Below are 56,061 nucleotides of genomic sequence, written 5' to 3' on the forward strand. Positions count from 1 at the left end.
TCGGCGCGCTGATCGGCGATCCCGCCCGCGCCAACATGCTGGCAGCACTCACCGGCGGCCGGGCGCTGACGGCGACCGAACTTGCCGGCGTCGGCGGCATCACCGTGCAGACGGCGAGCACGCATCTCGCCAAGCTCGAAGCCGGTGGTCTGCTAACCCAGCGCAAGCAGGGGCGCCATCGTTATTTTACCCTCGCCGACGAGGCCGTCGCCCGGCTGATCGAAAGCATGATGGGCTTTGCCGCTGGACGCGGCCATCTGCGCCACCGGCCGGGGCCAAAGGAGCCGGCGCTGCGCAAGGCGCGCATCTGCTACGATCACCTGGCCGGCGATTACGGCGTGCGCATGCTCGACAGCCTGATTGCCTCAGGCGCAATCGATGCGGTCGGCGAAGGCCTGTCGCTGACCGAAAAGGGCGAAAGCGATCTCAAATGCATCGGCATCAATGTCGGCGACCTCAGAACCTCACGCCGCCCGCTCTGCCGCTCCTGCCTGGACTGGAGCGAAAGACGCGCCCACCTCGCCGGCAGCCTCGGCAAGGCCCTGCTTTCAAGCTTTCTCGACAAAGGCTGGGCGCGGCGCACGGCCGAAAGCCGCTCGATCATGTTTTCTCCGGAAGGCGACCGGCAGTTTTTGAAGCTTTTCCCGGTCGATGGGTAGGTTGCTCTTTGACGGCCACCCCGGAATACGACGTCTCTCCGGCCTCATCCTGAGGTGCCCACAGGGGCTTCGAAGGACGGGGCCGGCCACCGACGCTTCTTCACCCGGCGATATTGGCATGCAGGACGGGAACAGCCGGATGAAACCGCCGTTTGCATGAGCCAAACACCACAACCTGTTGTTTTTACGCGGCTTAGCGACGCCTCGCTGAGAAATCATTAAACATGTTTCGATACTCTCAGGTTCTACATTAACGTGAGAGCCCCGCTATGGCGTCGATCCAGCATAAGATTATCATTGCAAGCGTTGCGATTTTCGCCTTGGCGGGCGGCGCCACCGGCGTCGGCATCTGGTCTGCCTCCACCCTCTCGGCCAACAGCGCCGATGTCGCCCAGTCAGCGCAAATTCTGCGCAACCACATGCAGGCCGACATGATGCATGACGCACTGCGCTCCGACGTGCTGGCCTCGCTGCTGGCGTCCAACCCGGCAGCGGGCATCGACCCCGACGCGGTAAAGGCGGATCTGGCGGAGCACAAGGCATCGTTCCGGGAGATGATCGACGCCAACCGGGCGCTGGCCACTGACGAAAAGACCAAAGCGATCCTTGCCGGTATCGAACCTCCCCTCATTGCCTATGTCGAAAGCGCCACCAAGATTATCGATCTTGCCGGCCGGGATCCGGCGTCGGCATTGAAGGCCTTGCCCGAATTCATGGCGCAGTTTTCTGCGCTGGAAACGGGAATGGAACAGACCGGCGACCAGATCACTGCGACATCCGACGAGATTTCCAAGCGCAGCGCTGAGGTAAAGGCCTTGGTGGGCATGGCTCTGAAAGCAATTCTGGCCTTGGCTGCAATCTTCGCCATTGGCCTTTATTTCCTGACCCGCAAGAGCGTCACCAAACCCATCCTCGCCCTTTCCAACGATATGCAAAGGCTTGCCGGCGGCGACACGGCCATATCAAGCACCGCGATCGGCCGCACCGACGAAATCGGCGTAATGGCATCGGCTGTCGAAGTCTTCCGCCAGGCGGCGATTGCCAACAAGCAACTCGAACAAGACGCCGAGGCAGCGCGCCTGCAGGGCGAAGCCGAGCGTGTCACGGCCCGCAAACAGGCTGACGAGGATGCCGCCGAACGGCTGCGGGCAGCGACCTCAGGTCTTGCCGCCGGCTTGAAGCGGCTGGCGTCGGGCGATCTCGCCTTCCAGATCGAAGAGCCGTTCGCCCCCGATTTCGAGAGCCTGCGGCATGATTTCAACATGTCGATCCGCCAGCTTGACCAGACGCTGGGCGCGATCGCGGCTGCCATTACGGCGATCGATGAAGGCACCAGGGAAATCGCCTCGGGGGCCGGCGATCTGTCGAAACGCACCGAACAGCAGGCAGCCTCGCTCGAAGAAACTGCCGCAGCGCTCGATCAGATTACCGCCAATGTCTCGAACTCGAGCAAGCGCACCGACGAGGCGCGCGCGGAAGCCACTGATGCAAACCGCAATGCCGCCAAGTCTTCGGAGGTCGTGTCGCATGCCGAAGAGGCCATGCGCCGCATCGAGGCGTCGTCGCAGCAGATCTCCAGCATTATCGGCGTGATCGACGAGATCGCCTTCCAGACCAATCTGCTGGCGCTCAATGCCGGCGTCGAAGCGGCGCGCGCCGGCGAGGCCGGCAAGGGCTTTGCGGTGGTGGCCCAGGAAGTCCGCGAACTCGCCCAGCGATCGGCGAAGGCGGCGAAGGAAATCAAGGGCCACATCGAGAAATCGTCGGAGGAAGTGGAAAGCGGCGTCAAGCTGGTTCTCGACACCAGCCAGGTTCTGAGCGCAATCAGCGAACAGATTGCCCGCATCAACCAGCACATGGATGCCATCGCCGTCTCGGCACGGGAGCAGTCGACCGGCCTTGCCGAAGTCAATACCGCCGTCAATTCCATGGATCAGGTGACCCAGCAGAACGCCGCGATGGTCGAGCAATCGACTGCTGCATCCAGTCAGCTGGCGCAGGAGGCCGCCAAGCTGCGTGAACTCGTTTCCCGGTTCAAGCTTCGTGCGACGGCTTCAACGCAATCCGTAGCCGGCCGGCGGAGCGCACAGTGGGCGGCCTAACGGCTTCGTTGTAAACTCACCGTGCCCTGAAGACGATCGGTCACTCATTTCAGGGAACTGGGGCGAAGCGCTTGTTTTGGCTGGGCGCTCACTCAGCTCATCGCGTGGAACGTCTCGAACATCAGCGCCCTCAGCCAGCGATGCGCGAGATCTGTATCCATGCGGGGGTGCCAGGCCTGGACGATGTTGAAACCCGGCACGGTGATCGGCAGGTCAAAGGTCCTGATCTCCCTTGTCGCGGCGGATTTGCAATAGGATTTTGGAATCGTGCCGATCAGATCGGAGGCCGCCGCAACGGCGATCACCGCCGGAAAGCTTGGCACGATCAGCCTGACATCCCGGTCATGGCCGAGTTCGGCGAGCGCCCTGTCGATCGGACCGGCGAAATCCGCCTGCGTCGAAAACAGCACGTGGCCCCAGGCGGTATAGTGCTCGACCGTTATCCGATCTGCATCGAAGATCGGATGCCCTGCCCTGGCGACACCGACAAACCGATCCTCGAAAAGCGTCTGGCAACGCAGTTCGCCGCTGTCGCGCGGCAGGACGCCGATATCCAGATCGATCGCCGCGTCCCGCAAAGCCTGAACGTCCTTGTCCGCTCTCGGCGCAAAACGAAGCCTTATTCCCGGCGCAGCCTTGGTCACGGCGGCGCTGAGGTCGGCGGCGTAGAGAAGCACGAACGCCTCGTTGGCGCGGATCGTGAAGTCGCGCCGCACCTCCCGGATTTCCACGGTCGATGGCGGGCTCAGCACCGTTTTCACAGCGTCTTTCAACACATGCACATCTTCGGCAATCGCCAGGGCATGGGGCGTCGCGACCATGCCGCGCCCGGCCGGCACGAGGATCGGATCCCCGAGCGCCGTCCTCAAGCGGGACAGCGTCCGGCTCATGGCCGATGTGCTGAGGCCAAGACGGCGAGCGGCAGCCGATACGCTCTGCTCGCGCAGCAATGCGTCCAGCGCCACCAGGAGATTGAAATCGAGATCGGACATGGCGCAAGTCTAATCAGGCATGGCGCCAGACGCAACGGTCTATTGATTTCGTTGCGTCTGGCGCATGATCTCGGCGAGGGGTAATGAGTGGGCCATCGCACAAGCACCGAGGAGTTCCCATGTCCCTCACCTACACCGCACCGATCGCTCAAGACGGCCTGGCGTCGCCTCGACGCTATCTGGCCGTTGCCCTTTTGCTTCTGGCCGTTGTTCTCGTCGTTCTCGACGGCGCAATCGCCAACGTCGCCTTGCCCTCGATCGCGCTTTCGCTGCACGCGCAAGCGGATAATACCGTCTGGGTCGTCTCGGCCTATCAGCTGGCCGTGCTCGTCGCCATTCTTCCCTGTGGGGCGCTCGGTGAAATCTACGGCGCGCGGCGGGTCTTCCTGATCGGCGTCGCGCTGTTCACCGCAGCTTCCGCGGCCTGCGCTCTGGCGGGTGACCTGCCCTTGCTGATCCTGGCCCGTTTCGCCCAGGGCCTCGGCGCCGGCGCGATCATGGCGCTGGCAATGATGAACCTGCGCCAGGCCTTGCCGCAGCACATGCTGGGTCCGATCATCGGCATCAACGCCATGATCATCGCCATTTCTTCGGCTGCCGGCCCGGGCATTGCCGGCGCCATCCTTTCCGTCACCAGCTGGCCCTGGCTGTTTGCGGTCAATATACCGCTTGGCATCATCGTTCTCTTCGGCGGCGGCCTGCTGGGGCACGTCGAGGGCGCGAAGCGGAAGCTGAATGCGAAGGCGCTGCTGGCCAATACGGCGATGTTCATCCTGTTCTTCTCAGGCGCCGACCGGATAGCGACCGCGCCGGTCAGCGGTACGGCCCTCATCGCGGCATCGCTCGCCTGCCTTTTCGGCCTGCTGCGCCTCGAACGGAAGAGTGACGTCCCGCTTGTCCCGACGGACCTCCTGGCGACGCCGGCATTTCGCGTGGCGGTGATCGCATCGATCTCCTGCTTCTGCGGCCAGATGCTGAGCACCATCGCACTCCCCTTCTACCTGCAACATACCCTGCACATGACGCCGGTTCTGGCCGGGCTCTATATGATGGCCTGGCCGGCTGCGACCGCGATCATTGCGCCGGTCTCGGGACGTCTGGCAAACCGCGTCAAGACGGCATGGCTTTGCGCCATCGGCGGAGCGCTGATGGCGGTTGGCCTTCTGGTGGCCGGCCTCACCCCGCCCGATCCGAGCGGTATTCCGTTTCTCGTCGGCACGGTGATCGCCGGCCTCGGTTTCGGGCTGTTCCAGACGCCGAACAACCGCATTCTCCTGCTCTCGGCACCGAAAGCCCGAAGCGGTGCGGCGGGCGCTATGCAAGGCACCGCCCGGCTGCTCGGCCAGACGCTCGGTGGGATCTCGATGTCGATCATTTTCGCAACATTGCCGTTGTCGACAGCACTCAACTTTGCAGTCGTCATATCAGGCGGCTGCGCTGCCATGGCAAGCATGGTCAGCCTGAGCCGGGCGCGCTACGAGGTGGCGGGGCCGCCCGGAGCGACCTGAACGAGCGTCGTCGCCGCCCGGGTGAAGCCGGGGGACCCGGAGCCGGTCGCTTGCCGCATCGCAGCCATGCTTGGGATCAGGTTGAGCTTTGGCCGGGCATCGTGTAAAGCCGCAGCATTCCCGGACAAGACCCAGGCTTTCGGCCCAGATTTCAGCAAGGCGTGAACATATGGACGGCTTCGACCTCATCATCTTCGACTGCGACGGCGTTCTGGTCGATTCGGAAATCATCGCCGCGGAAGTCGAATCCGCGCTGCTGACGGAGGCCGGATATCCGATCAGCGTCGAAGAAATGGGCGAACGCTTCGCCGGCATGACATGGCGCAACATCCTGTTGCAGATCGAGCGTGAGGCGAGCATCCCGCTTTCGGCCTCGCTGCTCGACAAGTCGGAGAAGATGCTCGACCTCAGGCTGGCCAACGACGTCCAGCCCATTGCCGGCGTCGAATTCGCCGTCTCCAGGCTGCCGATGAAGCGCTGCATCTGCTCGAATTCGAGCAGCAAGCGGCTCGACATGATGCTGAGCAAGGTGGGGCTGAAGCCGCTGTTTGCGCCGAACATTTTCTCCGCCAAGGATCTCGGCCCCGACCGCGCCAAGCCGAAGCCCGATATCTTCCTGCACGGCGCAAGCCAGATGGGCGTATCGCCCGACAAGGTGGTGGTGGTCGAGGATTCCGTGCACGGCGTGCATGCGGCGCGCGCCGCCGGCATGCGCGTCATCGGTTTCACCGGCGCCTCGCACAGCTATCCCGCCCATGCCGACAAACTGACCGATGCCGGCGCCGAAACGGCGATCTCCCGCATGAACGACCTGCCCGGCGTCGTCGCCGCGCTGGCGGCCTGGGAAGGCGTGCTTTAGGGGCTGGGCGCAGAGCCGCGCGGCGCCATCGCGCCCGCCCCTTTTGCGAGAAACCGGGTCAATAACAGGCGGCAATTCCAATAATCCGCTGCACACTTGGCTATCTACCGCACACGCTCCCCCACCCTCCGTCGTCCTCGGGTTTGACCCGAGGACCCTTGCGGGCGGGCACTTCGTTGCTGTTGAACTGGCAAGGCGATCCGAACAGAATTCAAGCGGAGTGCTCGTGGCGTGGATACTCGGGTCAAGCCCGAGTATGACGGAGAGTGGGGAGAGCGACCGGCAAGAAGCGAGACGTCTGGAGGAGTTCCGGCAGCGAGCGGCTTTGCTTGCGGATCGGGCAAAATAACGGTCGCCAATTCCGCCAAACCGCTGCGCCTGCGACACTTGCCGCACACGCTCCCCCACCCTCCGTCGTCCTCGGGCTTGACCCGAGGACCCATGCGGACGGGCACGTCTTTCCTATCAACTGACAAGCGACCCGCCGAGCAAAGTGCTTGCGGCATGCTCCGATGAGGGGCACCAGATCGCATTATTGCAATCCGGGCATAAGTGCTATAATAATAGCAACAATCTTCCAATCATGGAGATAAGCGCTATCATGTTCGCATTTAACATCACCTCTCCCGCCGAGGTGATCGATGGCCTGTCGGAAAGGATGAAGCGCCGGCGGATTGATGCCGACCTCACCCAGAGAGAGCTGGCTGCAAGGGCCGGCGTTTCCTATGGATCTCTCAGGCTGTTCGAGGAAACGGGAAAGATTTCGCTTGAAGCCCTTGTGAAGATCGCCTTTGTCCTGGAAGCCGAAGCAGAGTTCGAACAGCTGTTTCCGCCGCGCCCGCCAAAGACAATTGACGAAGTCGTGGGCCGCCCCGTCAGGCAGAGGGTGCGGAAGAGATGAAATTCAAGCCGATCCGAAAAATGAGCGTCGTTCTCGATCTCGAGGGTCGCGAAAGACGTTTAGGGACCCTCGCGTGGAGCAACGACGAACGCCGGGCCTATTTCGAATATTCTGCGGAATTCATCGCGGCACCTTTGCCCGTCTCGCCCTTCAACCTGAAGATAAATACAGGCCTGATCGCGGCGCCGCGCGATCCGTTCGACGGGCTCCATGGCTTGTTCAACGACAGTCTGCCGGACGGATGGGGCCGGCTCCTGCTTGATCGCCGTCTTCGCAAGGCCGGGATCGATTATCATCTGCTGACCCCGCTGGATCGCCTTTCCGCGGTTGGAAAGACCGGGATGGGAGCGCTTGCTTATATCCCCGAGCTGGATGACGGCGAAGGCAAACCCGGCCGCGACATCGACTGGGATTGGTTCGTCGAGCAGGTCGACCTTGTTCAAGCCGAGCGGGATATTGCCGACATCGACACCTTGCAAGGCGCGCAGGGCGGCTCTGCCGGAGCGCGCCCAAAAATCATGATCGGCTTCCATGAGGCCAGGAATAGCTGGGTTCTGGATTATGGCCAGGACATGGAGCGCGGCTTTGATCGATGGATGGTCAAGGCGCGCGGCATTGGCGACCCCGCCGACATCGGCGTCGAGGAGCAGGCCTATGCTTTGATGGCACGCGCCGCAGGGTTGGAGATGGCCGAGACGCGCATATTCCACACAGAAAAGGGAAACCGACTCTTCGCCACCAAACGCTTCGATCGAACGCCGGCCGGCCGGCTGCATATGCATACTGCCAGCGGCATCTTGAATGCCAGCCATCGACAGGCATCGGTGAACTACGGCGCGCTTCATAAGCTGACATTGATGATGACGCGCGACAGTTCCGAAGTTCTCAGGATGTTTCGGCGCATGGTCTTCAACGTCTACTCCCGGAACCGGGACGACCACGCGAAGAACCACGCCTTCCTGATGAAGGGCGACGGGCGATGGAGGCTCTCTCCCGCTTACGACCTGACCTTCTCTTCAGGCCCAGGAGGAGAACACAGCGCCGATATCGCCGGCGAAGGAAGGGCCCCTGACATGGCTCACCTGCTGACTGTCTCCAGGCAGGCATCGATCCCTGACCGGGACGCCAGGGATGTCGTCGACGACGTTCGAACCGCTATCGAAAGCTGGCCGCAGTTCGCTGAGGAAGCGGGGCTGCCGAGATCCCGGACGAGCGAGCTTGAGCGGATTCTGAATGGTCGAACGCCCGCTCAGGAATAGCGCAGTTTTGCCGTCGCATATGGAGGCGGAGAATAAATCAGCTGTTCTTCTTGGTCTTGGCCGGCTGGGTGTCGAAGCCGACGTTGACGCGCACCAGGGCGCCGGCGCCGACGGGCATTTTGATGCCGTCCTTGCGGAAGATCACCTGGGTGCCCGGCGCGCCCGCCGGGATCTCGGTCGGGAATTTGGTGACTTCGGAATAGAGCACGGTCTCGCCGTCGAGGATGGTGACGCGGATCGGCAGGGTCACCGGGCCGGGAGCGCCGGCCGGGCCGGTGATGAGGCGCAACTGGGCAACGATGGTCATCGTCAGGTTCGCCTCGTTCAGCGTGCACTGGCGGGTGTAATCGCCGAAGGACGCCTGGAAGACGATCTGCTGCGCATCGTCCTTCTTGCCCTTGGCATAGGTGCGGAAGATCGCATCCTGGTCGCGCATGAAGATCTGCGGGCAGGCGCCCTGGACGACGGGGGCGACGGCGCCCTGCGCGGTCTTTGCGGTGCCGATCGAAGGATTGTTCGAGGTTGGATTGGCCGGCGCCAGCGGCATGATCTGGGCGGTGCCGTTCGACTGCGCCGGCGCCGCCGACTTGCTGTCGCCGCCGATGCCCAGCGTATCGCAACTGGCGAGCAGGGCAAGAAGAGAAGCGGAGACGATGAGACGCGAGACCTTGCCGAGCACTATGTTCCACCCTTTGCACAAGCGTTTCTTGGAGGCCTCATGTCTTTTCCGTGAGGCCTTTCACGACGGTTTGCGATGGTCTATATCAGCGGCGCAAACAAAAATCGATTGGGTACGCGCCGTTTTGATGCACTTTTCGCCGCCGGATGCGGGCAACTTCAACAAGATAACGGCGATGGTATGGCCGCAAGCGCAGCCCCTTCTCGATTCCGGGGCCGGTTTCCGGCAGTGCGGGCCACGGCTCAGCCCGACCGGATTTCCTCCAGCGATAGATCAAGGATGACCAACGTGGACTATATCTCGACCCGCGGCGAGGCCCCTGCCCTCGGCTTTTGCGACGCCCTGCTGACGGGGCTGGCGCGCGACGGCGGGCTCTATGTTCCCCGGGAGTGGCCGCAGTTTTCGAAGAAAGAAATCCGGGCGCTGAGGGGCAAGAGCTACCAGGAAATCGCCTTCACCATCCTTTCGCCCTTCACCAATGGCGAGATCCCCGCGGCGACCTTCCGGGCGATGATCGACGAGGCCTACGGCACCTTCCGCCATCCGGCGATCGCGCCGCTCGTGCAGACCGGGCCGAACAGCTTCGTCATGGAGCTGTTCCACGGCACGACGCTGGCCTTCAAGGACGTGGCGATGCAGCTGCTCGCCCGGCTGATGGATTATGCGCTGGAGAAGCGCGGCGAGCGGGCGACGATCGTCGGCGCCACCTCGGGCGATACCGGCGGGGCGGCGATCGACGCCTTTGCCGGCCGCGAGCGCACCGATATCTTCATCCTCTTCCCGCACGGCAAGGTCTCGCCGGTGCAGCAGCGGCAGATGACGACCTCCAAAGCCGGCAACGTGCATGCGCTGGCCGTCGAGGGCAATTTCGACGATTGCCAGAACCTCGTCAAAGCGATGTTCAACGACGCGGCGTTCCGCGACAAGGTCGGCCTCTCCGGGGTCAACTCGATCAACTGGGCGCGCATCATGGCCCAGATCGTCTATTATTTCACGACCGCCGTGGCGCTCGGTGGGCCGGACCGGAAGATCTCGTTCACGGTGCCCACCGGCAATTTCGGCGATATCTTCGCCGGCTACGGCGCCAAGCGCATGGGCCTGCCGATCGACCGGCTGGTGATCGCCACCAATGAGAACGACATCCTCGAGCGCACGCTGAAGACCGGCCGCTACGACATGAAGGCGGTCAAGGCGACGACTTCGCCGTCGATGGACATCCAGATCTCCTCGAATTTCGAACGGCTGCTGTTCGAAGCCTGTGGGCGCGACGCCTCGAAAGTGCGCGCGGCCATGGAAAGCCTCAAACAATCCAACGGTTTCGAGATCGGCCCGCAAGCGCTGAAGGCGATCCGCCGCGACTTCCGCGCCGGGCGCGCCAGCGAAAAGCAGGTGGCCGAGACGATCCGCACGACCCATGCCGAGACCGGCTATCTCCTCGATCCGCATTCGGCGATCGGCGTCTTCGTCGCCAGGAAGAAGGAAAAGCCGAATACGCCGATGGTGACGCTTTCGACCGCGCATCCGGCGAAATTCCCGGCCGCCGTAAAATCGGCCTGCGGTATTGACCCGGCGCTTCCGACGTGGCTTGCTGATCTGATGCACAGGGAGGAGCGCTTCCAGATCATCGAACCGGAGCTGAAAGCCGTAGAAACCTTTATCGGCAAACACGCCCGCGGCAAGACGACGGCAGGCGCAGAAAGATAGCCAATGACAGTTGAGTGCACCCGGCTGAAATCCGGGCTGACAGTAGTGACAGAAACCATGCCGCACCTTGAAAGCGTTGCGCTCGGAGTCTGGATCAAATCGGGATCGCGTAACGAGACGGCAGACGAGCACGGCATCGCCCACCTGCTCGAGCACATGGCCTTCAAGGGAACCGGACGCCGCTCGGCCCGCCAGATCGCCGAGGAAATCGAGGATGTCGGCGGCGAAGTCAACGCCGCCACCTCGACCGAGACGACCTCCTATTACGCCCGCGTGCTGAAAGACCATGTGCCGCTCGCCGTCGATATCCTTGCCGACATCCTGACGGAATCGGCCTTCGAGGAGGAAGAGCTGGAGCGCGAGAAGCAGGTGATCCTGCAGGAGATCAATGCCGCCAACGACACGCCCGACGACGTGGTGTTCGACCGGTTCTCCGAGGTCGCCTATCGCGACCAGACGCTCGGCCGGGCCATTCTCGGCACGCCGGAGACCGTGGTTTCCTTCACGCCGCAGCAGATCCGCGGCTATCTCGGCCGCAATTACACGACCGACCGGATGTTCGTGGTCGCCACCGGCGCCGTCGAGCACGACGAATTCCTGCGCATGGTCGAGGATCGTTTCGCCAGCCTGCCGAGCGAGCCTTCGGCGCCGCCGGTCATGGAAGCGGCGCGTTATATCGGCGGCAGCGTGCGCGAGCCGCGCGACCTGATGGACGCGCAGATCCTGCTCGGCTTCGAGGGCAAGCCCTATCATGCCCGCGATTTCTACTGTTCGCAGATCCTCGCCAATATCCTCGGCGGCGGCATGTCCTCGCGGCTGTTCCAGGAAGTGCGCGAGTTCCGCGGCCTCTGTTATTCCGTCTATGCCTTCCACTGGGGTTTTTCCGACACCGGCATCTTCGGCATTCATGCCGCGACCGGCGGCGAGAACCTGCCGGAGCTGGTGCCCGTCATCATCGACGAGCTGCACAAATCCGCCGATCAGATCCACCAGAAGGAAATCGAGCGCGCCCGCGCCCAGATCCGCGCCCAGCTGCTGATGGGCCAGGAAAGCCCGGCGTCGCGCGCCGGCCAGATCGCCAGGCAGATGATGCTTTACGGCCGGCCGATCTCCAATATGGAGATGATGGAACGGCTTGAGGGCATCACCATCGAGCGGCTGACCGATCTCGCCGGCCGGCTGTTCTACGACACGGTGCCGACGCTTTCGGCGATCGGTCCGCTGGAACAGCTCGCGCCGATGGAAGACATCACCGCTTCGCTTTCGGTCCCGGCACCGAAAACGATGCAGGCCGGCCGCTGAGCCGGCGTTCGTCCTGCCGGGAGTGATGGATGCCAAAATCGGTGTTTCGGTTTCTGTCGCGGCAGCCGGATGCGGTCGAGCTGGAAAACGACCGATATCTCTTGCGCCTGCCGCGCTACCAGGATTTCAACCAGTGGCACCGGCTGCGCGCCGAAAGCCGCAAGTTCCTGGAGCCCTGGGAGCCGACCTGGCGGCGCGACGAGCTGACGGAAGGCGCCTACCGCGCCCGCGTCATCCGCGGCAAGCAGGAATATGCCTCGGGCCAGGCAATCCCGCTGTTCATTTTCCTCAAGGAAAACCACACCCTCGTCGGCGGCATCACCATCGGTTATATCAGACGGGGCGCGGCACAAAGCTGCATGATCGGCTACTGGATGGGCGAGCGCCATGCCGGCCAGGGGCATATGTTCGCCGCCCTTCAAATGGTTATTCCTTATATCTTCACCGGGCTTGAGTTGCACCGTATCGAAGCAGCCTGTATTCCAGATAACGCGCGCAGCATCCGCCTGCTTGAAAAGGCCGGGTTTCAGCAGGAAGGCTATCTGCGCGGATATTTGAAGATCAACGGTCAGTGGCACGACCATGTGATGTTTTCACGTCTCGCCACCGATACGGATAAAGGCAGGATAACCGACAGCCGATGACCAAAGACCGCATGCTGCCCAAATCACCGTCCGGACGAATGATCGCGGTGATCGCAGCCCTTTTCCTGGCAGTCTTCGCCCTGGCGGCGGGCACTGCCCAGGCGGCCGAACCGGTGAAGATTTCCCGTGACGACACCGCGCTCGACCTGACCGCGACGACCGAAATCTATGTCAATCAGGGCGAAGCCTTCCAGGTTTCGACGGCGGCCGGCGCCGATGGCATCCGCCGCCGCATCGAGGTCAGGGCAAGCTCGGAAAACCACCAGGGCGACTGGGCAGTGTTTGCGCTCGCCAATGTTTCGGAGGAGCAGCTGGAGCGCGTCATCGTCGCGCCGCATTTCCGCCTGGTCAATTCCAAGCTGTTCTGGCCGGATCTCGGCTCGCAGCGCATCAGCGCCATCACGCCGAGCGAAGGTTTCGCGCTCGACCGGCAGCCGAGCGACGAGGCCGATGTCTTCCGCATCACGCTGAACCCCGGCGCCGTCATCACCTTTGTCGCCGAGCTGTCGACGCCGGAGCTGCCGCAGATCTATCTCTGGGAACCGAACGCCTACAAGGACACGATCAACGCCTTCACCCTCTATCGCGGCATCGTGCTCGGCATTGCCGGCCTGCTGGCGGTGTTCCTGACCATCCTCTTCGTCGTCAAGGGCACCTCGATGCTGCCGGCGACCGCAGCCCTTGCCTGGGCGGTGCTCGGCTATATCTGCGTCGACTTCGGCTTTCTCGGCAAGCTGATCAGCGTCGCCTCGGCCGACCAGCGAATATGGCGCGCCTGCGCTGAGGTGGCGCTCGCCTCCAGTTTCGTCATTTTCCTCTTCACCTATCTCAACCTCAACCGCTGGCATGCGCATCTCGGTTACGCCACGCTCGCCTGGGTGCTCGGCCTTGCCCTGCTCTTCGGCGTGGCGATCTACGATCCGTCGATTGCCGCCGGCATCGCCCGGCTGTCCTTCGCGCTGACGGCGGCGACCGGGCTGCTGCTGATCGTCTATCTCGGCTTCAACCGCTACGACCGCGCCATCCTCCTGGTGCCGGCCTGGGCGCTGACGCTCGTCTGGCTGTTCGGCGCATGGCTGACGGTGACCGGGCGGCTCGACAACGACATCATCCAGCCCGCACTCGGCGGCGGCCTGGTGCTCATCGTGCTGCTGATCGGCTTCACCGTCATGCAGCACGCCTTTGCCGGCGGCGCCTTCCAGCAAGGGCTGTTTTCCGATCTCGAACGGCAATCGCTGGCGCTGACCGGTTCCGGCGACATGGTGTGGGATTGGGACGTGGCGCGCGACCGCGTCGTCACCATTCCCGACGTCTCGATCAAGCTCGGCCTATCGCCGGGCACCATGCATGGGGCGGCGCGCAACTGGCTGCCGCGGCTGCACCCTGATGATCGCGACCGCTTCCGCGCCACGCTCGACGTGCTGCTCGAACACCGGCGCGGCCGGCTGAACCACGAATTCCGCATCCGCGCCGAGGACGGGCATTTCCACTGGCTGCTGATCCGCGCCCGGCCGGTGCTCGGCTCGAACGGCGAGATCATCCGCTGCGTCGGCACGATCGTCGACGTCACCGAGCAGAAAAACTCGGTCGAGCGGCTGCTGCAGGATGCGCTGCACGACAATCTGACCGGCCTGCCGAACCGGCAGGTCTTCCTCGACCGGCTGCAGGCGGTGCTGGCGCTGGCGCCGGGCGGCGAGACGCTGCGCCCCACCGTGATGGTGATCGACATCGACCGCTACAAGCTGGTCAACGATGCCCTCGGGGTCGCGGCCGGCGACAATATCCTCATCGCCCTGACCCGGCGCCTGCGCCGGCTGTTGAAGCCGCAGGACACGCTGGCACGGCTGGCCGGCGACCAGTTCGGCCTCATCCTGGTGTCCGAGCACAATCCGGCCAAGGTCGCCGATTTCGCCGATGCGATCAGCAAGGCGATCATGGTGCCGATCAACTTCGCCAATCGCGAGATCATCCTGACCGCCTCGACAGGCCTCGCCTCCTGGGTGGACCGGCAGGAGAGCGCCACCGGCCTGCTCAGCGATGCCGAGCTTGCCATGTACCGGGCAAAACGGGCCGGCGGCAACCGTGTCGAGCCGTTCCAGCCGGCCTTTCGCGATTTCGGCACCGACCGGCTGCAGCTCGAAACGGATCTCCGCCGCGCCATCGAGCGCAAGGAATTGTCGATGGTCTACCAGCCGATCGCCCGGCTTGAAGATGTCGAGGTCGCCGGTTTCGAAGCGCTGATGCGCTGGGAACATCCCAAACGCGGCAATATTCCGCCGTCCGAATTCATCCCGATCGCCGAAGCCTCCGATCTCATCGGCCCGCTCGGCATGTTCGCGCTGGAGCAGGCGACCAATGATCTGATGAGCTGGCAGAACCAGACCGGCGAATTGCCGATCTTCGTGTCGATCAATCTGTCGAGCGTACAGCTGCTCAACAACGAACTCTATGACGACGTGCGCTCGGTTCTCGCCAAGACGCATTGCCAGCCCGCGCGCCTCAAGCTCGAACTGACCGAGTCCATGGTGATGGAAAACCCGGAACAGGCCCGGCTCGTGCTGCAGAAGCTGAAGGAAGCTGGCATCGGCCTGGCGCTCGACGATTTCGGCACCGGCTATTCCTCGCTCGCCTACCTCACCCGCTTCCCCTTCGACATGATCAAGCTCGACAAGGCCCTGGTGCGCGACGGCAGCGAGAAGAAGGCGACCGTGCTCAGATCGGTGATCGCAATGGCGCGCGAACTCGAAATGAAGGTGGTGGCTGAGGGGATCGAATCCAACGAGGATGCGATCGAGCTCGCCAAGATGGGCTGCAGCTACGGGCAGAGCTATCTGTTCGGCCCACCGATCGCCTCGGAATCGGTGCTGCGGCTGCTGCGGGAGCGGTTTCCGCTGACCAGGCGGGCGTGAGCGGAGCGGTCGGTCTTAGCGGTTGCCGGTATCGGCGGCAAAGGCCTCGCGTCCACTGTATACATCGTCTGAATGTAATGCGCGTGCTGTGGTATGACCCCAACCACCCGGTCTGCCCTTCAACGCTTAAGCACATCTAGCCGCATCGAGCTTCCTGCTTTTCGTCGAGCTGGTCGAGTTGATCGTCTGCATCATCGCGGGATAGATGGCTTGACAGTGTGATCAGCAGATAGTTAGCGATTTTGGCCACGCACTACCACCACATGGTCGTTTTACTTTTCACATTTGAGGGGCCACGCATGGATGTGCAAGCCGAAGTCGACCTTCCAACTCAGAGACAAAAGCGGGCTTGGACATTGGCGACGTTGCTTTGTGTTCTGGCATCGCCAGTCTTCCTCATTCTGAAAACACTCGCTTTTATGATGGGCCTGAATGCGTTCCTGTTTTTATTCGGAGCATTCCTTGTCGTCGCTGTCGTGGGGTTTCTTCTTGGCCCGGTGTCGGTGGTTTGGAGTGGGTATATAGCGTTGACCGAGGTCATTCTTGGCCTTTCGGAAGACCACAAATACTTCTTGTGCTGTTCGTCGAAAAACCGATTTGAAGCAGAACTTGTTTCATGGGTGCCAGTTTTGATGTTTCCGGCAGGAATGACGAACTGCCTGCTTTTAGCTCGGCTTATGTTTTGGAAATCCCTCACGCTCCGACAGATGATATTGGTTGTCGCGGTCTCGACTGTTATCGCGCAAGGTCTGTTGTGGTACTACGAATGGCAAGAGGTGATTGTGAAATGTTCGGCCGTTCAGTGTAATTTCTGAAATGATTTGCGAATTGATTGAGGTAGCGTACAGCACCTCTATCGCCGACGATTTGTCTGAACGTCCGGAGGCGCTTTCCGCTGACCAAGCGGGTGTGATCCGTCGGTCTCAACGCTCTGTGGGAACGCTTAACCCGACCTTAACCTGATCCATCGCGACGAATGTGCGAAAGCGCTTGACGTTGTTATTGCCGAAAAACAGCCGCCGCGTCAGCGCCTCGTAGTCGGCCATTGCGGGGACGACGATGACCAGGATGAAATCCGCCTCGCCGGTGACGTAGTAGCACTGCTGGATTTCAGGCGCGGCCGCGAACTGGCTTTTGGCCTGTTCGATCTGTTTTGCCGTTTCGCTGATAACCTCCACCTCCACGAAGATGGTGATCGATTGGCCGAGCGCTGCGGGGTCGAGAACGGCGACGTTTGCCCGGATGACCCCTTCCTCCGTCATCCGCTTGATCCGGCGCTGGACGGCGGGCGCCGACAGGCCGACGGCTTCGCCGATCGTGCGTTGCGGCGTGGTATTGTCCCTCTGTAGGATCGCCAGGATCTTGTGGTCGAACGCATCCAAGGGGGATTTTACCAGGCGGCTCAAAATGGGGCTCCAACGAAACAAAATTGCAAAATGACCCGCGAAATACAGCGCCTTTTTCGCAGCCTCTGCAATATATTTTAGCCGAACAACCGAAGTGAGGCGCACATGTTTCTGCTGAACGGCAATTCCGACTATCGTCAGCCGCTCGACCCGCGAGACGCCGAAACCCTCGGCATGGAAGCCGCGGATGCCGTCGAGAGCCACCTGGCATTCCGGGAAAACCATGCGGAAACGCCTCTCGTCGATCTGCCGGCACTGGCCGCCGAACTCGGTGTCGGTTCGGTCCACATCAAGGATGAAGGCCTCCGGCTCGGCCTCGGCAGCTTCAAGGCGCTTGGCGGCGCCTATGCGGTGATCCGGCTTGTCCTCGATGAAGCGGCACACAGGCTCGGCCGCGCCGTCGATGTCTCGGAATTGCATTCTTCTCCTGTTCGAGAGGTGGCCGAGACGATGACCGTCGCCTGCGCCACCGACGGCAATCACGGCCGGTCGGTGGCCCAGGGTGCGCAGCTGGTGGGCGCCCGGGCGGCGATTTTCGTGCATGCCGGCGTCAGCGACGAACGCGTCGCCGCCATCGCCCGCTTCGGCGCCGAGATGATCCGTGTGGACGGAACCTATGACGATTCCGTCCGGGAGGCGGCGCGCATGGCCGAGGAAAAAGGCTGGACCATCGTGTCGGATACCTCATGGCCCGGCTATGAGCGCATTCCCGGGCTGGTGATGCAGGGCTACACCGCCCTTATCAGGGAAGCGCTCAGGGCAATGCCGCAGCCGCCCACCCATGTCTTCATTCAGGCCGGCGTCGGCGGGATCGCTGCCGCTGTCGCAGGCCACATGGCTATCGCCTTCGGCGACAAACGCCCGACCTTCATTGTCGTCGATCCCGCCCGCGCCGCCTGCCTGTTCGAAACGGCGCGGGCCGGACATTTGGTGACCGTTGCCCATGGCGCGCCGACCGTCATGGCGATGCTCGAATGTTACGAACCTTCGCTCGTCGCCTGGCGTATTCTCTCCCGCGTCGCCGACGCGTTCATGACCGTGGATGAGGACGAGGCGATCGCGGTGATGAAGCGGCTTGCCGATCCGGCTGGAAACGACGCGGCGGTTGTCGCCGGCGAAAGTGGTGGCGTCGGGCTTGCCGGGCTGATCCGCGCTGTCGGCGATCCCGCGATCAAGCAAGCATTGTCTCTCGACGGCCATTCGCGCATCTTCCTGGTGAACACCGAAGGCGCGACCGATCCCGGCAAATATCAAGAGATCGTCGGGCGATCACCGGCCGCGGTCGCCGCGAAATGCAAGGCTGGAGCTTCAGCATGAGCCGCCGTTCGATCGATCCCGCGCGTCTGCTCGGACGCATTGCGAAGCTCGGCGAGATCGGCCGCGATGCGGAAGGAAGGCTTGTCCGATTGGCGGCCTCCGAGACCGAAAGGCTGGGGCGCGATCAGTTTGTCTCCTGGCTCGAGGAAGCATGCCTGGAGGTTGCCGTCGACCACATCGGCAACATCTTCGGCATCTGGAATGGCGCGGGCGGGGAGGAAAAGCCGATCATGATCGGCTCCCACATCGACACGGTGATCAACGCCGGCATTTATGACGGATGTTATGGCGTGCTGGCTGGCCTCGAAGTCATCCAGACGCTGAAAGATGAAGGGTTCGAGCCGTCGCGCCCCATCGTTGTTGCCGCCTTTACCAATGAGGAAGGCGTGCGCTATGCGCCTGATATGATGGGTTCGCTGGTCTATTCCGGCGGCCTCGATATCGCCACGGCGCTGAAGACGGTGGGCACGGATGGCACGGTGCTCGGCGATGAACTGGCGCGGATCGGCTATGCCGGCAGAAATGCGCCCGGCTTCATGACGCCGCACGCCTATGTCGAACTGCATATCGAGCAGGGTCCTGTTCTCGAGAGGGAGGGCGTATCGGTCGGCGCGGTCGAGAACCTGCAGGGCATTTCCTGGCAGAGGGTGACCATCGACGGCGATGCCAACCATGCCGGCACGACACCGATCTCGATGCGCCGGGACGCCGGATACGCGGCGGCCCGCGTCATCGCCTTTCTGCGGGACCGGGCGAAAGCCTCGAACACGCCGACTGTCGCGACCGTCGGCTGCATCGCTTTTGAGCCGAACGCCATCAATGTCATTCCCTCTCGCGCGGCGTTTACGGTCGATCTGCGCGATCCTGATGAAGACCGGCTGAAGGAAGAGGAAAACGCGCTCGCCGCATTCCTTGAGCTGCTTTCGGCCGAGGAAGGGGTTGGCGTATCCGTCGAACGGCTGGCGCGGTTCGAGCCGGTCAAGTTCGATCCGGCGATCGTTCGGCTGATCGAGGCTGCCGCCGGGGATCGCAGCCTGGCATGCAGGCGCATGACATCGGGCGCCGGCCACGACGCCCAGATGATCGCCCGCATCGCGCCAAGCGCGATGATCTTCGTTCCCAGCCGCGGCGGCATCAGTCACAATCCGAAGGAATTCACGGCAGATACGGATCTTGTCGCCGGGGCGAATATCCTCCTCGACGTCGTCTGCGGACTTGCAACAGGGGAACGGCCCGAATGAGCATAAACAGCCGGATGCTGGAACAGGACATGACCGCCTGGAGGCGCGACCTTCACCGCCACCCCGAATTCGGCTTCGACGAGAAGCGAACGGCGGCTTTCGTCGCGCGGAAACTGCGGGAGTTCGGCCTCGACGAGGTTGTCGAAGGTGTCGGCGGCACGGGGGTTGTCGGAACGCTCCGGCGCGGCGGCGGCAACCGTTCCATCGCGCTGCGCGCCGACATGGATGCGCTGAGGATCACCGAACAGGGCGATCGGCCCTATCGATCGCAGGCCGAAGGCCTGATGCATGCCTGCGGCCATGACGGCCATACGGCAATGCTGCTTGGCGCCGCCAGGATGCTGTCGGAGGACGGCGATTTCGACGGCACCGTCCGGTTCATCTTTCAGCCGGCCGAGGAGTGGGGCAAAGGCGCCCTGGCAATGCTCGGCGACGGCCTGATGACGCGTTTTCCCTTCGACGAAATCTACGGCCTGCACAATATGCCGGGCCTTCCGGTCGGCGTTTTCCAGACCCGCGCCGGTGCGATCATGTCGGCGGAGGATAATTTCGAGATCGTGCTCAAGGGCGTCGGCGGACACGCCGCGCGTCCGCACTCCGGCAACGAAGTCCTGGTCGCCGCCTGCGCATTGGTGACGAACCTCCAGACCATCGTTTCCCGCCGGCTCGATCCGACCGACATCGGCGTCGTCTCGGTGACCGAACTCTTGACCGACGGCACCCGCAACGCCCTGCCCGGGCTGGCGCGTATCCTCGGCGATGCCCGCAGCTTCCGACCCGAGGTCAGCGCGGCGATCGAGAAGCAGATGCGCCTGATCGCCGAGGGGACGGCGCTTGCCCACAATGTCTCGGCCGAGGTGAATTATACCAGGGAATTCATACCCCTGCTCAACGATGCCGCCCTGGCCGAGGAAGCCTTTGCCGCAGCCCGCAGCGTCTTCCCGTCCGAAAACGTCAAGGTCCGGCGCGAACCGATGACCGGATCGGAAGACTTCGCGCGTTTCCTCGACCATGTCCCCGGCTGCTTCGTCTTCCTCGGCAATGGCGAAAATTCCGCGCCGCTTCACAATCCGAATTACGATTTCAACGATGACGGACTGATCCACGGCGCCAACTTCCACGCGAGCATCGTCCGCAGGCGGCTGAACGCAAGCTGACCCGGTCGGGCACGGCCGGCAGCCTTCGGCCCTGTTTTCGCATAGCAGCGCGCTGCGCGAATGGACGAAGGCATTTGCAACCGCCTTCGCCAAACCATTGACCAACGGCCTGCGATGTGCACCTCTCATGGCTTGCACAAGGAAAATTCGATGCTCAAGTTTCTGCTCACCCTGTCCCTGGGTGTTTTTTGCATCTCGCCGCTTCAGGCCGGCGAACTCGCTCCCGCCACCAAGAGCTGCCTGACGGGAGAAAAACAGGGACACTGCGAGCGCTGGGTCAAGGATTACAAGACGGCCATGGAGCAGGCGCAGAAGGGCGATCACGGCGCCCAGGTGACCGTCGCCTTCTGCCTGTCCACAGGCTGCCATGGCGCCGTCCCCATCGACAAGGTCGCCTCCTGCAGCTGGCATCTGGTGATTGCCAATTCCGGTGCTGCGACCGTGCTCGACAGTTCCAATCTCAGGATCACCTGCCGGACGATGACGCCGGCGGAGAAAGACCAGGCCCGCGCCTTGTCCGCCGACCTCGTCCGGAAGATCTACAAGCGCCCCATGAACACGACCGACCAAATGTAGTTCTGTTTGGCAAGCTTGCCTGATGGGGTTGCGTGATGGCTTGAGTAATCGGCGTGCGTGTTTCACTTGATTTTTCGCCTCCCGAACGCAAACCCACTGCGCAGTTTTGCTGCAATTGGCTTATGCCCTTAAGCTTATATTCACCGACTGCTGGTCTTGTGTTGCATGCAATGAAGATCGTCATCGCGATGCGGAGAAATTGCCGCCTTCGATGACGATCTGCAGGGCGCGGTGATATCTCCGTCTGCCCCTTCGGGATGAGCCCGCCGAAATTTCAAATCGCCTGGTTTCGAAGACAGAGACGCGTGCCTGACCGCACGCATGCATGGCGCGCCTATCCCTCATTTCAGCGTCGCCAGCCTTCCTCGATGACCTCGCACGTCCGAAGAGAATTCATCAGCCGAAGTGAAGGGCTTAAAGATGATCAGAACCGTTTCAGCGAAACTCATCCTTGCGACCGGCACTGCGATCGCAGGCGTCCTGATCGCTTACACCGCCTTCAATGCGGTGAATGCCAAGAACAATACCGAGCGTGAGGTCATGGCTCTTGCGACCGAAAAGGCGGCCATGGTCAGCCAGCAGGTGGCGACCAACATCACCGAGGCGACCTCGGCCGGTGCGGCGCTCGCCGCAAGCCTTTCCGGTTTCGTCGAGGGCGGATCGAAAAGCCGGGCAGACATCGTTGCGATGATCAAAACAGTGGCCCCACAATATCCGAGCGTGTTCGGCGCCTGGATGTGCGAGTTGATCGACGGCCCCCACCCGACAACCGGCACCGACGCCTTGAACAAGGAAGGCATCTTCACGCCCTATTGGACCAAGGGCGACGACGGCAAGATGGAATTCTCGACATGGAGCATCAAGCCTGAGGACGAATATTACGCCGCCCCGCTGAAGACCGGGCAGCCGATCATCACCTCTCCCTATCTCACCAACATGAAAAAGCTGGTCACCTCGGTTTCGGTGCCGATGCGGGTAAACGGCACTGTCGTCGGGCTGGCCGGCGTCGACATCAAGCTCGATGATCTGACAGCCGCCCTGACGCAGATGCACCCCTTCGATGGTGGGCGGGTCATGCTGCTGGCCAATGACGGCAAGTGGCTCGCCCATCCCGACAAAGACAATTTGATGAAGGACTATGCCGATGCCGGCGCAAGCGATGTCAAGCAGGCGCTGGCCGACGGCAAGATGCGGGTAATCTCGGACTTGCCGGATGGCGCCGTGCGCCTCGTCTACCCCTTCACCGCCCGCGGCATGAACACCACCTGGGCCGCCGTTCTCGACGTGCCGGCCGCCACCTTCTCGGCGCCGGTCTGGCAGCAGATCTACAACACCGTCATCGGCGGCCTTCTCATTCTGGCGGTGATGCTCGGCGTCATCCTGACGGCAAGCCGCTTCCTGATCGGCAAGCCGCTGAACGGTATTCTGAGCGCCGTCCAGAAAATGGCGGGCGGCAATTATCGCGAGCCGATCGACCATAATGGCAGCGCCGACGAACTCGGCAGCCTGAAGGGCGCGCTCGAAAAATTCCGCCATCAACTCGCCCGCGGCGAGGCGCTCAAGGACGAGCAGGAAGCGCTTCAGGCCCAGGTCGAGACCGACCGCAAACGCCAGGGCGACCTCGAGCAGGCCAAGGCGGAGGATCTGCGCCATTTCGTCGAAGTCGTGCAGAGCCGCTTCGACCTTCTGGCTTCGGGCGATCTCACCGTGCGCATGAACGAGAAGGTGGCGCCGGAATTCGAGACGATCCGGGCGAACTTCAACACGTCGGTTTCCGCTCTTGAGGACACGATCCGCAACGTCGTCCACGCCGTCTACACCATCCGCTCCGGCCTCGGTGAAATTTCGACGGCGTCGAACGATCTGGCGCGGCGCACGGAACAGCAGGCCGCCTCGCTCGAGGAAACGGTCGCAGCCCTGGGCGACGTCACCCGCGGCGTCAACGACACCTCAGACGGCGCCAACAGCGCGCAGCAGACGATGAAGCTTGCCCGGACCGATGCCGAAAAGGGCGGCGAGGTCGTTGCCCGCGCGATCGAGGCGATGACCGAAATCCAGAACTCCTCCGGCAAGATCGGCAATATCATCCGGGTGATCGACGAAATCGCCTTCCAGACGAACCTGCTCGCGCTCAATGCCGGTGTCGAGGCCGCACGCGCCGGTGAAGCCGGCAAGGGCTTTGCCGTCGTCGCCCAGGAGGTCAGAGAACTGGCGCAGCGCTCCGCCCAGGCGGCGAAGGAAATCAGCGGGCTGATCTCGATGTCGTCGTCGCAGGTCCAGACCGGCGTCAACCTGGTCGAGGAGACCGGTGTCGCGCTCTCCAAGATCGTCGACCGCGTCGTCGGCATGAGCGACACGGTCAATGAAATCGCCACCAGCGCGCAGGCGCAGGCAACCAGCCTGCGGGAGGTCTCGGCCGCCGCCGACCTGATGGACAAGGTCACCCAGCAGAACGCCGCCATGGTCGAGGAAACAACGGCCGCGGCACAGGGGCTTGCCCAGGAAACGGAGAACCTCGCAGCCGTCGTCGGCCGCTTCGGCCTCGGCGGCGCAATGTCGCGCGGCGGACAGCCGGCAGGCGCGATGAAGCTGGCGAGCTGATCCCCTTCACGCAGCAACGTCTGCGTGAAAATAAATCCCATTGCCCTCCCGGCTTTCGCGGCTATTCTGCCGGCACAGAAAATCGGGAGGAGCACTGATGATCCTGCACTGCGTATTCCTGCGGCTGAAGACCGCGGTGACTGGAGACGAGAAGCAATCGCTGTTTGCGGCGATCGTCGCCCTGAAGCAGGTCATTCCCGGCATCCTGGATATCAAATACGGGCCGAACGTTTCGCCCGAGGGCCTGCATGGCGGCTTCGTCGACGGTTTTGCCGTGACCTTCGAAAGCCCCGAGGCCCGCGACGCCTATCTCATCCATCCCGAGCATGTGACCGTCGGCGAGCGCATCGTCTCCTCGACCGACGGAGGCCTGGCCGGCATCCTGGTCTTCGACCTCAATATATGAAACGGCCGGCAGTTGCGGAATGCGGGCTGCGTCCATATCCTAGCGAAAATCGTTTCCACCGATTTCGGGTTGGGCCATGAATCAGGAAGTCCGGCTTTTTGGCGCAATCGCGGTCCGGCCCGCCATCCTTGCTGTTATTCCCACGTTCGAAACCGCCACGGGCCTGACGGTTGCGCTCAAGTGGGAAGTCAATCCGACAGTCAAGAAGCAGATTGAAGCCGGGGAAGCTTTCGATCTCGTCATCATCAATCCGCCGATGATTCAGGATCTGACTGCCACGGGAAAGGTTAGGGCGGGGAGCCAGGTCGCCTTCGGCCGAATAGGCATGGGAGTGGCAGCCAAGGCGGGCAGCCGACCGCTCGACATCGGATCCGTGGAAGCCTTCGTAGATACATTGAAGAGCGCCGGATCGATCGCCTACGCCAGTGACGGAACCAGCGGCGGTTACTTCTCCGGTTTGCTGGATCGCCTGGGAATAGCCGATGAGGTGAAGCCCAAGCTGGTAGCCATCCCGGGAGGGCAGACAGCGTCGGCGGTAGGCCGCGGCGAAGCCGAGCTGGGTGTCGTTCCCGTCACGTCAATTCTCGCCGCCGCTCCCGAGGTCATGCTTGTCGGCCGGTTTCCGGCCGAGCTCCAGAGTTATATCGACTTCGCCATTGGCATCAGCGCCGATTCAACCAACGCAGAAGCCGCCAGGCAGCTGTCGAAGTTTCTGACGTCGACTGCCGTTGACAATATCCTGGCGACAAAGGGGGTCGAACGCCGATAACACATCGGCGCACGACCCGCAGCCCCCCGCTCCTCAGCTCGATTTCGCCATGGCGGCGGCGAGCTGGTCGACATTGTAGCGGAACATCTTCTCATAGGTCGGCGCCGGTCCCTTGGCGTCGGAGAGCGATTCGACATAGAGCTCGCCGCCGGGCTCCGCGCCCGTTGCCTTGGCGACCTGTTTGACCAGGCGCGGGTCATTGGAATTCTCGAAGAAATAGGCTTTCACATGCTCGGTCTTGATCTGCTCGATCAGCTTGGCGACGTCGGCGGCCGATGCCTCGCTTTCGGTGGAGAGGCCGAGCGGCGCCAGGAAGGTGACATTATATTCGCGGCCGAAATAACCGAAGGCATCATGGCTGGTCAGCACCTTGCGGCGGTCGTCGGCGACCTTGTCGAATTTCGCATGGGCGTAGGCGTTCAATTCGTCCAGCGTCCTGGTGTATTTCTCAGCATTGGCCTTGAAGGCAGCGGCATCGGCAGGATCGGCCGATGACAGCGCTTTTTCGATGTTGGCGACCCAGATCTTGACGTTGACGGGGCTGTTCCAGACATGCGGATCGGTGATTTTTTCGCCGTCCTCTTCCATGGTGCTGACGTCGATGCCCTCGGAGACGGTCACCGGCTTGCCCTTATAGCCCGAGGCGGTGATCAGCCGGTCCATCCAGCCTTCCAGCCCTTCGCCGCTGACGAAGGTCACCTGAGCCGCGTTCAAATTCTTGGCATCAACAGGCGACGGCTCGAATTCATGGGGATCGCCGTTCGGCCCGACGAGGCTCGTCACTTTTACATGGTCGCCGCCGACTTGTTTGACGACGTCGGCAAGCACGGTGAAGGAGGCCACGACCTTCAGCGTCTCGGCGGAAGCGGGCACGGCCGACAGCGTCATCAAAGCGGGGATGGCGGCGGAAAGAAGCAGTCTGTACGGTGTCATCGAAGTCTCCTTGGGATCAGCCCTTCAGATGCGGGCGGGGAAAGAAGCGCCGGGCAATGCCCGAGGGCGCGAAAAGGATGGAGAAGGCGTAAATCACGGCCGCCGTCATGATGATCGTCGGGCCGGAGGCAAGTTCCAGATGGTAGGAGGCGATCAGCCCGAGATAGCCGGAGGCGGCGGCACTTGCGGCCGCGATCGCCATCATCACGGCCAGGCTGCGCGACCAGAGCTGGGCGACGGCCGCCGGCAGCATCATCAGGCCGACCGCCATCAGCGTGCCGAGCGCCTGGAAGCTGGCGACGAGGTTCAGGACTACCAGCAGCAGGAAGAGGAGGTGATAGACCGGCCCGCGCCCGCCGACGGCGCGCAGGAAGCCGGGATCGAAACACTCGGCCACCAGCGGCCGGTAGATGAAGGCGAGGACGACAAGGGTCAGCGAGGTGATCGCGCCGATGAGATAAAGCGCCGAGGCATCGATCGCCAGAATGGTGCCGAAGAGCACGTGCAGCAGATCGATATTCGAGCCGCGCAGCGAGACGATCAGCACGCCGAGCGCCAGCGATGCGAGATAGAAGCTGGCAAAGCTCGCATCCTCCTGCAGCACGGTCATCCGGCTGACGGCGCCGGAAAGCAGCGCCACCGACAGGCCGGCGACGAGGCCGCCGAGCCCCATCGCGGTCAGTGACAGCGAGCCGGCAACGAGATAGCCGATCGCTGCCCCCGGCAGCACGGCATGGCTCATCGCGTCGCCCATCAGGCTCATGCGCCTGAGCATCAGGAAGACGCCGATCGGCCCGGAGCCGAGCCCGAGGCAAAGGCAGGCGACGAGCGCACGGCGCATGAAGCCGAAATCGGCAAAGGGCGCGAGGAAGAGATCGTAAGCCGTCATGCCGCCGGCACCTGTTCGGGGCCGCAAGCCTCGGCATCCTCGTCCCAGCGCTCGGCCATGGCGCGGGCTTTCAGCAGATTGGCCGACGACATGACCTCGGCGGTCGGCCCCCATCCGACAAGCTCGCGGGCAAGCAGCAGGGTCTCGGGGAAATGCGCCCGGACGAGCTCGAAATCATGCAGCACGGCGATGACGGTGCGGCCCTCGCCATGCCAGCGGGTGACGATATCGATGAGATCCTTGGTGGTGCGGGCATCGATTGCGGTAAACGGCTCGTCGAGCAGGATGATGCCGGCGTCCTGCAACAGCAGCCGGGCAAACAGCACACGCTGGAACTGTCCGGCCGACAGCGATCCGACATGGCGTTTTCCAAAACCTTCAAGGCCGACCGCCGACAGCGCCTCGCCTGCCCTTTTGATCTCGCCGGGCGCGATGCGGCCGAAGGCGCCTGCCGCCTTCCAGGCGCCGAGCATGACGGTGTCGATGACCGAGATCGGAAACCGCCGGTCGATCTCGGCCGCCTGCGGGAGATAACCGAACTCCGCCCGTCCCAGCCGGTGCTCGACCCTGCCCTCGACTGGTCGAAGCTCCCCCATGATCGCCTTCAACAGCGTCGACTTACCCGCCCCGTTCGGCCCGGCAATCGCCGTCAGGCTGCCCGGTGCAAAGGCGCCGGAGACGTGATGGATGGCAGGGTGCCGGTTATAAGCGACCGTCAGATTGTCGATACGGATCACCGGCGTCATGGCAGCAGAACCGCCCAATGGATCGCCAGCCAGAGGACGGCGACGATGAGCGAGATGCCGATCACCCTTGAAAGAGCCGACTGTCCCAGCAGGCTGACGGAGGGGCGGTCGGGGCTCGGGGGCATTGGCTGATCCTACAATGTAATAACATTACGGTTATGTTATAACGATTGCGGCGAGATTGAGGCGGGATTTGTTCGCGCCCTTGTTATTGCGGGATAGGGAGGTGCGGCCATTTGACATCTGGGCGCTTCGCCCGAGCGTGCTGAACGCTACCAGAGCGACCGGCGAGAAGCACAATGCCCGCGCATCCGGCCAGACATCGCTGTCTTGCTCCAAAAGCCACCACGCCCTCCGTCCTCCTCGGGCTTGACCCGAGGATCCATTCCGCCCTCGATCGCACCAGGCGTGGATCCCAGGCTCGGAAGCCTGGGATGACGGAGAGTGGGGAGAACCATGAGCAAGAGGCGCGACGACACTGCTATTCCGTCACCGTCGCTGGGAGTTGCCACAAAGCTCACACCACGCTCCGTCTTCCTCGGGCTTGCCCCGAGGATCCACTCTGCCCTCGATCACACCGGGCATGGATCCCAGGCTCGGAGGCCTGGGATGACGGAGAGTGGGGGCGCGTTTCTGGCAAACTCACCGTCGGCGTGCGCCCCTCATCCGCCTGCCGGCACCGACCGGGGTCGAGCCACGGGTCTCGACCCGTCCTTCGGACCAGGGGATATGCCGCGCCCTCCCCGTCCCTCGCCAACGTCTCGCAAGGCACGTCCCCTCGCCCCGTCAGAACGGGGAAAGGGTTAGGGTGAGGGGCAGCCCCGCCCGATACCTATCGAAAACTCACAGCAGTTCCAGCATCGCGGCAGCACCCGAAACCGTTGCCTGGCCGGGGCTTTCCTCGACGTTGAGGGCTTTGACCACGCCGTCTTCCACCAGCATCGAATAGCGCTTGGAGCGCAGGCCGAGGCCGCCGGCGGAGAGATCGGCTTCGAGGCCGGCGGCCTTGGTGAAGGCGGCGTCCCAATCGGCGAGGAAGTGGATCTTGCCCATGCCGCCCGAGGATTGCGCCCAGGCGCCCATGACGTGCCAGTCGTTGACTGCGATGACGGCGATATCGTCGACACCCTTGCCGAGGATGGTATCGCGGTTTTCGAGATAACCCGGCAGATGGTTCAGCGAGCAGGTGGGCGTGAAGGCGCCCGGCACGGCGAAGAGCACAACGCGCTTGCCGGAGAAGAGCTGTTCGGTGGTGATTTCGACCGGGCCGTCGGCGGTCTTTTCCTTGAAGGTGGCGGCAGGAAGCTTGTCGCCGATCGCGATGGTCATGGTTTTCTCCTTGATTCCGGCTGTTGGGTTTTGGCCTTTTCAGCGGCGGGCGCCGCAGGGGTCGAGGCGACTATAGGTCCCGGTCACTCAAAGGCAAGCGTGGTCTCCATCGCCTTGCCGCCTTCGATGACCAGCACACCCCAGCGTTTGCCCGATAGATCGTAATCCTTCGGCAGCTTGCCGATGGCGACATCGGTCTTGAAGGTGGCGCCGTCGCGTTTGCCGCCGATCTGCTTGGTGAAGGCATAGCCGCTCGGGCCGGTGACGATGATATCGGGGGCGCCCTTGCCCCCTTCGGGCAAAGCCAGCGTCAGCGACAGCGTCTTGCGATCGGGCGACATCGCATGCGCGGTCACGCCGAAATCGGCCGATGGCGGCTTCGGCAGCGTCGCATCGGCCGCCGCAAGGATCGCCTCCTCCTGTGGGTGGGACTGGATGGCCGGGCCGAGTTTCAGCTGAAAATTCGCCTGGAAGGGAATGCAGATATCCTTGCAGATGCCGATGAAGGCGACGGCGTCGATCTCGACCGGGACTTTGCCTGCCGCATTGAGCGACAGCGGCAGCGTTACCGGCGCGTCATAGGCGATATCCTCGACCGCGCCGTTGAAGAAATGTTTCGGGACGGGATAGGCGATGGCACCGAGCGTGACGCCGCTTCCCGCCGCGATGGTGAGCTGGGGCGGAATGCCGCTGTTGCCGGGCTCTTTCCAATAGGTGATCCAGCCGGGTTTCGGCTCGATCTGCAACGCGGCGCGGATTTTGCCGGCGGCATCGGGGGCAAGTGCAACGAGGCGCATGCGGCCGCCCTCGTTCTCCGCCCAGCCGCTCATTTCGGCGTGAGCCGAACAATGGGCGGCAAGGGCTGCGCCCATTGAGATGACCGCCATGAAAAGCCGGCGCGGTACTGAGGAAATAATCATCATGGAACAACGGTTTACCGAAACTGGGGTTTCGCCGCCAGAAGTCACGGCGATTTAAATCTTCATTTTTGGTTGATTGATGTGTGACATTGGCCCATGTTTCTCTTGTCAAGGCCTCAATGCGGTCGGCAGCAGGAGGAACGATGTCCTTATCGACGCTGAAGAACAGACGGGAACGTGGCTTCTTCGATGGCCAGTTCCTCATCGCCATGCCCGGCATCGAGGACCGCAATTTTGCGCGCACGGTGATTTATATCTGCGCGCACTCCGATGCCGGTGCCATGGGCTTCGTCATCAACCGCCCGCAAAGCCTGACCTTCACCGATGTGCTGCTGCATCTCGATATGATCAAGCAGGAAGATCAGATCGTGCTGCCGCAGCGGGCGCGCGATTTCCCGATCCAGACCGGCGGCCCGGTGGAAAGCGGCCGCGGCTTCGTGCTGCATTCGGACGATTATTCCAGCGACTCCTCGATCCCGGTCAGCGACGACATCTGCCTGACGGCGACGCTCGACATCGTGCGCGCCATCTCCAAGGGCGATGGCCCGACGCGCGCGACGATGCTGCTCGGCTATTCCTCCTGGGGGGCCGGCCAGCTGGAAAACGAAGTCGTCAACAATGGCTGGCTCACCTGCCCGGCCAATGAAGAACTGATCTTCGATCGCAGCCTCGACGACAAATACGAGCGGGCGCTCGCCGGCATGGGCGTGACCGCCGCCATGCTTTCGGCCGAAGCCGGGCATGCCTGATAAAGCTGGCCTGATAAAGCTGGCCTGACAAAGCGGGAACGAATTTCGCCGGCTGACGTTTCATTTCGGCAAACACGGGCACGAGGCCCATGCTTGACGAAGGAGACATCACATATGGGTAGCACCAGCGACAAGATCTCAGGCAAGGCAAACGAAATTGCCGGCAAGACCAAGCAGGCCGTCGGCAAGGCCACGGATAATCGCGAAATGCAGGCCAAGGGCGCCGTTCAGGAAGCCAAAGGCAAGGGGCAGGTCGCAACCGGCAAGGTCAAGGACAAGCTCAAGGGCGCCGTCGATCGGCTCTGAGCCTAAGCTCATCCGTCATGAACCATGCCTGCTGCGCTCCTCGCGCGGCAGGCATTTTTAATCCGCCACCCTGCAGGAATATACGATGAAGCTTTTCGCCTGCGACAACTGCGATCAGGTCGTCCACTTCGACAACCGCCATTGCGTGCGCTGCAACCATCGACTCGGCTTCCGGCCGGGCGATCTCGCCATGCATGCGCTGGAGCCGCGCGACGAGACGCTCTGGCAGCTTGTTTCCAATCCCGACCGCGACGTCCGCTTCTGCGCCAATGCCGGCCTCGACATCTGCAACTGGCTGGTGGACGGCGATAGCGACAGCGAATTCTGCGCTGCCTGCCGCCACAACCGGCTGGTTCCGAACACCGATACCCAGAACGGCATCGATCGCTGGCGGCGCATCAGCCAGGCGCAGCGGCATCTTTTCTATTCGCTGTTGCGCTGGAGGCTGCCGCATCCCGATCGGGTGCAGGATCCTCAAGGTGGCCTGGTCTTCGATTTCCTCGAGGACGCGATCGAGAGCAACGGCTATGTCGTGCCTGCCATGACCGGCCACGAGGAAGGCCTGATCACCATCCGCGCCGCCGAGGCCGACGATGCGACGCGCGAGCAGGCGCGCAGCTCGATGAACGAACCCTATCGCACCCTGCTCGGCCATTTCCGCCATGAGACCGGCCATTTCATCTGGAACAAGCTGATACGCGACCGCGACGGCCTGGCGGAATTCCGCGCCGTCTTCGGCGACGAACGGCAGGATTACGCGGCCGCCCTTCAAAACCACTATGCCGGCGGCGCGCCCTTGGGATGGCAGGACAATTTCATCAGCGCCTATGCGGCCTCCCATCCTTGGGAAGATTTCGCCGAATGTTTCGCCCACTACCTCCATATCGTCGACACGCTCGAAACCGCGCGCGCCTTCGGCATCGCCATCGATCCGCGCGGCCACGAGGAAATAGCAGGCGAGGTGGATTTCATCCCTTACCGGGCAAGCAGCGCCGAACAACTGGTCAGCGCCTGGGTGCCGCTCAGCCTGGCCATCAACGCCATCCAGCGCAGCATGGGCCAACCGGATTCCTACCCCTTCGTGCTGTCGTCACCCGTCGTGGCCAAGCTCGAATATCTGCACCGGCTGATCCAGGGGGCGACGGTGGCGCCGTAGCAGGTGGATGAGAGAGGTCAGAGGCACTTCGTGGGGTGCACGCCGCAGGTCGCGGCTTGCTCCCTCTTCTCCCCAGCGGGGAGAAGGTGGCCCGAAGGGTCGGATGAGCGACTATCTGGGCTGTCAAGTTGCATATTCGAATTCTCTTCGCGCATCTCGTGCTTTTGCATTGAGAATGACCAGGAGCTTTCGAGCGAGCGCGATGCGGATGACCATTTTCGGTTTGCCCTGGCTTTGCAACCTTTGCTGGAATGCCGCCAGATGCGGATCGTGTCGAGCTGCGATGGCGCCAACCAGGAACAGAATGGCGCGTGGTCCGGAGCGCCCGCCGCGCACCGGCCGGTGTCCGCTGCGTTTGCCGCTGTCGTTGGCAATCGGCGCCAGGCCGGCCAGCTTGGCGATCGCCTTGTTGGAGATCCGGCCGATCTCGGGCAATTCGGCCATCAGCCTGGCAACGGTGCGGTTGGCCACGCCCTTGATCGCGCGAAAGGCCTGGTTGAGGCAGGCCCAGAGCGGATCGTCGTCGATCATCGAGGCAATCTCACCTTCGAGGGTACGGCTCTGGCGCATCAAAAGCGCGATCACCTCATCGAGGCTTTCCACGATCGCCCTATCGGCGGCTGCACTGCGGCGCTGCTTTTGAACGGTCAGGTCACGCGTGATCTGGGACAGCCGCGTCATCAGCGCCGACAGCCGCAGCTGCGCGGCTTTCGGCGGCGGAAGGGCAGCCAGCCGCTTGGCTTCGGCATAATGGGCAATCATCGCCGCATCGATGCGGTCGGTCTTTTCCAGAAAGCCCATGGCCTCGGCAAAGCGGCGCACATGGCGCGGATTGGCAAGCGCGCAGGCGATCCCCAACTCCCACAACAACAGGAAGGCCGTCCGCTCATAGCCGCCCGACGCCTCCATGACGACGAGATCGACACTCTCGGCCCGGCAAAGATCGGCCAGCGCGCCAATGCCGGTGGCGTCATTGCTGAAACGCTCAAACGTCCCGGACGGGCGGATAAACGCATCCAGCCAGTCCTTCGAAACATCCACTCCACATATAACTCTGTTCACGGTAACCTGCCTTGTGCGTGCGATTGGAACCAAGCGACTATTCGGTCGTACGTGACGATGACGAAGATCCCAGGCTCATCCACGGTTGTAACCGGAGGGGGGACGGGCGACTTCGTCACGCCTCTGGCCGGGTGGCCACCCGGCCAGAGGCTCAATCGCTTCCATCGCACGAAATCACTAACGTGCAGATACAAGGGGGCCGCACGGCACACCCGGCATAATTGCCCTTCGATCGCGCTCAGCGCATTCGCGGCTTCGCCGCTCACCCTCTCATCTGCCTGCCGGCATCTTCTCCCCGCCGGGGAGAAGGGGAATAGTGGCAACGTCGCATTCGTCGTTTGCCCGTCAGAAGCTCAAGGGAGCAAGGGCAAATGCAACCCACCCATTGTCTGCCTTCAAAGCCCGAGATAGGCCCCTTGGCGTTTAACCCCGGAGGACTCAGAACCATGGACGATGCTGCTCGAACCATGATCGTGCTGGATGCCAGCAATTCCCGCTTCCAATTGCGGGCCGGTGCATTGATCCGATCCCATGGCCATATCCTCATCCATCGCGTCGTCGGCGACACTTTCTGGGTCCTGCCCGGCGGGCGCGTGGAGTTTCACGAGGCGGGCGCAGAAACGCTTGCCCGCGAAATAGAAGAGGAGATCGGCTGCCCGGCCACGGTCGGGCCATTGCGCTTCATCATCGAGAATTTTTTCGAGCTCGCGGGACGAAGGGTTCATGAAGTCGGTTTCTACTATGAGGCGGAGCTCCTGAGCGCCCTGCCCTTCCATGAAACCGATATCGTCCACCGTATCCGTGACGGCGCAGCCGATCTGGAATTTTGCTGGGCTTTGCCAAACAGAGCCGCGCTCGATCGGTTCAATCTGCAACCGATGCCGCTGCGTGACCTCATCGAGACGATGCCGGACGGGGTCCAGCATCTGGTGCGGCGCGATATGGCGATTTGATGAAGTCACCTTAGACCGCTGCCTGCCCGGTTAAATCCTCAACCCAGAGAGATCGCCGCCTGCCCCTCATCCGCCTGCCGGCACCTTCTCCCCGCGCGCGGGGAGAAGGGGGCATGCCGCGCTTCTCGGTCCCTCGCCAACGTCTCGCGTGGCACGTCCCCTCGCCCCGTTTACGGGGAGAGGGTTAGGGTGAGGGGCAGCCTTTAAGCACAGGCGTAACGCCTATCCGGCTAAAGCGAAACCGCCTTACCCTTCTTGAACGGCTCCATGCCCCGCCGCGCCAGTTCATCGGCGCGTTCGTTTTCCGGGTGGCCGGCGTGGCCCTTGACCCAGTGCAGCGTCACCTTGTGGCGGTTGCGGGCTTCTTCGAGCGCCTGCCAGAGCTCGGCATTCTTCACCGGCTTCTTGTCTGATGTCTTCCAGCCGTTTTTCTTCCAGCCGAAAATCCACTTGGAGATGCCATCCTTGACGTAGGCGCTGTCGGTATAGAGATCGACCTCGCAGGGGCTCTTCAGGGCCTGGAGCGCCGAGATTGCCGCCAGCAGTTCCATGCGGTTGTTGGTCGTATCCGCCTCGCCGCCGCACAGCTCTTTTTCGACATCGCCGTATCGCAGCACCGCGCCCCAGCCGCCGGGGCCGGGATTGCCGGAGCAGGCGCCGTCGGTGAAGATATCGACGTGTTTCATAGGCTCAATCCGTATTCGGCCGGCGATTTGATCTGGCGGTGGAAGCGCAGTTTGCGGAGATATTCGAGCGGGTCCTTCTTGGTGACCATGGCGCCCTCGGGCGTCGTCAGCCAGTCATAGAGCCGCGTCAGGAAAAACCGCAGCGCCGAACCGCGAGACAGTACCGGCAAGGCGGCGATCTCGTCGCCGCTCAGGGGCCTCACGCTCTGATAACCCTCGAGCATCGCCGTGCCCTTGGTGATGTTGTAGGCGCCGTCCTTTTCGAAGCACCAGGCATTCAGGCAGATCGAAACGTCATAGGCGAGCAGGTCGTTGCAAGCGAAATAGAAATCGATCAGGCCGGAGAGCTCATCGCCGAGGAAGAAGACGTTGTCGGGGAAGAGGTCGGCATGGATGACGCCGGCCGGCAGGGTTTTCGGCCAGGCGGCGGCGAGGAAGGCGAGTTCGCTGCGGATCTCGTCCTGCAGGCCGGCCTCGACCTCGCCGGCGCGCGCCTCGGATTTCTCCCAGAGCGTTTGCCAGCCGTCGATCGACAGCGCATTCGCCCGCGTCAGTTCGAAACCGTCGCCAGCCACATGCATTTCGGCGAGCGCCCGGCCGACTTCGCGGCAATGTTTCGCCTCGGGCTTGCGCAGCCACATGCCTTCGAGGAAGGAGATCAGCGCCGCCGGGCGGCCGGAGAGCGAGCCGAGCAGCGCGCCGTCGCGGCGCGGCAACGGCAGCGGGCAGGACAGGCCGCGGGCGGAAAGATGCTGCATCAGGCCGAGGAAGAAGGGCAGATCGGTCTTTTCAACGCGCTTCTCATAAAGCGTCAGGATCAGCGGCTCCTTGGAGGTGTGCAGCAGAAAATTGGAATTTTCGACGCCCTCGGCGATGCCTTTATAGGAGAGCAGCGTGCCCGCGTCATATTCCGTCAGGAACCATTTCAGATCGTCTTCGGCGATATCGGTATAGACTGCCAAGTGAGGTCTCGCCTTCATGCATTGCTGTTATTGGGCCGCCGGATCGACCATCCGGCGTCGATAAGGTTTCAGTATGGGGATCAGCCGTTGACGAAGGCCATGTCGGCCGCCGTCAGCTCGATGCTGCGCAATTCGCGGTTGACCAGGAAATTCTCGGTTTCCTGGACGGTTTCGGCCAGTTCGACGCGGGCGTCGAAGCGGGCACGGAAAGCCTCGATGATCTCGTTGACGATGACCTCGGGGGCCGAAGCGCCGGCGGACAGGCCGAGCGTCGAAATCGCGCCGATCTCGTCCCAGTCGAGTTCGGCGGCGCGCTGCACCAGGATCGATTTCGTCGCCCCTGCCCTCAGCGCCACTTCGACAAGCCGCTTGGAATTGGAGGAATTCGGCGCGCCGACGATGATGAAGAGATCGCAGCCGGGGGCCGCCTGCTTCACCACTTCCTGGCGGTTGGTCGTCGCATAACAGATCGAATCGGCTGCCGGCGCCGTGAGATTGGGGAAGCGCTCGTGTAGGCGGGCGATGACGCCGGCGGTGTCGTCGACCGACAGCGTCGTCTGGGTGACGTAACCGAGATTGTCGGCGTCGACGGGACTATAGGCGTCGGCATCCTCGATCGTTTCGATCAGCGAAACCGAGCCCTCCGGCAGCTGGCCCATCGTGCCGATCACCTCGGGGTGGCCGGCATGACCGATCAGGACGACATGGCGGCCGAGGCGATTGTGGCGCATCGCCTGCTTGTGGACCTTGGAGACCAGCGGGCAGGTGGCGTCGAGATAGAACAGATTGCGGCTTGCCGCATCCTCCGGCACGGATTTCGGCACGCCATGGGCGGAGAAGACCACCGGCTGGGCGCGATGCTCGGCCGGGATTTCGTCCAGCTCCTCGACGAAGACGGCGCCCTTGGCCTCCAGCCCCTCGACGACATAACGATTGTGGACGATCTCGTGGCGCACATAGACCGGCGCGCCATAGGATTTCAGCGCCAGCACGACGATCTGGATGGCGCGGTCGACGCCGGCGCAGAAGCCGCGCGGCCCGCAGAGCCTGATCGTCAAGGGAGGTTTCGCTGCAATATTCATGTCTGTTCCGTCGATAGTTCCTCATTCCTGTGCTCGTCACAGGAATCCAGCCACGGCGCGTCGGCGCCGTGAGTGACTGCAGACGTCCAAGCCCATCTTCCGCGCCCAAGGACTTGGGCGCACAGGATTCCTGTGACATCCCTCGGGTTAAACCCGAGGGCAGGAATGAGGGAGAACTTGGCAACGTCCAGCTTCAACAGCAGCGTCCCGCGCATGGGACTAGCGACCTCTAGCCCAATATAGGTGGAATTTGAAGCGATACTATTGCGCCGGCTGCCTGCCGGGTTTGCGAAACCAGGAGATCCCCACCACGGCGACGAGCACGGCGGCCAGGCCATACCAGGTGAAGGCATATTGCAGATGGTCGTTCGGCAGATCGACCTGGGTAACGCCGCCGATCGGCAGGCCGGCCGGATTGGGGGTGGAATCGGCGTCGACGAAAAACGGAATGACGCGCGCCTTCTCCAGCCCGACGCTTTCGGCCATGACGTCAAGATCCTTCCAATAGAAGATGTTCTTGGCGACGTCGTTATCGGGCACCAGCGAGGAGGGTTTGCCGGGCAGTTTTTCACGGGCGAGACCGGTGACGGTCTGCTGATCCGTCAGCTGGCCCTGCATGCGCATTTCCGGCTCCTTGTTCTCATAGGGAACGAAGCCGCGATTGACGAAGAGCACGCGCCCGTCGGCAAGCTCCAGGGGCGTATAGACGTAGAAGCCGGTCTGGCCGCGCCAGGTGGCGAAGAAATGCCGCTCCTTGTTGTTGATATAGCGGCCGGTGGCGGTAACCTTGCGGTATTCGATATCGCCGCCGGTTGCCGCCATCGTCTCGATATCGGCGAGCGGCACGGGCGCGGCCACTTGCCGGGCAGCGATATCGGCGAGCAGGCCTTCTTTCCAGCGGAGGCGTTCCACCTGCCAGGTGCCGAGCGAAATCAGGATGGCGAGGGCAATCAGCACCAGGATGCCGGTGATGACGGGCAGCCGGCGGCGCGGCATCACATGCTCTATCTCAGTCACTCAGGCGTCCTTCGCGGGCATTATGGCGATATTGCATGGCGATCAGGATGCCCTTGAACCAGCGCAGCGTCAGCAGCGACAGGACGATCGTCAGCGGGCCGAAGAGCAGGATGTGCACCCAGATCGGCGGGCCGTAATTCACCTGCAGCCACAGCACCATGCCGATGACGATGAAGCCGACGATGAGGATGACGAAGACGGCCGGCCCGTCGCCGGCATCGGCGAAGGAATAATCGAGGCCGCAGGAGGCGCAATGCGGCTTGACCCCGAGCAGGCCGTCGAACAGCTTGCCCTGACCGCAGCGCGGGCAGCAGCCCTTGATGCCTGTTTTAACCGGATCGACGGGGGGATAATGGGCGCTATCTTCGCTCATACCATTCCTTCTGGCCATTCCTTCTCGGCACTCCATGCTGCCTTAACTCTCCCATAAAGTATTCGCATCCCGAATGGAAATGCCCGCGCGGCCACCTGTTGGTGATTCGCGCCAAACAGAAGAAGAAAACTGATGACGAGCGATAACCATGCCGGACAGATCATTATTTTGAACGGCGCGCCCAGAAGCGGCAAATCCAGCATTGCGCGCGCAATCCAGGAAGAATTCGAGGGGCCGTGGATCAACCTCGGCGTCGACAGCTACAATGCCATGACGCCGAAGCGCTACCTGCCCGGCATCGGGCTCAGGCCCGGCGGCGAGCGGCCGGAACTCGAGGAACTGGTAGCGTTTCTCTATGCCGCCCTTTACGAATCGATCGCCATCCATGCCGGTTTGGGGCTCAATGTGGTCGCCGATCTCGGCCATCATGACAGCTACTCGCAGCCGCTCGGCATTCTCGGCGACTGCGCCCGGCGTCTCCATGGATTTTCCGTGCTGTTCGTCGGTGTGCGCTGTCCGATCGAGACGATCATGCAGCGGCGGGAGATCAAACAGGAGGGCCGCGAGACCCTTTATGCAAGAGCCACCGAAGAGGTGCCGATCCCCGAACCGGTGCGGCGCTGGCAGGATGAGGTGCACCGGCCAGGTATCTATGACATGGAGGTCGATACATCGGTGCTCACCGCACTCGAATGCGCCGAGGCGATCCGCCAGCGGTTGGATCTCGGCATATCCGAGCCTTCGGCTTTCGAGCGGATTGCCGGCGGGCGGTGAGAAAGGGCGAGGCCCAAATGGGCAAAAGCATGCCGCGGCTTATCGACTCCCCCTTCCCCCCAGCGGGGAGAAGGTGCCCGTAGGGGCGGATGAGGGGGCCGCAGAAACAGGTCTTTCCAAACGTTGGGGGGCGACCGCGCCAGCATTGTCTCGCCCATGTCGCGTAGTGGGATGGGCCATCACGGGCGGGGTGCCGTGTGGCCCCCTCATCCGCCTGCCGGCACCTTCTCCCCGCTGGGGAGAAGAGATTTGCGGCAACCGCTCCGTTCCCTACTAACGAGAACCGAGCATGGGGACCACATACAAAAAAGGCGGGCACCCGGCCCACCTTTTCCTTGAAAATCGCTGCAATCAGCCGGCTGCGACAGGGGCGCCCCAGCCGCCCCAGACGTAGATGCAGAAGAACAGGAACAGCCAGACGACGTCGACGAAGTGCCAGTACCAGGCGGCGGCTTCGAAGCCGAAATGCTGTTTCGGGGTGAAATCGCCGCGCAGCGCCCGGATCAGGCAGACCAGCAGGAAAATCGTGCCGACGAGGACGTGGAAACCGTGGAAGCCGGTCGCCATGAAGAAGGTCGCGCCGTAGATCGAATTCTTGAAGGCGAAGGGCGCGTGGGCATATTCATAGGCCTGGACGCTGGAGAAGAAAATGCCGAGCAGCACCGTCAGAACCAGGCCCTGGATCAGGCCCTTGCGGTCGTTATGCAGCAGCGCATGGTGCGCCCAGGTGACCGTCGTGCCCGACAGCAGCAGGATGACGGTGTTGTAGATCGGCAGGTGCCAGGGATCGAGGACCTCGATGCCCTTCGGCGGCCAGGTGCCGCCGGTATAGAGCAGGCGCGACGCCTGGATCGCCTCGTTCGGATAGAGGCTGGCGTCGAAATAGGCCCAGAACCAGGCGACGAAGAACATCACTTCCGAAGCGATGAACATGATCATGCCGTAGCGCAGGTGCAGCGAGACAACGCGTGTATGGGCGCCCTCATGGGCTTCCTTCACCGTATCGGCCCACCACCCGTACATGACGTAGAGAACCAGCGCGAAGCCGATATAGAACAGCCAGGGATTGGCGAGTTCGGCGCCGGCGACCTTGAACGAGCCGCCGTTCAGGTAACGCATGTAGCAGACGCCGCCGATCGCCATGATGAAGGCGCCGAGCGAGGCGAGAATCGGCCACGGGCTCGGATCGATGATGTGATAGTCGTGATTCTTCTGATGAGCATCGGCCATGTAGCTATCCCCGGATGTCTTCCTTCACTCCGCTCCCGGCATAGCCGGAAACGAGCCTTGATCAAAGTTTCTTTTCACTCTTTTCCGCTCCACCCTCATTCGAAGCCAGCGGCTTCGGACCCTCTTTCGGGTAGAACGTATATGACAGCGTGACCGTATGGATGTTCTTCGATTCCACGGCCTTGACGATGTCAGGATCGATGTAGAACACCACCGGCATGTCGAGCTTTTCGCCCGGCTTCAGGTCCGTTTCCGTAAAGCAGAAACATTGCACCTTGTTGAAATAGACGCCCGCCTCACCCGGCGTGACGTTGAAAACCGCCTGGCCGCGCTGCGTCTCATTCGAGCGATTCTCGGCGGTGAAATTGACCTGGATGGTTTCGCCGATCTTCGGATTGACCTCGCGCTCGACCGGCTTGAAGTCCCATTGCAGGCCGGGCGCGACATTGGCGTCGAAGGTAACGCGCATCGTCCGGTCGAGCACGACGCTCGACATCTGGTCGACGCGCTGCGTCGTGCCGTTATAGCCGGTGACCTGGCAGAAGATCCGGTAGAGCGGCACGGCGGCATAGCTCATCGCGCCCATGCCGAAGACGAAGCTCAGGCACATCATCACGACGGCGCCGTTGTTGCGGCCGGGCTTTTTCGGTGCGGCGGGGTTTTCGCTCATCCGGCCATTCCCCCGCCGATCTTCACGATTGTGATCGCGTAAAAGAGAATGACGAGGCCGGCAAGCACCAGGCCCAGCGCGATATTGCGGTTGCGGCGCGACTTGAGCTGCTTTTCCGTGAGCTTGACCATATCCATCAGAACCAACCTCCCGCATGCGAGATCAGCACCGAGGTCAGCCGGTCGATCATCAGGGCGGAGAACACGGCGAAGAGATAGAAGATCGAGAAGCCGAAGAGCTTCTTTGCCGGGAGCATCTTCAGATCGCCGTCGGGCATGCGCCAGACGGCGATGGAACAGTAGATGAAGATTGCGCCGAGCGCCGCGGCCACCAGGCCGTAGCCGAGGCTGGCGAAACCGAGGAAGGACGGCAGCACCGCGCAGACAGCGGTCAGCACCGCGTAGGCGACGATCTGATGCTTGGTCACCCGCTCGCCGGAAACGTTCGGCAGCATCGGCACGCCGACGGCCTCGTAATCGCGCATCTTGAAGAGGGCTAGCGCCCAGAAATGCGCCGGCGTCCACAGGAAGATGATCAGGAAGAGCACGGTGCTCTCGATCGTCACGCTGTCGGTCACGCAGGCCCAGCCGATCATCGGCGGGAAGGCGCCGGCGGCTCCGCCGATGACGATGTTCTGCGGCGTCGAGCGCTTCAGCCACATGGTGTAGACGACGGCATAGAAGAAGATGGTGAAGGCGAGAATGCCGGCCGACAGCCAGTTGACGGCAAGGCCGAGGATGACGACCGAGAAGCCCGACAGCACCAGGCCGAAGGCCAGCGCTTCCGACGGCGCAATGCGGCCGGCCGGGATCGGACGGTTGGCGGTGCGGCTCATGATGGCGTCGATATCGGCGTCATACCACATGTTGAGCGCGCCGGAGGCGCCGGCGCCGACGGCGATACAGAGAATGGCGATCAGGCCGAGGACGGGATGGATGTGGCCCGGTGCCAGCACGAGACCGGCAAAGGCAGTGAAGACCACGAGCGACATCACCCGTGGCTTCAACAATTCGAAATAATCGCGCGCACTCGCTTCCGACAATTCGCCGTCCTTTGCAAGCACCCCGTGATTGTCGATGACCGTCATCATTCCGTCCTGAATGTCTTACCATCAGGACGCCGTATCGAAGGCGGCGTCCTGATGTCCGCGCAATTACTTGATGCGCGGAAGCTGTTCCCACTGGTGATAGGGCGGCGGCGAAGGCAGCTGCCATTCGAGCGTCGTTGCACCCTCACCCCACGGATTGTCGCCGGCGACGCGCTTCTTGGCGAAGGCTTCGAAGACGCCATAGAGGAAGATCAGCACACCGAAGGCCGAGATGTAGGAGCCGATCGAGGAAACATAGTTCCAGCCGGCAAAGGCATCCGGATAATCGATGTAGCGGCGCGGCATGCCGGCGAGGCCGAGGAAGTGCTGCGGGAAGAACACCAGGTTGACGCCGATGAACATGATCCAGAAATGCAGCTTGCCGACCAGCTCGTTGTACATGTAGCCGGTCATCTTCGGGAACCAGTAGTACCAGCCGGCGAAGATCGCGAAGACGGCGCCGAGCGACAGAACGTAGTGGAAGTGGGCCACGACGTAATAGGTGTCATGCAGCGAACGGTCGAGACCGGCATTGGCGAGCTGGACGCCGGTGACGCCGCCGACCGTGAACAGGAAGATGAAGCCGATCGCCCAGAGCATCGGCGTGCGGAACGAGATCGAGCCGCCCCACATCGTCGCAATCCAGGAGAAAATCTTCACGCCCGTCGGAACGGCGATGACCATCGTCGCGAAGACGAAGTAGCGCTGCGCGTCGAGGGACAGGCCGACCGTGTACATGTGGTGGGCCCAGACGACGAAGCCGACGGCGCCGATCGCGACCATGGCGTAGGCCATGCCGAGATAGCCGAAGATCGGCTTCTTCGAGAAGGTCGAGATGATGTGGCTGACCATGCCGAAGCCCGGCAGGATGAGGATGTAGACCTCAGGGTGACCGAAGAACCAGAACAGGTGCTGGTAAAGGATCGGGTCGCCGCCGCCTTCCGGAGAGAAGAAGGAGGTGCCGAAGTTGCGGTCGGTGAGCAGCATGGTGATGCCGCCTGCCAGAACCGGCAGCGACAGCAGCAGCAGGAAGGCGGTGATCAGCACGGACCAGGCAAACAGCGGCATCTTGTGCAGCGTCATGCCGGGAGCGCGCATGTTGAGGATCGTGGTGATGAAGTTGATCGCACCGAGGATCGACGAGGCGCCGGCAATGTGGAGCGCGAAGATCGCCAGATCGACCGCCGGTCCCGGCGTGCCGCTCGTTGCCAGCGGCGGATACATCGTCCAGCCGCCGCCCGTGCCATAGGCGCCTGCCGGGCCTTCGACGAACATCGACAGCAGCAGCAGCGCGAAGGCCGGAACGATCAGCCAGAAGGAGATGTTGTTCAGACGCGGGAAAGCCATATCCGGCGCGCCGATCATGATCGGCACCATCCAGTTGGCGAAACCGCCGATCATCGCCGGCATGACCATGAAGAAGATCATGATCAGCGCGTGCGCGGTCGTGAACATGTTGAACATCTGCTTGGCGCCGTCGATCGCGGCATCGCCCTCATAGCCGTAGACCATCGAGGCCAGGCCGTGGAAGATCTGGATGCCAGGCTCCTGCAGCTCCATGCGCATGGCCACCGACAGCGCGCCGCCGATGATGCCTGCAATGATCGCGAAGATCAGATAGAGCGTGCCGATGTCCTTGTGGTTGGTCGAGAACAGCCAGCGATTGACAAAGCTCGGCTTGTGCCCGTGATCGTGGTCATGATCATGGGCGTGGTCATCATGGGCATGACCGTGAGAATGATCGTCGTGAGCGGAAGGTCCAGCCATTGTCCCGATCCCCTTAATTACTGTGCTTCGGCGACGTCGAGGGTCTTTGCGGGACCATCGGTTGCAGCCATGAGTGTCTTGTAGGCGCCGGGCAGGTCACTGGCGGCTGTCGTCAGCCACTGCTTGTACTTGTCCTCGGAGACGACGCGGATGGCGATCGGCATGAACGCGTGGTCCTTGCCGCAGAGCTCGGAACACTGGCCATAGAACAGGCCTTCGCGCTCGGCCTTGAACCAGGTCTCGTTCAGGCGGCCCGGCACGGCGTCGATCTTGACGCCGAAGGAGGGCATCGCAAAAGCGTGGATGACGTCGGTCGGGGCCGAGGTCACGAGCACGCGGACCGTCTTATTAACAGGCAGCACCAGCTCGTTGTCGACGGCGAGAAGTCTCGGATAAACCGACTTGTCTTCCTTGCCGGCCGCGGCGCGGTCCTGATCCTTCAAGAGGTAGCTGTCGAAAGCCAGCGGGCTGTCGCCGGAACCTTCATATTCGTAGTTCCACTGCCACTGGGTGGCGGTCGCCTTGATCGTCACGTCGGGGTTTTCAGGCAGCGTCAGCTGCGCCGTCAGCAGGTTGAACGAGGGAATGGCGAGAAGAAGCAGCACCAGGACCGGCCCCACGGTCCAGGCAATCTCGATCAGCGTGTTGTGGCTCGTCTTCGAGGGAACCGGGTTGGCGCTGGCGCGGAACTTGACGCAGACGACAATGAGCAGGACCAGAACGAAGAGCGTGATCGGAACGATAAACCACAGGGTATATTGTTCGAACCAGTGGATTTCCCGCATGATCGGCGTCGCTGCCGGCTGCAGCGTTGCCTGCCACGGCAGCGGCTGGTCGGCATATGTGCCGGAAGCAAAAAGCAGACAGACCAGCGTGGTCAGGGCTGCATAAGCCTTCTTCATCACCTTATTATCTCCCTCGAGCGCTTGACCTGCACAATAGAACGCAGAATCCTTGCCATCTTCAGCGCTTCAAACCACAGTTTGGCATTTGCCGCAACAGGTCAGAGCAATTGTCTATGCGGCATTTTTGCTGAAAGCATAGGCAGGCCGGAAGGGCAAAACATCCCAAGTTTTTCATCAGCATATGAAAAATCGGCTTTCCGGCCAATCCGCGCGCCGCACATTATTGCCGAAAGGTCCAATTTCCGCCGCAGTCCCCCGGTTTTCACGGGGTGGGGCTTTTCATTTTTGGTGGGCAGCTTCAACAATAGCCGCAATGATTCGATATCCAGAGGTTTCCATGGGTTTCCGTTCCCTCGCGCAGTCGCTTCTCGTGACTGCCAGCATCGCGGCCGCAGCGACGACGCCCGTTTTCGCACAGCAACCGGCGCCGGCACAGGCCAAGCCGCCGGCTGCGGCTCCTGCTCCTGCTCCTGCTCCTGCTCCGAGTGCGACGCCGCAGCAGCCGGGTGCGGCCAATCCGAATATCCAGGTGTCACCCGGCCAGACCCAGCCGCAGGCGCCGGGCACGGTGAAATCCAATCATGGCGCATGGTCGGTCGTCTGTGACAAGCCGGCAGGTGCGGCGACTGAACAATGCGCGCTGATGCAGAACGTCATCGCCGAGGATCGGCCGGAGGTCGGGCTTTCCGTCGTCGTATTGAAGACGGCCGACCGCAAGTCGAAGATTCTGCGCGTGCTGGCGCCGCTCGGCGTGCTCCTGCCGAACGGCCTCGGCCTCAATGTCGACGGCAAGGATATCGGCCGCGCCTATTTCGTGCGCTGCTTCGCCGATGGCTGTTATGCCGAAGTCGTGCTCGAGGACGAGCTGCTGAAGACCTTCCGCAGCGGCGCCCAGGCAACCTTCATCGTCTTCCAGACCCCCGAAGAAGGCATCGGCATCCCCGTCGACCTCAAGGGTTTTGCCGAGGGTTTTGACGCGCTGCCTTGAGGGCGCCGGCCTCAGCCCGCCCCTTATCCGGCTGCGGGGGAGTTCATGACGTCTCGATTCCCTCTTCTCCCCAGCGGGGAGAAGGTGCCCGTAGGGCGGATGAGGGGGCCGCCGCCGCCGGTCTTTCCAACAAGCCAATGCCGGTTTCGACCGCACAGTATGGTTTCGACGTCTTGGGCATGGCGTGAGCAGGGTTTACGTGAAGGATGTGCCGTGCAGCCCCCTCATCCGCCTGCCGGCACCTTCTCCCCGCAGGGGAGAAGAGATTGCGTCGCGCCCTCTCCGTTCCCCGCCTACTCCTCGTGCGTAAAAATGAGGGCAAGACCCCTCCCCCGCGAACCGGACAGCCGGGACTTAGGACCCGGGATGACTTTCGCCACATTATGCTTCCCAACAAAGAATATTCCACCGCAGGGCTTCACTCCTTATCATCATGAGCCCTATCTAGATGCGTAAGCGCATTCCCGCACGCATGCCCATTGGAGCCAGACCATGACCACCGATCTCCTGACGCTATTCGATGCCGACGAAGCCACGATGCGTGGTCTGGTCGCCGAGGCGCTCGCCGGCGCCGATGACGGCGAGCTGTTTATCGAGCATGCACAGGCCGAAGCGCTGACCTTCGACAATGGCCGGCTGAAGGGCGGCAGCTTCAACACCGAGCAGGGGTTCGGCCTGCGCGCCGTTGCCGGCGAAGCGGTCGGTTTTGCCCATGCCGGCGATCTTTCGGTGGCGGCACTGAAGCGGGCGGCGGATGCGGTGGGCGCAGTGACGCGCGGCTATTCCGGCTCCTATGCGGCGGCCCCGCAAGGCACCAACAAGAAATTCTACGGCGACCAGAACCCGATCGGCCAGCCGAGCTTCGAGGAAAAGGTCAAGCTCCTGCAGGATATCGACGCCTATCTCAGGGGCAAGAACGACAAGGTGCGGCAGGTGACGGCCTCGGTCGCGGCGAGCTGGCAGGTGGTCGACATCCTGCGCGCCGACGGGCATCGCGTGCGCGACATCAGGCCGATGACGCGCATCAACATCTCGGTGATGGTCGGCGAAGGCGACCGGCAGGAGAGCGGTTCCTACGGCAGCGGCGGGCGTATCGGCTTCGGCGACTTCATTGCCGAGGGCAGCTGGCAGTACGGCGCCGACGAGGCGCTGCGCCAGGCGCTCGTCAACCTCGAAGCGATCGATGCGCCGGCAGGCACGATGGACGTCGTTCTCGGCTCCGGCTGGCCGGGCGTGATGCTGCACGAGGCTGTCGGTCACGGGCTGGAAGGCGATTTCAACCGCAAGAAGACGTCGGCCTTTTCAGGCCTTCTCGGCCAGATGGTCGCCGCCCCTGGTGTCACCGTCGTCGACGACGGCACGATCGACAACCGCCGCGGCTCGATCACCATCGACGATGAGGGCACGCCGTCGGGCTACAACGTGCTGATCGAGAACGGCAAGCTCGTCGGCTATATGCAGGACCGGCAGAACGCTCGGCTGATGGGCATGGCGCCCACCGGCAACGGCCGCCGCCAGGGTTATGCGCATGTGCCGATGCCGCGCATGACCAACACCTATATGCTCGGCGGCGACAAGACGCCCGAGGAAATCATCGCCTCGGTGAAGAAGGGCGTCTATGCCGTTTCCTTCGGCGGCGGCCAGGTGGATATCACCTCCGGCAAGTTCGTCTTCGGCTGCACCGAGGCCTATCTGATCGAGAACGGCAAGATCGGCGCGCCGATCAAGGGCGCCATGCTGATCGGCAACGGCCCGGATGCGATGAAGCGGGTATCGATGATCGGCAATGACATGAAGCTCGATACCGGCATCGGCAATTGCGGCAAGGCCGGCCAATGGGTTCCGGTCGGCGTCGGCCAGCCGCATCTGCGCATGGATCAGGTGACCGTCGGCGGCACCCAGACCTGAGGCGGGAGGAACCGATGGCGGAGATCGAGATCAGACCTTTTGCCGAAGGCGACGCCGATGACGTGCTGTCGGTGATCCTGCCGATCCAGCGCGAGGAATTCGGCATCGATATCACCGCCGATGCGCAGCCGGATCTGAGGGTCATCCCGGATTTCTACCAGTCCGGCAAGGGGCAGTTCTGGGTCGCGGTCAAGGACGGCGCCATCGTCGGCACGCTTGGTTTGAAGGATATCGGCAATCATCAGGCGGCACTGCGCAAGATGTTCGTCGCCGCCGAGGTTCGCGGCCGCGAGCATGGCGTGGCGGCGCTGCTTCTCGACCGCATGTTTTCCCATGCCAGGGCTGCCGGCCTTACCGATATCTTCCTTGGCACGACGGACAAGTTCGTCGCCGCCCATCGCTTCTACGAGAAGAACGGCTTTACCGAGATCGCCAAGACCGCCCTGCCCCGCGCCTTCCCGCTGATGGCGGTGGACACCAAGTTTTACCGGCATAAGGTCGGCTGACACGGACGGCCGACATGCCTCAACTCTTCGACACTTCCGCCGGCTGAAAACGCCACTTCCGTTCGATCGCCGCGGCCAGATCGATATCGTTGCGGCGGGCAAAGAGCAGGATATGGCCGAGCAGGTCGGCGGTTTCGTCGGCGAGATCGCGGTCGAGTTCTTCCGGCGTTCGGTCCCTGCGGCGCCCGCATCCGGTGACACGGTTCCAGGCCTGGGTGAGTTCACCCACCTCCTCCTGCAGCTTCAAGAGAAACCAGTCAGGGTCACGCTCGATGCCGTTGGCCGCGGCATAGGCGGCGGATGAGGTTTCGAACTGGTCGGCGAGACGGCGCAGCATCGGCGTTCTCCTTTTGTTTATGGAGGGGACGCTGATTCCCGATGATTGTCCAGAGTGGCCCTGCCTAAGCTGCCGCGGCGATCAGCCGTGGTCAGGCAGCAGCATGCAGTCGTAGGAGCGCTGCTTCAGCGCATCGCAGGCGGAGACGGCGGCATCCCTGCTGGCGAAGCCGACGAAGCGGGCGCGATAGATCTTGTTGGCGCCCGTCCCGACCGCCTCGGTATAGGGCGAGGCGGAAACGAGCGGCGCGCCGCCTTCCGACTTCGCCTGGGCGAGAAGCGCACGCGCCGCCTCGGCGCTCGGGGCGGCCGAAATCTGGATCTGCCAGTCGCCAGCGGTCTTTTCTGCCGACATTTTCGGCGCCTTGCCGGCGTTCAGGATCTCGTCCATCGCGACCGGACGGTCCAGCGGCACGACGGCGTCATCGGCATAGGCCAGGCTCTTTGCGGCAAGATCGTCGGCTGGGCGTGGGGCGTTCAGCGGCACCGGAACATCGGAAGCATCGGCGGCGGAGGCAACTTCGACAGGCTCCCTGGCGCCGACGCTCGCCACCAGCTTGGCGCCGCCGGAAGAGGAGGCCCGACCGAGGTAACGGTCGAGCAGACCGGCCATCTTGGCGTCGCGGCTGCGGGCGGTGCGGCCGCCGAGCACGACGCCGACGACGCGGCGGTTGCCGTCCTTGACGGCGCTGACGAGATTGAAGCCGGAGGCATTGGTGTAGCCGGTCTTGATGCCGTCCATGCCCTGGTAGCGGTACATGAGATTGTTGTGGCCGCGCACGGTGCGGCCGCGGAAATTGAAGCTTGCCGCCGAAAACAGCCGGTATTCGTTCGGATAATTCTTCATCAGCGCGATGGCGAGCGTCGACATATCGCGCGCCGTGGTGACCTGACGGCCGTCCGGCAGGCCGGAGGCATTGACGAAGACGGTGCGGCTCATGCCGAGCTGGCGGGCCTTGGCCGTCATCATCCGGGCAAAACCGCTTTCCGAGCCGCCGAGCGTCTCGCCCATGGCGGCGGCGGCATCATTGGCGGATTTGATGATCATGCCGTAGACCGCCTCGCGCACGGTGATCGTGCCGCCGGCCTTGACGCCGAGCTTGGTCGGCGGCCGGGCGGCGGCGTATTTCGACATCTTGATCGGCGTATCCCAGGAAATCTTGCCGCGTTTCAGCGCTTCGAAGGTGAGATAGAGTGTCATCATCTTGGTCAGCGAGGCCGGATGGTTCAGCGTATCGGCGTTTTCGGCGGCGAGAACCTTGCCGGTGCGGGCATCGAGGATCAATGAAGCGCTGCCGGCCAAGGCCGCAAGAGGCGCCGAAACGGCCAGCGTTGCGGTCAAAACGGCCGCCAGAAGCGTTCTCATGCAGTTCCCCTTGATGCGTCGGCTCTCGATGATCGGCCTTGTGCCGGAATGTGACAGAAGCGGCAAGTTTGGCGCGACTTTGAGGCAACTCCTATCATTTTTCTAGTCTTTTCATCGCCTTGGTTAACAGGAAATGAAAAGACCCGTGCCAAACCGGGATTCAGCAAGGCTTAAGCCGCGCTTGCTAGTTTCCTGAAAAAAGCAACGGACGGCGCATGGCGGGACAATTCAAGCGACTGGCAAAACGCGCGGCGATCGGCGCCGGGCTCGAGCTTTCCTGGCTGATCGCCGCCGCCGGGCTGATGCGTCAAGCGCGCGGACGCGGCGTCGTCTTCACGCTGCATCATGTCCGCCCGCATGTGACCCAGGCTTTCGAGCCGAATGCGCATCTCGAAATTACCCCCGGCTTTCTCGATACGGCGCTGCGGCGGCTGCGGCGGGAGGGCTATCGCTTCGTGCCGCTCGATCAGGTGCCGGCGCTGCTGGCCGAACCCGAAGGCGGAAAGCCGTTTGCCGCCTTCACGCTCGACGACGGCTACATCAACAATCTGGAGCACGCGCTGCCGGTGTTCGAACAGCATCGGGCGCCGTTCACGGTGTTCGTCGCCAAGGGTTTTGCCGAGGGCTCGCACAGCATCTGGTGGGAGACGCTCGCCGTGCTCCTGCGCCGGTCAAGCGAACTCCGCTTCGATTTCGGCCGCGGCAGCGAGCGCCTGGCGCTCGACGATCCGCAGCAGCAATGGACTGCCTTCGATCGATTCGCCTGGTATATCCACCGTTCCGACGAGGCGCACGCCGTTGCCGCAATCGACAGGCTGGCGCGGGAAAAAGGCATCGAGCCGACCGATATCACGCGCGAACTGGTGATGGGCCCCGCTCAGTTGCAATGGCTGGCGGCCCATCCCCTCGCCGCACTCGGCGCCCATACGATCAGCCACCGGGCGCTGGCCCGCCTGCCGGAAGCCGAAGCGCGGATAGAAATGCAGGTTTCAGCCGATTACGTCGAAGCGGTGACCGGCATCCGCCCCAAGACGATCGCCTATCCCTACGGCACGCCGGAGGCGGCGACCAGCCGCGAGGCGGCGATTGCCCGCAATCTCGGCTTCGAGGCTGCGGTCACCACCCAGCCGGGCCTGCCGGTGGCGAGCAGAACCGGCTATCTCAGCCGCATTTCGCTGAACGGCTTCTACCAGAAGCGACGCTACGTCTCAGCGCTCGCCTCCGGCATTCCGCTGAAGCTGATGGGCCAATAGAGCCGCTTACGGGTACATCCTGACCTTGTCCCATGCGCCTTCCGGCAAGGGCCGGCGAAATTCGATGCGGTCATGCAGGCGGAAGTTCTGGTCCTTCCAGAATTCGATCGAGGTCGGCCGGATGCGGAAGCCCGACCAGTGGGCCGGGCGCGGAATTTCGCCGATGGCATAACGGGCGGTATATTCGGCCACCGCCTTTTCAAGCGCGAATCGGCTTTCGAGCGGGCGGGATTGTTTCGAAGCCCAGGCGCCGATGCGGCTGCCGCGGGCCCGCGTCTTGAAGTAAGCGTCGGCCTCGGCATCGGTGACGATCTCGACCGGGCCGCGCAGCCTGACCTGGCGGCGCAGGCTTTTCCAGTGGAAACACATGGCGGCTTTCTTCTGGCCGAGAATTTCACGGCCTTTCCGGCTCTCGAAATTGGTGTAGAAGACAAAACCGTCTTCGTCGAATCCCTTCAGGAGAACCATGCGGACATTGGGAAGACCATCCTCATCGACCGTTGCCAGCGCCACGGCATTCGGGTCATTGGGTTCGGAAGCCTCCGCTTCTCCCAGCCATTCGGCAAAGAGCTTGAAGGGTTCGCCACTTTCGGTAAAGTCACCGCTTGTTAACTCGTTTGCCGACATATTGGTTCAAATGCCCCGGATTATTCAAAACTCGCCCAGCTTTTGATAACTGGACAGGACGCAGGGTGGAAGTCATAGCAAAGTCATATCGCCATACAAAGAGCCTGCGGCAACGCAGCTGCGCGTTCTTCGTCATCGGCGTTGCCATGCTTTCGCTTTCCGGCTGCCTGGCAGGCGGCATGGATTTTCTCAGTGAAGCCAAGGTCGACCGGTCGGTGGCGACCGGCACCGTGCCGCAGGCGCCGCCGAGCACCGATACGCTGTCGGACGAGATGACCGTGCGCAATGCCGTGACCTCGGCTGATGTGCAAAGGCTCGAGGGCCAGCCGCTTCCCTGGGCGAATGCATCGACAGGCAGCGCCGGCGTCATCGATACGATCGTCGAGAACAACGAATCAGGCCAGGTCTGCCGCCAGTTCCGCACGACCCGGCATTCCTATGTCGGCATCGCCAAATTCTACGGCAAGACCTGCCTCGTCGGCGGCGGCAACTGGCAGCTTTTGAGCTTCCAGCCGGAAAGTTAATTTCCGGCGGGAAAGCTGATCCGGCGGCCCGACAGGTTAACGTCCCACGCCTGTCTGCCGAATGCTTAGTAAAAAGCTAACCATTCGGCGCAAAACACCCCACATCTCTCCATAGAAATAAGAAGTGATTAGCAACTCCCGCGCACGATCGGCGTTAAGAGCGGCTGTCCATGCCTGTGCGGCGGGATGGCGCGAATTGTTATTGGGCTTTTGATTTCGGAATTTCGGGATGCCGGGCAAGGACGTGGCTTCCCGCATCGCAACACCGGCGGTTTGACATGCGCGATCCTTATAAAATTCTGGGCGTCAAGCGCGACGCGGCAGCAGACGAGATCAAGGCGGCCTGGCGCAACATGGCCAAATCGGCCCATCCCGACCACAATCAGGGCGATCCGACGGCGACGGCCCGGTTCGCCGAGATCGGCCGCGCCTATGAAACTTTGAAGGACCCGCGCAAACGCAGCCTGTTCGACAATGCCTTGCGGATGGCGGAGACCAAGAAGCAGGAACAGACGATCATGCAGCAGCGCCAGGCCGCCCGCGAGGCCGCCGTGCGCGCCAAAGCGGCGCAGGCCAATGCCGAGCGGGTGATGGAAGAGCTTGCGCGCGCCGCCCAGAAGGCCGCCGCCGACGGCTCCAGACAACAGGCAGGATCGGCCGAGCCCGCCGACGAGATGGTCGATCGCATTTTCGGCGCTCAGGCCCGCGCTGCGGCCGGCGGCCAGGCTCAGGCTCGCGCGCAACAGGCGCAATACCAGCAGGCCCAGAGCCAGCAGACACAGAATCAACAGGCCCAAAACCAGCAGGCTGGCGAGGCCGGCAGGCGCGTGGATGGCGACGCCGCCGAGGGTGAAACCAAGGGCGACGAGGAGGCCGGCGAGGCTGGACCAAATGCCGGCGCCAACCTGCCGCTGCCGCTCAGTATCCTGACATCCCTGGTGCGCCGGTTCACCGGCGCCAAGGATACCGGCCTGGAAAAAGCCCCCGACGAGGTGGCGACGGCGACGGTGACGATCGACGACGTGCTGAAAAGCGGCTGGATCACCGCCTCACTGCCGGAGGGTCGCGAGATCGGTTTCGCGTTGCCGGCCGGCACCAAGGATGGTCACGAGCTGCGGCTCAAGGGACAAGGCTTCAAGCTGCCGGGCATGCAGCGGGGCGATGCCGTCATCAACATTCGCATTGCGCCCGATCCACGCTTCACGGTCGACGGTTTCGATCTGCATGCGGTGCTGCCGCTCAGCATCGAAAATGCCGTGCTCGGCACCGAGGCGCGTATCGAAGGACCGAGCGGGCCGCTGAACGTGACGATCCCCGCATGGTCCGGCTCGGACAAGACGATTAGAATTCCCGGCCAGGGATTGCCTCGCGAAGAGGGCGGCAGGGGCGATCTCGTCGTCGAATTGCGCATTATCCTGTGGGAAAAGCCCGACGACAAAGTCACCGATCTCATGCGGAGCATGCGCGAAGGCCTGTTCCTGTGAAATATTTATGACTTTCGCACCCTTTGTTACGATACCTAACAGTTGATGATCCAGGCCAAGCTTGAACCGATTAGCGGCCTATGCCATAGGCAGGATCGATCAGAATTCCTAGGGAGCGAAATATGGCTCAAGCATCCGGCCTCATGGCAGGCAAACGCGGCGTCATCATGGGTGTCGCCAACAATCGCTCGATTGCGTGGGGTATTGCCAAGGCCATTCATGCGCAGGGCGGAGAAGTCGCGCTCACCTACCAGGGCGATGCGCTGAAGAAGCGCGTCGAGCCGCTCGCCGCCGAAATCGGCGCGACGCTGGTCGGCCATTGCGACGTCGCCGACGAAGCCACCATCGACGAGGTTTTCGCAAACGTCGAAAAGCTCTGGGGCAAGATCGATTTCCTGGTGCATGCGATCGGCTTTTCCGACAAGGACGAGCTGACCGGCCGTTACGTCGACACCTCGGCCGACAATTTCGCCAAGACGATGCAGATCTCCGTCTATTCCTTCACCTCGGTCGCACGCCGCGCCGAGAAGCTGATGACGGATGGCGGCGCCATGCTGACGCTGACCTATTACGGCGCCGAAAAGGTGATGCCGAACTATAACGTCATGGGTGTCGCCAAGGCCGCGCTCGAAGCAAGCGTCAAATATCTGGCCGTCGACCTCGGACCGCAGAACATCCGCGTCAACGCCGTTTCGGCCGGCCCGATCAAGACGCTCGCCGCCTCCGGCATCGGCGATTTCCGCTACATTCTGAAGTGGAACGAATACAACGCGCCGCTGCGCCGGACCGTCACCATCGAAGAAGTCGGCGACGTCGGCCTCTATCTGCTGTCGGATCTCTCGCGCTCCGTCACCGGCGAAGTGCACCATGCCGACAGCGGCTATCATGTCATCGGCATGAAAGCGGTCGACGCCCCCGACATTTCGGTCGTCAAGGACTGAAGCATTCCGGAGCCGAGACCCGTGCTTATCTACGTGATCAGACACGGTCAGACCGACTGGAATGCCGAGCGCCGACTGCAAGGCCAGAAGGACATCCCGATGAACGCCACCGGCCTGGAACAGGCCCGGCAGAACGGGCTGGCGCTTGGCGAAATTCTGGGCGACAGGGTCGGCGCATTCGATTTCGTCGCAAGCCCACTCGGGCGCACGCGCGCGACGATGGAAATCGTCCGCGCCGCCATGGGCCTGCCGCCGCTTGCCTATCGCACCGATCAGAGACTGGTGGAGATTTCCTTCGGCGACTGGGAGGGCTCGACGCTCAAGGAGCTGAAGGCGACGCAGCGCGAGCGGGTGGCCGAACGCAACGCCTCGAAATGGGATTTCATCCCGCCCGGCGACGACGCGGAAAGCTACGAGATCCTCTCATGGCGCACCGGCTCATGGCTGCAATCCGTCGATCGCCCGACCGTCTGCGTCACCCATGGCGGCGTCATCCGCACGCTGTTCCAGATGATCGCCGACCTGCCGAAAAGCAGTGCCGCGGAAGGCGGAATCCCCCAGGACCAGATCGTCAGGATCGACACCGCCGAGCGGACGATCGTCTGGTTGTAGGGCGCCTGCCCCTCATCCGCCTGCCGGCACCTTCTCCCCGTAAACGGGGCGAAGGGGGTGTGCCGCAACCTCTCGTTCCCCACTGGCGTCTCGCAGGGCACGTCCCCTCGCCCCGTTTACGGGGAGAGGGCTAGGGTGAGGGGCAGCCATTGGCGCGAACCTCACCTTACCATTCTCCAGAAGCGGCCCTACTTGACGATATCGAGATCGTTGATGACGCGCTTGCCGTCGACTTCGGTGTAGAAGACGATCACCTTGACGCCGGCCGCCAGCCCGTCGAAATTGAATTCCTCAGGCGCCTGATAGGTCTTGCCGTCATCGAGCGTCAGCACGAGATTGGCGGTGTCGACCTTCTTGATCGTCGCCTCGACATCGGCGCTCTCGGCAAAACCGCTCATCGGCGACAGGAAACTTGCTGTTGCCAAAAGCGTGGCGACGACGAAACGCATGGCGACAATCCTTTTGAAACGCTGCACGAGAACATGACTGGCCACAGATAGCCTCCTGAATATGGCGAAAATTGCCCGTAAGAATGGCTTTTCCCGCCTAATTGATGAATAGGATTTTAAATATAATCAAGACAAAGCGTTAACCGCGGCTTTTCCCTCCCCATGACGTGCCGGCATCGCCTGCGGGCAATCGTAAATTAACCCCCGCGCCCTAAAGTTACCCGGAATTTGAGGGTTTCATTTTGTTATCCAGGCTGAGCGACAACAAGCAGTTACGGCGCGTGTTGAAGAATACCCGCGTCTCGTTTCTGGTTTCGTCGCTTGTCGCCCTTGTCGTCATCATGGTCGGCTTCGGCCTCGACCGGGCCAATACTCAATCTTATGTGCGCGAACTTCATATCCGCACCGAAAGCGAGGCGAACCTCATTCGCGCCCGGGTGATGGCTGAGATCAATATGGACCTCAGCATGGTCCGCGACC

General features: G+C 62.6%; 57 protein-coding genes (2 of these 57 running past the window's edge). 32 read left to right on the forward strand and 25 right to left on the reverse strand.

The annotated features are described in order from the left end of the window. Together QMO80_RS07865 and QMO80_RS07870 are read left to right on the forward strand one after the other, a co-directional pair. Positions 1-659, forward strand: partial view of a helix-turn-helix transcriptional regulator gene (locus QMO80_RS07865; RefSeq protein ID WP_283199571.1) — the 3' portion only. 28 nt of this gene lie to the left of the window's left edge; 659 of the gene's 687 nt are visible here — the last part of the coding sequence; its start codon lies beyond the left edge, outside the window; its stop codon occupies positions 657-659. A gap of 269 nt (positions 660-928) precedes the next feature. Then, complete coding sequence (locus tag QMO80_RS07870) at positions 929-2,761, forward strand: methyl-accepting chemotaxis protein (RefSeq protein WP_273883399.1); 1,833 nt, start codon at positions 929-931, stop codon at positions 2,759-2,761. A gap of 92 nt (positions 2,762-2,853) precedes the next feature. Here QMO80_RS07870 and QMO80_RS07875 read toward each other — a convergent pair whose 3' ends face one another. After that, positions 2,854-3,753, reverse strand: a complete 900-nt coding sequence (locus tag QMO80_RS07875; protein ID WP_283199572.1) for a LysR family transcriptional regulator — start codon at positions 3,751-3,753, stop codon at positions 2,854-2,856. 119 nt (positions 3,754-3,872) lie between these two features. Between QMO80_RS07875 and QMO80_RS07880 the strand changes: the two genes are divergently transcribed. From QMO80_RS07880 to QMO80_RS07895, 4 genes are all read left to right on the forward strand, one after another. After that, a complete protein-coding gene (locus tag QMO80_RS07880; RefSeq protein ID WP_183605964.1) occupies positions 3,873-5,261 on the forward strand; it encodes an MFS transporter in 1,389 nt (462 codons plus the stop codon). Positions 5,262-5,430: 169 nt separating this feature from the next. Further along, a complete protein-coding gene (locus QMO80_RS07885) occupies positions 5,431-6,120 on the forward strand; it encodes an HAD family hydrolase (protein ID WP_283199573.1) in 690 nt (229 codons plus the stop codon). 601 nt (positions 6,121-6,721) lie between these two features. Then, positions 6,722-7,021 (forward strand): helix-turn-helix domain-containing protein, encoded by a 300-nt coding sequence (locus tag QMO80_RS07890; RefSeq protein WP_283199574.1) that lies wholly within the window; start codon positions 6,722-6,724, stop codon positions 7,019-7,021. Beyond that, positions 7,018-8,280: a type II toxin-antitoxin system HipA family toxin gene (locus tag QMO80_RS07895; RefSeq protein ID WP_283199575.1), complete on the forward strand. Its 1,263-nt coding sequence runs from the start codon at positions 7,018-7,020 to the stop codon at positions 8,278-8,280. The genes QMO80_RS07890 and QMO80_RS07895 overlap by 4 nt, the downstream gene beginning before the upstream one ends. A gap of 37 nt (positions 8,281-8,317) precedes the next feature. On the opposite strand, the gene QMO80_RS07900 is transcribed toward QMO80_RS07895, so the two are convergent. Next, positions 8,318-8,962 carry a hypothetical protein gene (locus tag QMO80_RS07900; RefSeq protein ID WP_283200137.1) on the reverse strand — a complete coding sequence of 215 codons (645 nt, stop codon included), beginning with the start codon at positions 8,960-8,962 and terminating at the stop codon, positions 8,318-8,320. Between the two features lie 276 nt (positions 8,963-9,238). Here QMO80_RS07900 and thrC point away from each other — a divergent pair, with 276 nt between their 5' ends. The 5 genes from thrC to QMO80_RS07925 all read left to right on the forward strand — a co-directional run bounded on the left by thrC (position 9,239) and on the right by QMO80_RS07925 (position 16,333). Beyond that, a complete protein-coding gene (thrC, locus tag QMO80_RS07905) occupies positions 9,239-10,663 on the forward strand; it encodes a threonine synthase (protein ID WP_283199576.1) in 1,425 nt (474 codons plus the stop codon). 3 nt (positions 10,664-10,666) lie between these two features. After that, positions 10,667-11,965 carry a pitrilysin family protein gene (locus QMO80_RS07910; protein WP_097624125.1) on the forward strand — a complete coding sequence of 433 codons (1,299 nt, stop codon included), beginning with the start codon at positions 10,667-10,669 and terminating at the stop codon, positions 11,963-11,965. A 29-nt stretch (positions 11,966-11,994) separates the two neighbouring features. Next, entirely contained in the window at positions 11,995-12,609 is a 615-nt protein-coding gene (locus QMO80_RS07915; protein ID WP_283199577.1) for a GNAT family N-acetyltransferase, read from the forward strand. Next, positions 12,606-15,518 carry a sensor domain-containing phosphodiesterase gene (locus QMO80_RS07920; protein WP_283199578.1) on the forward strand — a complete coding sequence of 971 codons (2,913 nt, stop codon included), beginning with the start codon at positions 12,606-12,608 and terminating at the stop codon, positions 15,516-15,518. Before QMO80_RS07915 ends, QMO80_RS07920 begins: the two co-directional genes overlap by 4 nt. Positions 15,519-15,817: 299 nt before the next feature. Next, on the forward strand, positions 15,818-16,333 hold the full coding sequence (locus tag QMO80_RS07925; RefSeq protein ID WP_283199579.1) for a hypothetical protein: 516 nt from the start codon (positions 15,818-15,820) through the stop codon (positions 16,331-16,333). Positions 16,334-16,441: 108 nt separating this feature from the next. Here QMO80_RS07925 and QMO80_RS07930 read toward each other — a convergent pair whose 3' ends face one another. Continuing rightward, positions 16,442-16,924, reverse strand: a complete 483-nt coding sequence (locus QMO80_RS07930) for an Lrp/AsnC family transcriptional regulator (protein WP_283199580.1) — start codon at positions 16,922-16,924, stop codon at positions 16,442-16,444. A 105-nt stretch (positions 16,925-17,029) separates the two neighbouring features. Between QMO80_RS07930 and QMO80_RS07935 the strand changes: the two genes are divergently transcribed. From QMO80_RS07935 to QMO80_RS07965, 7 genes are all read left to right on the forward strand, one after another. Beyond that, on the forward strand, positions 17,030-18,241 hold the full coding sequence (locus QMO80_RS07935; RefSeq protein ID WP_283199581.1) for a diaminopropionate ammonia-lyase: 1,212 nt from the start codon (positions 17,030-17,032) through the stop codon (positions 18,239-18,241). Next, positions 18,238-19,482: a Zn-dependent hydrolase gene (locus QMO80_RS07940; RefSeq protein WP_283199582.1), complete on the forward strand. Its 1,245-nt coding sequence runs from the start codon at positions 18,238-18,240 to the stop codon at positions 19,480-19,482. Before QMO80_RS07935 ends, QMO80_RS07940 begins: the two co-directional genes overlap by 4 nt. Continuing rightward, positions 19,479-20,639, forward strand: a complete 1,161-nt coding sequence (locus tag QMO80_RS07945) for a M20 aminoacylase family protein (RefSeq protein WP_283199583.1) — start codon at positions 19,479-19,481, stop codon at positions 20,637-20,639. The genes QMO80_RS07940 and QMO80_RS07945 overlap by 4 nt, the downstream gene beginning before the upstream one ends. 150 nt (positions 20,640-20,789) lie before the next feature. Further along, positions 20,790-21,215: a hypothetical protein gene (locus QMO80_RS07950; protein WP_283199584.1), complete on the forward strand. Its 426-nt coding sequence runs from the start codon at positions 20,790-20,792 to the stop codon at positions 21,213-21,215. 420 nt (positions 21,216-21,635) lie between these two features. Continuing rightward, positions 21,636-23,816 (forward strand): methyl-accepting chemotaxis protein, encoded by a 2,181-nt coding sequence (locus QMO80_RS07955; protein ID WP_283199585.1) that lies wholly within the window; start codon positions 21,636-21,638, stop codon positions 23,814-23,816. A 97-nt stretch (positions 23,817-23,913) separates the two neighbouring features. Further along, positions 23,914-24,222, forward strand: coding sequence for a Dabb family protein (locus QMO80_RS07960; protein WP_049730848.1), 309 nt, complete (start codon positions 23,914-23,916; stop codon positions 24,220-24,222). A gap of 76 nt (positions 24,223-24,298) precedes the next feature. Further along, a complete protein-coding gene (locus tag QMO80_RS07965; protein ID WP_283199586.1) occupies positions 24,299-24,991 on the forward strand; it encodes a substrate-binding domain-containing protein in 693 nt (230 codons plus the stop codon). Between the two features lie 33 nt (positions 24,992-25,024). Here the strand turns inward: QMO80_RS07965 and QMO80_RS07970 are convergent, their stop codons facing one another. The 6 genes from QMO80_RS07970 to QMO80_RS07995 all read right to left on the reverse strand — a co-directional run bounded on the left by QMO80_RS07970 (position 25,025) and on the right by QMO80_RS07995 (position 29,811). Continuing rightward, positions 25,025-25,924: a metal ABC transporter solute-binding protein, Zn/Mn family gene (locus tag QMO80_RS07970; RefSeq protein WP_283199587.1), complete on the reverse strand. Its 900-nt coding sequence runs from the start codon at positions 25,922-25,924 to the stop codon at positions 25,025-25,027. Positions 25,925-25,940: 16 nt separating this feature from the next. After that, positions 25,941-26,813, reverse strand: a complete 873-nt coding sequence (locus QMO80_RS07975) for a metal ABC transporter permease (RefSeq protein WP_283200138.1) — start codon at positions 26,811-26,813, stop codon at positions 25,941-25,943. After that, positions 26,810-27,559 carry a metal ABC transporter ATP-binding protein gene (locus QMO80_RS07980; RefSeq protein WP_283199588.1) on the reverse strand — a complete coding sequence of 250 codons (750 nt, stop codon included), beginning with the start codon at positions 27,557-27,559 and terminating at the stop codon, positions 26,810-26,812. Before QMO80_RS07980 ends, QMO80_RS07975 begins: the two co-directional genes overlap by 4 nt. Further along, on the reverse strand, positions 27,556-27,684 hold the full coding sequence (locus tag QMO80_RS07985) for a hypothetical protein (RefSeq protein WP_283199589.1): 129 nt from the start codon (positions 27,682-27,684) through the stop codon (positions 27,556-27,558). Before QMO80_RS07985 ends, QMO80_RS07980 begins: the two co-directional genes overlap by 4 nt. A 718-nt stretch (positions 27,685-28,402) precedes the next feature. Then, positions 28,403-28,888, reverse strand: a complete 486-nt coding sequence (locus QMO80_RS07990) for a peroxiredoxin (protein ID WP_283199590.1) — start codon at positions 28,886-28,888, stop codon at positions 28,403-28,405. An 83-nt stretch (positions 28,889-28,971) separates the two neighbouring features. Next, positions 28,972-29,811, reverse strand: coding sequence for a protein-disulfide reductase DsbD domain-containing protein (locus tag QMO80_RS07995; RefSeq protein ID WP_283199591.1), 840 nt, complete (start codon positions 29,809-29,811; stop codon positions 28,972-28,974). A 140-nt stretch (positions 29,812-29,951) separates the two neighbouring features. On the opposite strand from QMO80_RS07995, the gene QMO80_RS08000 reads away from it, so the two are divergent. The 3 genes from QMO80_RS08000 (at position 29,952) to QMO80_RS08010 (ending at position 32,019) form a co-directional block, all read left to right on the forward strand. Beyond that, entirely contained in the window at positions 29,952-30,557 is a 606-nt protein-coding gene (locus tag QMO80_RS08000) for a YqgE/AlgH family protein (RefSeq protein ID WP_012556819.1), read from the forward strand. 114 nt (positions 30,558-30,671) lie between these two features. After that, a complete protein-coding gene (locus tag QMO80_RS08005) occupies positions 30,672-30,863 on the forward strand; it encodes a CsbD family protein (protein ID WP_049730841.1) in 192 nt (63 codons plus the stop codon). A gap of 85 nt (positions 30,864-30,948) precedes the next feature. Continuing rightward, positions 30,949-32,019, forward strand: a complete 1,071-nt coding sequence (locus QMO80_RS08010; protein WP_283199592.1) for a putative zinc-binding metallopeptidase — start codon at positions 30,949-30,951, stop codon at positions 32,017-32,019. A 123-nt stretch (positions 32,020-32,142) separates the two neighbouring features. On the opposite strand, the gene QMO80_RS08015 is transcribed toward QMO80_RS08010, so the two are convergent. Beyond that, on the reverse strand, positions 32,143-33,081 hold the full coding sequence (locus QMO80_RS08015; RefSeq protein WP_283200139.1) for an IS110 family transposase: 939 nt from the start codon (positions 33,079-33,081) through the stop codon (positions 32,143-32,145). 446 nt (positions 33,082-33,527) lie between these two features. Here QMO80_RS08015 and QMO80_RS08020 point away from each other — a divergent pair, with 446 nt between their 5' ends. Further along, on the forward strand, positions 33,528-34,034 hold the full coding sequence (locus tag QMO80_RS08020) for an NUDIX hydrolase (protein WP_283200140.1): 507 nt from the start codon (positions 33,528-33,530) through the stop codon (positions 34,032-34,034). A gap of 230 nt (positions 34,035-34,264) precedes the next feature. Here QMO80_RS08020 and rnhA read toward each other — a convergent pair whose 3' ends face one another. From rnhA to QMO80_RS08045, 5 genes are all read right to left on the reverse strand, one after another. Then, complete coding sequence (gene rnhA, locus QMO80_RS08025; RefSeq protein ID WP_283199593.1) at positions 34,265-34,720, reverse strand: ribonuclease HI; 456 nt, start codon at positions 34,718-34,720, stop codon at positions 34,265-34,267. Next, the gene (locus QMO80_RS08030) at positions 34,717-35,682 is read right to left on the reverse strand and encodes a homoserine kinase (RefSeq protein ID WP_283199594.1); all 966 of its coding nucleotides are present in this window, start codon (positions 35,680-35,682) and stop codon (positions 34,717-34,719) included. The genes rnhA and QMO80_RS08030 overlap by 4 nt, the downstream gene beginning before the upstream one ends. Positions 35,683-35,762: 80 nt before the next feature. Continuing rightward, entirely contained in the window at positions 35,763-36,764 is a 1,002-nt protein-coding gene (gene ispH, locus QMO80_RS08035; protein WP_283199595.1) for a 4-hydroxy-3-methylbut-2-enyl diphosphate reductase, read from the reverse strand. 261 nt (positions 36,765-37,025) lie between these two features. Then, positions 37,026-37,781 (reverse strand): SURF1 family protein, encoded by a 756-nt coding sequence (locus QMO80_RS08040; protein ID WP_283199596.1) that lies wholly within the window; start codon positions 37,779-37,781, stop codon positions 37,026-37,028. Beyond that, a complete protein-coding gene (locus tag QMO80_RS08045) occupies positions 37,774-38,154 on the reverse strand; it encodes a DUF983 domain-containing protein (RefSeq protein WP_283199597.1) in 381 nt (126 codons plus the stop codon). Before QMO80_RS08045 ends, QMO80_RS08040 begins: the two co-directional genes overlap by 8 nt. Positions 38,155-38,286: 132 nt before the next feature. Here QMO80_RS08045 and QMO80_RS08050 point away from each other — a divergent pair, with 132 nt between their 5' ends. Next, positions 38,287-38,928 carry a chloramphenicol phosphotransferase CPT family protein gene (locus tag QMO80_RS08050; RefSeq protein ID WP_283199598.1) on the forward strand — a complete coding sequence of 214 codons (642 nt, stop codon included), beginning with the start codon at positions 38,287-38,289 and terminating at the stop codon, positions 38,926-38,928. 351 nt (positions 38,929-39,279) lie between these two features. Here the strand turns inward: QMO80_RS08050 and QMO80_RS08055 are convergent, their stop codons facing one another. The 6 genes from QMO80_RS08055 to coxB form a co-directional block, all read right to left on the reverse strand. Next, positions 39,280-40,158, reverse strand: a complete 879-nt coding sequence (locus QMO80_RS08055) for a cytochrome c oxidase subunit 3 (protein WP_064837125.1) — start codon at positions 40,156-40,158, stop codon at positions 39,280-39,282. Between the two features lie 61 nt (positions 40,159-40,219). Next, positions 40,220-40,828 (reverse strand): cytochrome c oxidase assembly protein, encoded by a 609-nt coding sequence (locus QMO80_RS08060; RefSeq protein WP_283199599.1) that lies wholly within the window; start codon positions 40,826-40,828, stop codon positions 40,220-40,222. Further along, the gene (locus QMO80_RS08065; protein WP_283199600.1) at positions 40,825-40,965 is read right to left on the reverse strand and encodes a hypothetical protein; all 141 of its coding nucleotides are present in this window, start codon (positions 40,963-40,965) and stop codon (positions 40,825-40,827) included. The genes QMO80_RS08060 and QMO80_RS08065 overlap by 4 nt, the downstream gene beginning before the upstream one ends. Then, entirely contained in the window at positions 40,965-41,915 is a 951-nt protein-coding gene (locus QMO80_RS08070) for a heme o synthase (RefSeq protein ID WP_283200141.1), read from the reverse strand. Before QMO80_RS08070 ends, QMO80_RS08065 begins: the two co-directional genes overlap by 1 nt. Before the next feature lie 66 nt (positions 41,916-41,981). Next, positions 41,982-43,682: a cytochrome c oxidase subunit I gene (gene ctaD, locus QMO80_RS08075; RefSeq protein WP_283199601.1), complete on the reverse strand. Its 1,701-nt coding sequence runs from the start codon at positions 43,680-43,682 to the stop codon at positions 41,982-41,984. 17 nt (positions 43,683-43,699) lie between these two features. Then, positions 43,700-44,584 (reverse strand): cytochrome c oxidase subunit II, encoded by an 885-nt coding sequence (gene coxB / locus QMO80_RS08080; RefSeq protein WP_283199602.1) that lies wholly within the window; start codon positions 44,582-44,584, stop codon positions 43,700-43,702. A 316-nt stretch (positions 44,585-44,900) separates the two neighbouring features. Here coxB and QMO80_RS08085 point away from each other — a divergent pair, with 316 nt between their 5' ends. The 3 genes from QMO80_RS08085 to QMO80_RS08095 all read left to right on the forward strand — a co-directional run bounded on the left by QMO80_RS08085 (position 44,901) and on the right by QMO80_RS08095 (position 47,989). Continuing rightward, the gene (locus QMO80_RS08085) at positions 44,901-45,575 is read left to right on the forward strand and encodes an invasion associated locus B family protein (protein WP_283199603.1); all 675 of its coding nucleotides are present in this window, start codon (positions 44,901-44,903) and stop codon (positions 45,573-45,575) included. A 492-nt stretch (positions 45,576-46,067) separates the two neighbouring features. After that, positions 46,068-47,483, forward strand: coding sequence for a metalloprotease TldD (gene tldD / locus QMO80_RS08090; RefSeq protein WP_283199604.1), 1,416 nt, complete (start codon positions 46,068-46,070; stop codon positions 47,481-47,483). A 14-nt stretch (positions 47,484-47,497) separates the two neighbouring features. After that, complete coding sequence (locus tag QMO80_RS08095) at positions 47,498-47,989, forward strand: GNAT family N-acetyltransferase (RefSeq protein ID WP_283199605.1); 492 nt, start codon at positions 47,498-47,500, stop codon at positions 47,987-47,989. 19 nt (positions 47,990-48,008) lie between these two features. On the opposite strand, the gene QMO80_RS08100 is transcribed toward QMO80_RS08095, so the two are convergent. Then, positions 48,009-48,326: a MazG nucleotide pyrophosphohydrolase domain-containing protein gene (locus QMO80_RS08100; RefSeq protein WP_283199606.1), complete on the reverse strand. Its 318-nt coding sequence runs from the start codon at positions 48,324-48,326 to the stop codon at positions 48,009-48,011. 81 nt (positions 48,327-48,407) lie between these two features. Next, on the reverse strand, positions 48,408-49,691 hold the full coding sequence (locus QMO80_RS08105; protein ID WP_283199607.1) for a D-alanyl-D-alanine carboxypeptidase family protein: 1,284 nt from the start codon (positions 49,689-49,691) through the stop codon (positions 48,408-48,410). Between the two features lie 215 nt (positions 49,692-49,906). Here QMO80_RS08105 and QMO80_RS08110 point away from each other — a divergent pair, with 215 nt between their 5' ends. Beyond that, complete coding sequence (locus QMO80_RS08110) at positions 49,907-50,944, forward strand: polysaccharide deacetylase family protein (RefSeq protein ID WP_283199608.1); 1,038 nt, start codon at positions 49,907-49,909, stop codon at positions 50,942-50,944. A 6-nt stretch (positions 50,945-50,950) separates the two neighbouring features. Here QMO80_RS08110 and pdxH read toward each other — a convergent pair whose 3' ends face one another. Beyond that, complete coding sequence (gene pdxH, locus QMO80_RS08115; protein ID WP_116405046.1) at positions 50,951-51,571, reverse strand: pyridoxamine 5'-phosphate oxidase; 621 nt, start codon at positions 51,569-51,571, stop codon at positions 50,951-50,953. 65 nt (positions 51,572-51,636) lie between these two features. Here pdxH and QMO80_RS08120 point away from each other — a divergent pair, with 65 nt between their 5' ends. The 4 genes from QMO80_RS08120 to QMO80_RS08135 all read left to right on the forward strand — a co-directional run bounded on the left by QMO80_RS08120 (position 51,637) and on the right by QMO80_RS08135 (position 55,132). Next, positions 51,637-52,095 (forward strand): RT0821/Lpp0805 family surface protein, encoded by a 459-nt coding sequence (locus tag QMO80_RS08120; RefSeq protein ID WP_283199609.1) that lies wholly within the window; start codon positions 51,637-51,639, stop codon positions 52,093-52,095. 278 nt (positions 52,096-52,373) lie between these two features. Further along, entirely contained in the window at positions 52,374-53,579 is a 1,206-nt protein-coding gene (locus QMO80_RS08125) for a DnaJ C-terminal domain-containing protein (RefSeq protein WP_283199610.1), read from the forward strand. 122 nt (positions 53,580-53,701) lie between these two features. Next, the gene (gene fabI, locus QMO80_RS08130; protein WP_049736024.1) at positions 53,702-54,520 is read left to right on the forward strand and encodes an enoyl-ACP reductase FabI; all 819 of its coding nucleotides are present in this window, start codon (positions 53,702-53,704) and stop codon (positions 54,518-54,520) included. A 21-nt stretch (positions 54,521-54,541) separates the two neighbouring features. Continuing rightward, positions 54,542-55,132 carry a histidine phosphatase family protein gene (locus tag QMO80_RS08135; protein WP_283199611.1) on the forward strand — a complete coding sequence of 197 codons (591 nt, stop codon included), beginning with the start codon at positions 54,542-54,544 and terminating at the stop codon, positions 55,130-55,132. 188 nt (positions 55,133-55,320) lie between these two features. Here the strand turns inward: QMO80_RS08135 and QMO80_RS08140 are convergent, their stop codons facing one another. After that, entirely contained in the window at positions 55,321-55,581 is a 261-nt protein-coding gene (locus QMO80_RS08140) for a DUF1344 domain-containing protein (protein WP_049736051.1), read from the reverse strand. A 242-nt stretch (positions 55,582-55,823) separates the two neighbouring features. On the opposite strand from QMO80_RS08140, the gene QMO80_RS08145 reads away from it, so the two are divergent. Then, positions 55,824-56,061, forward strand: partial view of an EAL domain-containing protein gene (locus QMO80_RS08145; RefSeq protein ID WP_283199612.1) — the start only. Its footprint extends 2,936 nt past the window's final position; the window shows 238 of its 3,174 coding nt (coding positions 1-238); it begins with the start codon at positions 55,824-55,826; the stop codon falls past the right edge of the window.

Origin of the sequence: Rhizobium sp. BT03 (assembly GCF_030053155.1) — a bacterium.
Taxonomy (GTDB): domain Bacteria; phylum Pseudomonadota; class Alphaproteobacteria; order Rhizobiales; family Rhizobiaceae; genus Rhizobium.

Bases quoted from the DNA above. Each gene is read 5' to 3' on its own strand.
- QMO80_RS07895 (WP_283199575.1), top strand. From the start codon at position 7,018: ATGAAATTCAAGCCGATCCGAAAAATGAGCGTCGTTCTCGATCTCGAG.
- QMO80_RS08105 (WP_283199607.1), bottom strand. From the start codon at position 49,691: ATGAGAACGCTTCTGGCGGCCGTTTTGACCGCAACGCTGGCCGTTTCG.
- QMO80_RS07885 (WP_283199573.1), top strand. From the start codon at position 5,431: ATGGACGGCTTCGACCTCATCATCTTCGACTGCGACGGCGTTCTGGTC.
- QMO80_RS07910 (WP_097624125.1), top strand. From the start codon at position 10,667: ATGACAGTTGAGTGCACCCGGCTGAAATCCGGGCTGACAGTAGTGACA.
- QMO80_RS08045 (WP_283199597.1), bottom strand. From the start codon at position 38,154: ATGAGCGAAGATAGCGCCCATTATCCCCCCGTCGATCCGGTTAAAACA.
- QMO80_RS08140 (WP_049736051.1), bottom strand. From the start codon at position 55,581: ATGCGTTTCGTCGTCGCCACGCTTTTGGCAACAGCAAGTTTCCTGTCG.
- QMO80_RS08125 (WP_283199610.1), top strand. From the start codon at position 52,374: ATGCGCGATCCTTATAAAATTCTGGGCGTCAAGCGCGACGCGGCAGCA.
- QMO80_RS07915 (WP_283199577.1), top strand. From the start codon at position 11,995: ATGCCAAAATCGGTGTTTCGGTTTCTGTCGCGGCAGCCGGATGCGGTC.
- ispH (WP_283199595.1), bottom strand. From the start codon at position 36,764: ATGAATATTGCAGCGAAACCTCCCTTGACGATCAGGCTCTGCGGGCCG.
- coxB (WP_283199602.1), bottom strand. From the start codon at position 44,584: ATGAAGAAGGCTTATGCAGCCCTGACCACGCTGGTCTGTCTGCTTTTT.
- QMO80_RS08110 (WP_283199608.1), top strand. From the start codon at position 49,907: ATGGCGGGACAATTCAAGCGACTGGCAAAACGCGCGGCGATCGGCGCC.
- QMO80_RS07945 (WP_283199583.1), top strand. From the start codon at position 19,479: ATGAGCATAAACAGCCGGATGCTGGAACAGGACATGACCGCCTGGAGG.
- QMO80_RS07985 (WP_283199589.1), bottom strand. From the start codon at position 27,684: ATGCCCCCGAGCCCCGACCGCCCCTCCGTCAGCCTGCTGGGACAGTCG.
- QMO80_RS07980 (WP_283199588.1), bottom strand. From the start codon at position 27,559: ATGACGCCGGTGATCCGTATCGACAATCTGACGGTCGCTTATAACCGG.
- QMO80_RS08095 (WP_283199605.1), top strand. From the start codon at position 47,498: ATGGCGGAGATCGAGATCAGACCTTTTGCCGAAGGCGACGCCGATGAC.
- QMO80_RS08055 (WP_064837125.1), bottom strand. From the start codon at position 40,158: ATGGCCGATGCTCATCAGAAGAATCACGACTATCACATCATCGATCCG.
- QMO80_RS08060 (WP_283199599.1), bottom strand. From the start codon at position 40,828: ATGAGCGAAAACCCCGCCGCACCGAAAAAGCCCGGCCGCAACAACGGC.
- QMO80_RS08050 (WP_283199598.1), top strand. From the start codon at position 38,287: ATGACGAGCGATAACCATGCCGGACAGATCATTATTTTGAACGGCGCG.
- QMO80_RS07995 (WP_283199591.1), bottom strand. From the start codon at position 29,811: ATGATGATTATTTCCTCAGTACCGCGCCGGCTTTTCATGGCGGTCATC.
- QMO80_RS08020 (WP_283200140.1), top strand. From the start codon at position 33,528: ATGGACGATGCTGCTCGAACCATGATCGTGCTGGATGCCAGCAATTCC.
- QMO80_RS07890 (WP_283199574.1), top strand. From the start codon at position 6,722: ATGTTCGCATTTAACATCACCTCTCCCGCCGAGGTGATCGATGGCCTG.
- QMO80_RS08085 (WP_283199603.1), top strand. From the start codon at position 44,901: ATGATTCGATATCCAGAGGTTTCCATGGGTTTCCGTTCCCTCGCGCAG.
- QMO80_RS07970 (WP_283199587.1), bottom strand. From the start codon at position 25,924: ATGACACCGTACAGACTGCTTCTTTCCGCCGCCATCCCCGCTTTGATG.
- ctaD (WP_283199601.1), bottom strand. From the start codon at position 43,682: ATGGCTGGACCTTCCGCTCACGACGATCATTCTCACGGTCATGCCCAT.
- QMO80_RS07925 (WP_283199579.1), top strand. From the start codon at position 15,818: ATGGATGTGCAAGCCGAAGTCGACCTTCCAACTCAGAGACAAAAGCGG.
- QMO80_RS07950 (WP_283199584.1), top strand. From the start codon at position 20,790: ATGCTCAAGTTTCTGCTCACCCTGTCCCTGGGTGTTTTTTGCATCTCG.
- QMO80_RS07990 (WP_283199590.1), bottom strand. From the start codon at position 28,888: ATGACCATCGCGATCGGCGACAAGCTTCCTGCCGCCACCTTCAAGGAA.
- QMO80_RS07870 (WP_273883399.1), top strand. From the start codon at position 929: ATGGCGTCGATCCAGCATAAGATTATCATTGCAAGCGTTGCGATTTTC.
- QMO80_RS08070 (WP_283200141.1), bottom strand. From the start codon at position 41,915: ATGACGGTCATCGACAATCACGGGGTGCTTGCAAAGGACGGCGAATTG.
- tldD (WP_283199604.1), top strand. From the start codon at position 46,068: ATGACCACCGATCTCCTGACGCTATTCGATGCCGACGAAGCCACGATG.
- QMO80_RS07960 (WP_049730848.1), top strand. From the start codon at position 23,914: ATGATCCTGCACTGCGTATTCCTGCGGCTGAAGACCGCGGTGACTGGA.
- QMO80_RS07880 (WP_183605964.1), top strand. From the start codon at position 3,873: ATGTCCCTCACCTACACCGCACCGATCGCTCAAGACGGCCTGGCGTCG.
- pdxH (WP_116405046.1), bottom strand. From the start codon at position 51,571: ATGTCGGCAAACGAGTTAACAAGCGGTGACTTTACCGAAAGTGGCGAA.
- rnhA (WP_283199593.1), bottom strand. From the start codon at position 34,720: ATGAAACACGTCGATATCTTCACCGACGGCGCCTGCTCCGGCAATCCC.
- QMO80_RS07955 (WP_283199585.1), top strand. From the start codon at position 21,636: ATGATCAGAACCGTTTCAGCGAAACTCATCCTTGCGACCGGCACTGCG.
- QMO80_RS07965 (WP_283199586.1), top strand. From the start codon at position 24,299: ATGAATCAGGAAGTCCGGCTTTTTGGCGCAATCGCGGTCCGGCCCGCC.
- QMO80_RS07875 (WP_283199572.1), bottom strand. From the start codon at position 3,753: ATGTCCGATCTCGATTTCAATCTCCTGGTGGCGCTGGACGCATTGCTG.
- QMO80_RS08000 (WP_012556819.1), top strand. From the start codon at position 29,952: ATGTCCTTATCGACGCTGAAGAACAGACGGGAACGTGGCTTCTTCGAT.
- QMO80_RS08065 (WP_283199600.1), bottom strand. From the start codon at position 40,965: ATGGATATGGTCAAGCTCACGGAAAAGCAGCTCAAGTCGCGCCGCAAC.
- fabI (WP_049736024.1), top strand. From the start codon at position 53,702: ATGGCTCAAGCATCCGGCCTCATGGCAGGCAAACGCGGCGTCATCATG.
- thrC (WP_283199576.1), top strand. From the start codon at position 9,239: ATGACCAACGTGGACTATATCTCGACCCGCGGCGAGGCCCCTGCCCTC.
- QMO80_RS07935 (WP_283199581.1), top strand. From the start codon at position 17,030: ATGTTTCTGCTGAACGGCAATTCCGACTATCGTCAGCCGCTCGACCCG.
- QMO80_RS07920 (WP_283199578.1), top strand. From the start codon at position 12,606: ATGACCAAAGACCGCATGCTGCCCAAATCACCGTCCGGACGAATGATC.
- QMO80_RS08100 (WP_283199606.1), bottom strand. From the start codon at position 48,326: ATGCTGCGCCGTCTCGCCGACCAGTTCGAAACCTCATCCGCCGCCTAT.
- QMO80_RS07975 (WP_283200138.1), bottom strand. From the start codon at position 26,813: ATGACGGCTTACGATCTCTTCCTCGCGCCCTTTGCCGATTTCGGCTTC.
- QMO80_RS08010 (WP_283199592.1), top strand. From the start codon at position 30,949: ATGAAGCTTTTCGCCTGCGACAACTGCGATCAGGTCGTCCACTTCGAC.
- QMO80_RS07940 (WP_283199582.1), top strand. From the start codon at position 18,238: ATGAGCCGCCGTTCGATCGATCCCGCGCGTCTGCTCGGACGCATTGCG.
- QMO80_RS08005 (WP_049730841.1), top strand. From the start codon at position 30,672: ATGGGTAGCACCAGCGACAAGATCTCAGGCAAGGCAAACGAAATTGCC.